Here is a 56,448-nt window from a genome sequence, read left to right as displayed (position 1 = left end):
CTGACGACCTGTACCAGTCCGATGGCGCCGAATCCATCGCCTTCGGCGCGATGAGCCAGGACTCCGGCGAGTTGCCGACCGGCCGCCGCCCGTTCGGTTCCGCCCCGAGTGGTCGCGCCGCGCCCCCGTTCGCCCCCGACGGAGGCGACCGAGCGGGCGGCTACCAGCCCGCTCCCGGTCCGGGTATTTCGCCCAGCAACGCCGTGCCGCTTCCGCCCCAGGAAACCCGGGTCCCGGGTGCCACCCTGGCGGTGTCACCCCCGCACGCGGCCGGGCCGAACTGGGGCCCGCCGCAGCACCGCGGCGACACCGACCGCGGCAGCGACCCGGGTGGCGACGGCTGGCGACGTGAGCAGCCATCCGGATACGACGACTCCGCCGGATACCGCGATCAGCACGAACACGCGGGATACGGCGAGCAGGGCGGGCTGGCCGGCTACGAGGAGCACGGCCAGCAGGGCGGGCCGGCCGGCTACGAGGAGCACGGCCAGCAGGGCGGGCCGGCCGGCTACGAGGAGCACGGCCAGCGCGGTGCCTACGGCGGGCACGATGAGCCAGCCGGATACGGCGGGTCCGGTCAGCACATGGCGTCCGCCGCTGTACCGCAGCCCCGGGCCTCGGACGAGTCGATGGTGGAGGCCGATGAGCCGGCTGCCGGCGACCCGGCCGGCGCCGCCGTCTCGGCGAGTGCGTCCGTGCCACTGGCCAGTCGGGTCATGCCCCCCACCGACTACGCACGGCCGACCGGTCCGGCGCCGCAACCCCGCTTGTACGGTCGGCCGGCTGAGGGCGGGACGACGACCGACGAGGCCGCGGACCGCGATCGGCCAGGCGGGTACGACCAGGCGGAGCAACGGGACGGCCACGAACCCGAGATCCCCGCCCAACGCGCCTCCGGTGTCTATGGACGACCGGCGACCTTCGGTGGACCGGGACGGACCGATGCGGGCGGAGCGGAGGCCCCCGACGCGTACCAGCGGCCGGATGAGCGGGCGGCGAGTCCGGCGTTCGGCGCGGCGGCGCCCTTCGGTGACCTGGTCGACGATGACCGGGATCGCGGCCATCAGGACGACTCCGATCCGTACCGATCCGGACCCGACGGGTACCAGCAACAGAACGATCCGAACCCCTTCGCGCGGGACGCGCCCGAGGCTTACCAGCAGGGCCGTCCCGACACCTACCAGCAGGGACCGAACCAGTTCGAGCCGCCTGACCGCATTCCCTACGACCGCGGCGGCCCGGAGGAATACCAGCCGGGCAGGCCCGATCAACCGGACGGACCGCGCGGGTTCCAGCCGGGCCCACCGCGCGGCTTCGAGCCAGGCCCCGACGGACCCCGCGGCTTCGAGCCAGGCCCCGACGGACGCCCGCCCGCGCCGATGCCTTTCGGTCCGCGACCGGATCAGGGGCCGGCCGGCCGGCCGGACCAGACGATGGTGGCGTCGCCCTTCGGCCCGGGGCCGGGACCGATGAACGCGGGCCCGATGAACGCGGGCCCGATGAACGCGGGCCCGATGAGTGCGGGCCCGGTGTCCGGCGCGGGAGCCGGACGGGCCGTGGTGCCCGGCCCGGGTCCGGACTTCGGCGCGGGCGGCCCGGCCACCGACCCCGACCAGGAACGGTTCAACTCGTTCCAGGGCCAGCCGCCGCAGCCGGCCAATGAGGAGACACCACCGACTCCACACGTACGCAATGGGCGGGTACTCGCCGCGGTGTTGGCCGCTGCCGTGCTGTTGTTGCTTATCCCGCTCGGCGCGGTGTGGTTGTTCACGCGCGGCGGCGACGACGCGGCCTTCCAGCCGGCCGTCGGTGACTGTGTGAAGCAGGACGGGAACACGGCCGCCCAGGCCACCTGCGGTGATGCCGGTTCGTTCAAGGTGACCGCCAAGGTGCCGAGCGCCGATCAGTGTCCCGACCAGCAGCAGCCGTCGATCGCGGTGGAAGAGGGCGGCAACAGGCAGGTGCTCTGTCTCGAGCCGGCGTCCGGCTGACTCGGCGGGCGACGCGCGACCGGCGTACCGGACCTGGCGCCGGTCGCGCGTGCCCCAGCCGCTGAGCATGGCAAGCTTGCGGTGTGAGTGTGACCCCCCGCGTCCGCGCGCCCGAGCTTCGAGGCCGCGCCTGGCTGAACACCGGTGGTCGGAACCTGACCCTGGCCGACCTACGCGGCCGCGTCCTGGTGATCGACTTTTGGACCTTCTGCTGCATCAACTGCCTGCACGTCCTCGACGAACTTCGCCCGCTGGAGGAGAAGTACGGTGACGCGCTGGTGGTCATCGGGGTGCATTCGCCGAAGTTCGAACACGAGAAGGACCCGGACGCCCTCGCCGCCGCCGTCGAGCGGTACGGGGTGGCGCACCCGGTGCTCGACGATCCGGAGCTGGGGACCTGGCAGCAGTACGCGGCCAAGGCATGGCCGACGCTGTCGGTGGTCGACCCGGAGGGCTACGTGGTGGCCACCATGGCCGGTGAGGGTCACGCCGAAGGGCTGACCCGACTGATCGACGAGCTGATCGCGACGCACGAGGCCAAGGGCACGCTGCGCCGCGGAGACGGTCCGTACGTGCCGCCCGCCGAGTCGTCGACCGCGTTGCGCTTCCCCGGCAAGGCCGTCCAGCTCGACTCCGGCAACCTGCTCGTCTCGGACTCCGCCCGGCATTCGCTCGTCGAGTTGGCCGCCGACGGTGAGACGGTGCTGCGCCGGATCGGGTCTGGCGAGCGCGGTCGCGCCGACGGCGGGCCGGACACCGCCAGCTTCGCCGAACCGCAGGGGCTCTGTGTCCTGCCCGCGCACGTGGCGGAGATCTCCGGATACGACCTGCTGGTCGCCGACACCGTCAATCACCTGCTGCGCGGCGTACGCCTGGGCACGGGTGAGGTGACCACCGTGGCCGGCACGGGTCGGCAGTGGCGGTCCACGGTGGACGACCATGCCCATGACGCGCTCTCCAGCGATCTTTCCTCGCCGTGGGATCTGGCCTGGTTCGACGGCAAGGTCGTGGTGGCGATGGCGGGGATCCACCAGTTGTGGTGGTTCGATCCGGTGAAGCGGACGACCGGCGTGTACGCGGGCACGACCGTGGAGGCCTTGCGGGACGGCCCGCTGCCGGATGTCTGGATGGCACAGCCTTCCGGCCTGGCCACCTCGGCCGACGGCCGGAGACTGTGGATCGCCGACAGCGAGACCAGCGCACTGCGATACGTCGAGGACGGCGTGTTGACCACTGTCGTCGGGCAGGGCCTGTTCGACTTCGGCCACGTTGACGGGCCGGCGGACCAGGCGTTGTTCCAGCACCCGCTCGGAGTCGCGGCCATGCCGGACGGTTCGGTGCTGGTCGCGGACACGTACAACGGCGCGGTCCGCCGATTCGACCCGGCCGGCGGCACTGTCGCCACGGTGGCCACCGATCTCGCGGAGCCGAGCGACCTGATCGTCACCGGAGACGGCGGGGTGCTGGTGGTGGAGTCGGCCGCGCACCGGTTGAGCCGGCTGGCTCCGGGCGCCCTGGCCGCCGCGGGCGCGATGGTGGACGGGATCCGGCACCGCAGCGAGCGACCGCCGACCGAGGTGGCCGGTGGCGAGGTGGAACTGGTGGTGGTGTTCAGCCCTGCCGCTGGGCAGAAGCTCGACGAGAGCTTCGGGCCGGCCACCCGGCTCGTCGTCTCGGCAACACCCGCTGACCTGCTGCTGGACGGCGCCGGCACGACCACCGAGCTGTCCCGCCGGCTGACGATCAACCCCGAGGTACCGAACGGCGTGCTTCAGGTGGTGGCGCAGGCGGCGACGTGTGACGCGGAGGCCGAGCACGCGGCCTGCCATCTCACCCGGCAGGACTGGGGTGTGCCGGTCCGGGTCGGACCCGCCGGCGCCACCCGGCTTCCCCTGGTCCTGCGCGGACTGGACGCCGAGTAGGCACCGACGCCCGGTCGATGATCGCTTCGGACGGCAGATCTGGTCCGTCCCTTCTACCGGCGCGACGCGATCGGGAGCCGATGCACCGGCCATAGAGGATCCATGCGGATTCGTCCGGTCAGGCGAACGGCGCGAGTGCGAGCCCGGCGTCGGCGAGCGCCACCCGGATCCGGCCGGCCAGTTCGACGGCCCCCGGAGTGTCGCCGTGAACGCAGATCGACTCCACCGGTGCCGGCAGCACCGCACCGTCGATCGCGACCAGGGTGTGGTCCCGCGCCATCCGTACCGCTCGCGCCACCACCTCGTCGACGTCGGTGATCAGCGCCCCGGGCGCGCCTCGCGGCACCAGCGTGCCGTCCGGCCGGTAGCCCCGATCGGCGAAGCCCTCCGCCACCACCCGCAGGCCCGCGCCGGTGGCGAGCTGGGCGAGGACCGAGCCGGGCGCGCACAGCACGGGCAGCTTCGAGTCGTACGCGGAGATCGCCGCCACGACGGCCGCCGCCTGCGACTCCTCGACGGCGGCCGTGGTGTAGAGCGCACCGTGTGGCTTCACATAGCCGATCCGGGTGCCGGCCAACCGGCAGAACGCGGCGAGCGCGCCGACCTGGTAGACGATCTCGTCACGTAGCTCCGCGAAGGCGTACTCGATCCGCCGCCGGCCGAACCCGGCGAGGTCGCGGTAACCCACCTGGGCGCCGACGGTGACGCCGCGTTCGGCGGCTCCGGCGCACACGTGCCGCATCGTCCCCGCGTCGCCGGCGTGGAAGCCGCAGGCGACGTTCGCCGAGGTGACGACCTCCAGCAGGGCGTCGTCGTCGCCCAGCCGCCAGGTGCCGAAGCCTTCACCGAGGTCCGCGTTGAGGTCCATGCTGTCGAACGGTAGTCCTCCCCACTGGTCGACCCGGGCCTGAAACCGTCCGCGGTGGCTCCGCGCTATGACGAACCACACTACTGCCAGGTAACCTACGGTGCCGTAACCTGGCGACGTGACCTCAGCGCATCCGACCTCCACGCGCCTCAAGCCGATCGACATCGGCAAGCCGCGCCTGCGCGGCTGGCTGCACACGTACGCCTTCTTCGTGGCCATCGCCTGCGGCCTGGTCCTGTGCGCGCTGGCCGCCAGCCGACCCGGCTGGACGCCTCTGGTCAGTTGCGTGGTCTACAGCCTCACCGTGTGTGGATTGTTCGGCACCAGTGCGCTCTACCACCGGCGGGTCTGGTCGGAACGCGGCTACCAGGTCATGCGCCGGCTCGACCATTCGATGATTTTCGTCTTCATCGCCGGCACTTACACTCCGTTCTGTCTGCTCCTGCTGCCGGGACGCGGCGGGTTGATCCTGCTCGGGGCGGTGTGGGCGGGTGCCCTGGCGGGGGTGGCGGTCAAGCTGATCTGGCCGCACGCGCCACGCTGGGCCTCGGCGCCGCTCTACATCGCTCTCGGCTGGGTCGCGGTGGCCGTGCTGCCCGACATCCTGCGCAACGGCGGAGTGGCTGCCCTCGTCCTGCTGATCGTCGGCGGCCTGGCCTACAGCGTGGGCGCCGTGTTCTACGCGCTCCGCAGGCCGAACCCGTGGCCGAGTGTCTTCGGCCACCACGAGTTTTTCCACGCCTGCACGCTGGTGGCGGCGATCTGCCACCACATCGCCATCTACTTCGCGTTGTTCTCCTGACCCCGCACCACCCAGGCCCTATCTCGCCGTGCTGGCTCGCCGCGTTGATCCAGCCGCGTTGATCCAGCCGCGTTGATCCAGCCGCGTTGATCAAGAGGTTCGCGTCAGATCCCGGCGAAGAACTGACGCGGACCTCTTGATCAACCTGATGTTCCGGGCGGATCAGACGCTCGGCGGGGCTGGCCGCCGTACCTCGCGGTACTCCTCGACCACCTCGGCACGCTGCTGCGGAACCACCCGCGTCTCACGGACCGGCGCGGCGACCACCGTGCGCCGCCGGCTCCGCCAGAGCCAACTGGTCAGGATGAGGCCGGCCAACCCGGCCAGCATCAGTACCCAGCCGACCACGTCAAGGTCGAGCCAACCCACCTCGGCGTCGACCGCGAACGCCAGGATCGCGCCCACCACGATGAGAAAAATGCTTCCACCGATGCCCACTTCTCGCCCTCCTTGGCATTCAGCCGGCCACCGTTCTCAGCCGCCGCCAGGTGAGGTTGCGGCACGGAAGGACTTACCCGGGCGGGCAGATCACCAATCGGGCAAGCTGAGTCCATGACGGAACGCAGGATCGTGTTGCTCCGCCATGCCAAGGCCGAGCAGCCGGAAGGGGTGGCGGATGCGGAACGTCCGCTGGCCACCCGCGGGCACGCCGACGCCGCGGCCGCCGGAGCCTGGCTGGAGCACAGCGGGTACCGACCGACCGAGGTGATCTGCTCGCCCGCCAAGCGGACCCGGCAGACCTGGCACGAGGTCGCGCTGGGGATGACCGCTCCGCTGGCCGGCCACCGCCCCGAGTTGACTCCCCACGGTGACGACCGCTCCGCTCGAACCCCCGACGCCAGCGACCGCTCCGCGCCCGGGAGGTCCAGCGCCATCGAGCCGCCGCACGTACCGGGCCTCGGACCCACCGTGCGCTACGAGGAGGGGGTGTACCGCGACCGCGCCGAAAACCTGCTGGAGCTTCTCCGGGGCGCGGATCCGGATTCCACCACGGTGCTGCTGATCGGGCACAACCCCAGCATCTCGAAGCTGTCCATCCTGCTCGATCCGGTGCACGCGGATCCCGAAGGGCTGCGCACCGCCGGGCTCGCCGTACACGGCTTCACCGGCCGGTGGACGGACCTGGCTCCGGGCGGCGCGGCGTTGGAGCGCTGGTTCACCGCCCGCGGCTGATCGACCGGGGCGCCGGGCTCACCGGCCGGACGACACCGGCGCCCCGGTCGCCCGCGGACTGGTCAACGGCGGCCGGCGATCGACGGCTCCTGCCGGCGATCGACGGCTGCTGCCGGCGATCGACGGCTGCTGCCGGCGATCGACGGCTGCTGCCGGCAGCGGCGACCAGAGCCGCTAGATCGACTCGATATCGGCGAAGTTGGGGGGTCACGCCAGCGCGAACCCCGCTACTTCGCCGACATCGAGTCGATCTCGGGAGCGTCAGCGGGGTGGCGCGTTGGGCGGCGGCGGGTCCGGTGGCGGCGGCATCATCGCCGTCGGATGGGACAGCCGGTTCTCCTCGACGATGAGCGTGCGGGCGCGTTGCCGTCGCGCCTGCCAGTAGGACAGCGTGATCGCCAGTACGGCCACGCCGGCCAGCATGAAGACCCAGCCGACGGCACGCAGGTCGATCCACCAGACATTCGCCCGTACGGCGAAGGTGAAGATCGCGCCGAGCGCGATCAGAAGGATTCCGCTACCGATGCCCATGGACTGCACTCCCTGTGCGCGCGGTGGCTGCTCGCTGGGTTGCCTGTCAGCGCTGCGGGGATCACGGCCGTAACCCGCCCGGGGCTCTGAATAGCCGGCTGGCCGGCGGGCATTCACCCGCCGGCCAGCGAAAAACCGGAAAATCCGGAGGAAGGATCCCTTCCTACCTGTCAGAACGCGTCTTCGGACAGATCCATCAGATCCACCGAGGTTCCCTCGACGATGCGCCGGTCGGCACCGATTCGGGGCAGCACCTCGCGGGCGAAGAACCGCGCCGCGGCGACCTTGCCCTCGTAGAACGCCGTGTCCCGATCGGCCACCTCACCCGTCAGCGCGCCGAGCGCGACCGCCGCCTGCCGCTGCAGCAGCCAGCCCACGACCAGGTCCCCGACGGCCAGCAGCAGTCGCCGGCTGGCCAGCCCGACCTTGTAGAGCGCCCGCGGATCGCCGCCCTGTGCCTCGCCGAGCCAGCCGGTCATCGTGGCCACCATGGTCTGCGTCTCGGCGAGGGCCTTGCCGAGCGCCAGCCGCTCCTCCTTGAGCCGACCGTTGCCGTCCTCCGCCTCGATGAACGCCTGGATTTCGCCGGCCACCGCCAGCAGGGCCTTCCCGCCGTCCTTCACGATCTTGCGGAAGAACAGGTCGAGACTCTGGATCGCGGTGGTTCCCTCGTACAAGGTGTCGATCTTCGAGTCCCGGACGTACTGCTCGATCGGGTAGTCCTGCAGGAAGCCCGAGCCGCCGAAGGTCTGCAACGACTCGTGACCCAGCAGTTCGTACGCGCGCTCCGAGCCGACCCCCTTGACCAGCGGCAGCAGCAGGTCATTGACCCGCTTGGCGGTCTTCGCGGCCTTCTCGTCGCCGGACGCCTCGGCGATGTTGATCTGGTCCTGCCAGCTCGCGGTGTAGCAGACCAGGGCGCGCAGGCCCTCGGCGTACGACTTCTGGAGCATGAGCGACCGGCGGACGTCCGGGTGGTGAGCGATGGTCACCCGCGGCGCCGTCTTGTCGGCCATCTGGATCAGGTCGGCGCCCTGGACCCGGTTCTTCGCGTACTCCAGCGCGTTCAGGTATCCGGTGGAGAGGGTGGCGATCGCCTTGGTGCCGACCATCATCCGGGCGTACTCGATGATCATGAACATCTGCCGGATGCCGTCGTGCCGCTCGCCGAGCAGCCAGCCCTTGGCCGGCGTGCCGTGCTCGCCGAACGTCAGCTCGCAGGTGTTGGATACCTTGATGCCCATCTTGTGCTCGACGTTTGTGGCGTAGACGCCGTTGCGCTCGCCCAGCTCGCCGGTCTCCGCGTCGAAGTGGAACTTCGGCACGACGAACAGCGACAGGCCCTTGGTGCCGGGGCCGCCGACGCCCTCGACGCCCACCGGGCGGGCCAGTACGTAGTGCACGATGTTGTCGCTCAGGTCGTGCTCACCCGAGGTGATGAACCGCTTCACGCCCTCGATGTGCCAGGAGCCGTCCGGCTGCGGGATCGCCCGGGCGCGGCCGGCACCGACGTCCGAGCCGGCGTCCGGCTCGGTGAGCACCATGGTGGAGCCCCACTGCTTGTCGATGAACAGCTTGGCCCACTTCTTCTGCTCCTCGGTGCCCTCGACGTGCAGCACGTGGGCGAAGGACGGGCCGGAGGCGTACATCCAGACCGGCGCGTTCGCGCCGAGGACCAGTTCGGCGAGCGACCACCAGAGGGCGCGCGGGGCGCCGGTGCCGTCCAGTTCGGCGGGCAGGTCCAGCCGCCAGAACTCGGCGTCCATGAACGCCTGGTACGACTTCTTGAACGACTCGGGCAGCGGTGCGGTGTGGGTCGCTGGGTCGAAGACCGGCGGGTTCCGGTCGCTGTCGGTGTAACTGGCGGCCAGGTCCTCGCGGGCCAGCCGATCCACCTCGGCGAGGATGCTGCGGGCGGTATCGGTGTCCAGATCCGCGTACGGCTCCCGGCCGAACGCCCGATCCGCCCCGAAGACCTCGAACAGGTTGAATTCGAGGTCCCGCAGATTGCTCTTGTAGTGGGTCATGCTCGCTGGCCCCCCGATTCGGGACAGGTGTTACCGGTCAGTAACGAGAACTGTATTACTGGGCGGTAGGTACCGACAACCCGATCTTCGGAGTGAGGCGGGTCACAGCCCGGCTCAGGCCCAGTCAGGGCGCTACACCTCGGCCGCGCCGACCTCCCAGCTCGGCACCGGCGCGGCGGCGGCCGGACGGGGCCCGGCGTACTCCATGAGAACCAGGGCGATGTCGTCGTCCAGCCGGCCGCGCACCCACTCGACCAAGGCCGTCTCGAGCGAGGCCAGGCCGTCCGCCACCGTGCCGTGACCGAGCAGCCGCCAGGCGCGGTCGGCGGTCGGGAAGAACTCGCCGTCCCGCCGGGCCTCCCCCAGACCGTCGGTGAACAGCAGCAGCCGGTCGCCCGGCTCCAGCCGCTCCACCCTCGGGCGGACGACCGGCATGAACCCGAGCGGCGGGGCCGGGGCTGGTGGTTCCAGCGGAATCACCGCCCCGCGGCGCAACAGCAGCGGAGCCGGGTGACCACAGTTGACGATGGTGAGGGTGCCCCCGCGCTCCTCGACCAGTGCGGCGGTGACGAAGTCCTCGTCGCCAACGCTGCGGGCCACCGCGCGGTCCAGGTCGGTGACCACGGACCGCAGGTCCGCCCGCTCGTAAGCCACGTGCCGATAGGAACCGAGCACGATGCTGGCCAGCCGGACCGCCTCCAGTCCCTTGCCGCGCACGTCCCCGATGATCATGCGTACGCCGTACGGGGTGTCCAGCACCTCGTACAGGTCCCCGCCGATGTCTGCGGCGGCCGTGGAGGAGATGTAGTGACCCGCCACCGCCAGCGAGCCGACCTGGGGGCCGAGCGGGCGCAGCACCGCCTGCTGGGCCACCGACGCCAGCTTGGACAGCTCGGCGATCTGGTGCGCCTGCCGTTGTCGGGCGACCGCCATGGCGGTGGCAATCCCGGTGCCCACCGCGGTGCCCAGGACGGCCACCACCGCGTGGGCCGTGAGGGACCCCGACACCGTGAAGGCGAGCGCGGTGATGGTCGCCAGCACCCCGACTCCGGCAACCACCGGCCAACCGGCGAAAGCCGCGGCGAGGAACGGCACCAACACCATCAGGCTCAACGCCTGGGTGCTCGTCCGGTCGACGAACTCGGCGGCGGAAACCGCCGCGAGCAGCCCGAGGGCCGCGCCGAGACCGGCGCGGGATCCTGGACTCAGCGACCGGCGGACCGGTCGTGACACTTGCGCGTTTACGCCGAACAGCATGCCTGAAGATGCGCCGCTACTGAACGAGGTTGGCTCCTCGGTTGAGCCGGTTCTGGCCACCCGGCGTGTCGGCACCGGCGTTCCCCACCCCGAAGCGGGCCGGTCAGCGTGTCGACCTCAGGTCTCGCGGGGATGGGAACGGCCGCTACTTGAGGACCTCGTACTTGACGGTCAGGTGGCCCAGATCCAACGAGGCGATGTCAGCGAACGCCGCCCTCGACAGATCCAGGCAGCGGCCGTCGATAAACGGACCACGGTCGTTGATGCGTACCGTCACGGACGTGCCGGTCGCCGGGTTGGTGACCCGGACCCGGGTGTTGAACGGCAGCGTCTTGTGTGCGGCGGTGAGCGCATCCGGATTGAAGACCTCGCCGTTGGCGGTCATCTGGCCCTCGTGATAGAACGACGCGCCGCAGCTGCCGCTGCTCACCACCGTGCTGGCGGGGCTCTTCCGGGTGGCGCTCGGCTTCGGCGCGGTGGTCCGGGTCTTGGACCGCGACGCCTTGCCCGGTGACCGGCTCGGGGTCGGCTTCACCGTCGGTGTCGGGCTGCTGCTCGCCGACGGTGACGCGCTTGACGGCACCGGTTCCGGTGCCGAGGTGGAGGGGGTGGCGACCGGGGCCGCGACGCCGGTCGGGTCGGCGGTGAGCTGGACGGCACCCACGGCACCACCGACAGCGACCGCGACGCCGAGCGCGGCGACGCTGACGATGCCGACCGGTGACCTGAACAATGAGCGGAGTGAGTGCTTACCAGGCACGCGACGCGTCCTTCCCTGACGATGTCATCGACCGGCGGACCGTAGCGGGAGAAGACCATGAGAGGTCAACGTGATCATTCCTTTTCGTAGGCATTTGCCCGGGAACGTGTACCCGATCATCCGATCCCTCGTGGGTCGGAAACCCCAGGTCTGACCGTCATCACATGCCCGTTGACCTGAGGAAACGCCTTCTCGATGGATTCCGGTGGATCGACCCCGGCCCGTCCACGCCGCATCTGGTGAGCGACGTCTCCGGCTGGTGGCGTGACGCCGAGGTGCTGGCGGCCATCGGTCCGGCGCTCGCCGCACCGCACCGGTCCGCCCGCCCCACCGCCGTGCTCGCTCCCGAGGTGGCCGGCCTACCGCCCGGCGCGCTCACCGCGGTCGCCCTCGGGGTTGGCCTCGTGGCCGCCCACAAGCGCGACCCGAACCGACCCATCGCCGGACCGACGAGTTGGGTCGACACCACCACCGACCACCGTGGCCGACGCGTCGGCCTCGGAGTACGGGACCGCCAACTCGGGCCCGGTGACCGGGTCCTGGTGGTGGACGACTGGGTGGACAGCGGAGCCCAACTCCGGGCGCTCTATGCGCTCGTCGCCCGGCGCGGCGCCGAGTCGGTCGGGGCGGCCACCGTGGTCGCCGGCTGTGCGCCGGCCGTCGCGCACGAGTTGCGCCTCACCTGCCTGCTGACCGCCGACGAGCTGCCCGAGCGCTAGGAAAGGCCCGTTGGATCACCGGGCGGCGAAGTACGAGCGGACCGTGGCCACGTTTCGACCATCACCACCGCCGCCAAGGGCGACCATGAGTGCCGCGCGCGCCTGCGCCGGCGCCAACCCGTTCGCCGGGATGGCCCCCACCCGGAACGCCATACCCTGCTCGGGCGACAACGCGTCGACGTCGACCGGCCCGGTGCGGCAGTCCGACGCGACCACCACGGGGATATCCCAGGACACCAGGTCACCGATCGTGGTCAGCAGGCTGACGGGCACGTTGCCGACGCCGGTCCCCGCCAGCACGATGCCCCGCACGCCCGCGTCGGCGAGCGCGCCGAGCACCACCGCCGCCATGCCCGGGTACGTCTTGACCAGCGCAACGTCCCATTCGGGATCGCCGAGCGGGCCGGGCGGTCGCGGCGGCGGATCGGTCAGCTCCTCGACCCGGCCGGCGACCACCCGGGCGACCGGCGGCCGTGGCCAGGAGGAGAGTGCCGGGTGCTCGCCCGTGACGTCCCGCACGGACACCCACCGGGCCGCGTGCAGTTCGTCTCCCGTACCGACCAGAACCCCGGCCCCCCGCAGCCGCGGATCGGCGGCGGCGCTGATCGCGACGGCCAGGCTGCCCGGGCCGTCGGGCTCGGCGGCGTCGAACGGGCGCAGGGCGCAGGTGAAGACAACTGCTCCCCGGGCCGCCGCGGCGCCGAGCATCAGATCGGCGAGGAACGCGGCCTCCGCGACGGTGTCCAGCCCGTGGGTGACCACGACGCCGTCGTACAGTTCCTCACCCAGGGCCGCCCGAACCCGACGCGCCAACGCCAACAGGGTGGGCCCGTCGGTATCCCAGCTCGGCTCCTGGCGCCGGTCCTCGATCGTGATGTCCAACCCGGGTCGGCCGCCGGGGAGCGCCGCGGCCAGCAGTTCCGCGCCGGTCGCGATCCCCGCGTGGGACGGATCCAGCTTGTACGCCATCGTGTCGCCGGTCGCCACCAGCAGCAGTCGAGTCGAGTCCCGAGCCATGAAGCCAATATAACCCGCCTATAACCCTAATGGTGCTATGCCCATGCCGTACCCATGGGACACCAAGATCGGCTCTGCATGGTGCGTCGTCCAACCCTGGAGTGGTGTACGGTCGGTGGCATGACGCGCATCACGGTGGACGTCAATGACGAATGGCTGGAAGCCGCGCGCGAGGCCCTGGGCACGGAAACCAAGGTCGCCACGATCAACGCCGCACTCCACGCCTTCGCCGTGCGTCGGCAGGCGGTGGACATCGTCGCCGCCTTCGACGAGGTCGAGATGGACTTCGAGCACACCGAGGGTGGCTTCGGGTACGGCGGCGGTCGCGACCTCTCCCGCCTCGCCGAGGACGCCCGCGCGGCCGACGCCGCCTGATGGCCGGCCCGATCTATCTCGCCGACACGTCGGTGTACGTGATGCAGCGCCGTCATCCACAGGTCCGGCGGCGATTCGAGACGCTCCTGGCCGAGGGGCGCCTGGCCGCCTGCCAGATGACCACCCTCGAATACCTGAACAACGCCCCGGATCCCCGCGGCTACGAACGGCTATGGGCGGCCATGCACGGGCAACGGTGGCTCGACGTCACGTCCGGCGCGTTCGACCGGGCCCTGGCCGTGCACCGGGAACTCGCCGCCAGGAGCCAGCACCGACATTTCCGGCTACCCGACCTCGTCATCGCGGCGACGGCGGAAGCGCACGGCGCGACGGTGCTGCACTACGACGCCGACTATGACCGGATCGCGGCCGTCACCGGTCAGCCCACCGAATGGGTAGCCGCCCGTGGCTCGCTCTGAGCGGTCCCGGGTGTCCGGGTGCCTCGACGACCGTCACCCCGACAGCCCGCTGACCACCGACGCCCATACGATCATCCGATGTCCACGCCCTATCTGAGAGAAGACGACCGGGTCGGGATCCGCCGGCTGGACGCCGCGGACCGGGCCGCGTTCCTGACCGCGGCGCGGGCCAGCACCAGCCTGCACCATCCGTGGTTGCTGGCGCCCACCACCGAGGCGGAGTTCGATGCCACGCTGGCCGCCTGCGACCGACGCACCAAGGAAGGGCTGCTGGTCTGCGACCGGCAGACCGGTGACCTCGCTGGCTGGGTGAACATCAACAACATCATCCGCGGTCGGTTCCAGTGCGGATCGCTGGGCTATGGAGCCTTCCTGCCGTACGCCGGGAAGGGCTACCTGCGCGCGGGCCTCGCGCTTGTCATCCAGTTCGCCTTCGCGGACCTCGACCTGCACCGGCTGGAGGCGAACATCCAGCCCGGCAACACCGCCTCCATCAATCTGGTGCGCCGGCTCGGCTTCCGCCACGAGGGCTTCTCCCCCGACATGTTGTTCATCGACGGCGCATGGCGGGACCACGAACGGTTCGCCATCCTCAGCTCCGCACCGCAACCGCCCGACCTTTCACCTCCCAGCGGCACGGACCCCGACCGCTGATCCCAGCGTCGCCAACGCGGCTGACCGGGCCCGCCGCGGACGGGCCCGGTCAGGTTCGGGTACGCACGGTCAGGTGGTCACACCGCGCAGGTGCCGGTGATGCCGGTCTTGTAGACGTACCGGCGGACGGAGGCGCTGGTGAGGCTCACGTACCAGAGATTGCAGTCCGGACCGACGGCCAGGTCGACCGGCAGGCCCACGGTGCTGCCCAACGGCTCGATGTAGCCGAAGTTCGGCGCGCCGCTGGCCCCCGGCCGGACGCCCCACACGCATTGCCGGGTCACGTCGGCGAAGAGGAACGCGCCCTTGAACTTGGCCGGATAGTTCGTCCCGGTGGTCGGGAAGAAGGTCATCCCGCTGATCGCGCCCCGCCCGTTCGGCGGACAACCGTCCCCGGCCTTGATCACCTGGTCGTGCCGGTAGGCGTAGTACGGCGACGCCACCGCGGCGGGACCTCCGGCGTACAGCGTCTCGCACAGGTTCAGGTTGGCGGCGTCGAACGGCGCGTACCGACCCGGACCCTCGTAACAGGGCCACCCGTGGTTCCGCACCGGCGAGGCCGTCGGCAGGACGACCCGGTTGACCTCCTCCCACAGGCCGGCACCGACATCGCCGATCCACAGGTCGCTGGTGCCGGGCCGCAGGGTGAACCGGTACGGGTTGCGAAGTCCGTACGCGACGATCCGCCGCGCGTTCGGGTCGGTGCTGGCGGCCAGCGGGTTGTCCGGCAGCCCGGCACCGGTGGCCGGGTTGACCCGGATGACGGTGCCGTTGAGCCGGGCCCGTCCGGTGGACCGCAGGCTCTGTGCCCGCAGTGATCCACCCTGGGCGGTCGGCGCGGTCATCGACCCGCCGACCGGCGCCGGCGGGTCACCGCACGGGTTGCTCGGCGTGCCGAGTTGGCCGTAGTCGACCTGGCTGTAACCGGCGCCCTCACCGCCGCTGGCATAGAGCGCGCCGTCCGGACCGAACCGAAGGTCGCCCACCGAGTGCGTGGTGCTCTGCTGGCACCAGTCGTTGATCAGCACCTGTTCGCCCACGGCCACGTTGCCGGACGCGCGCAGCCGGGAGAGCCGACCGCTGACGACGCAGTTGTCCCGGACCGCGCAGGTGTCCCGGTAGACCGGTGCCGTCCCGCCGATCGGTGCGTCGTAGGTGTAGCTGACATAGACGTACGGGTTGGTGATCGGGAACCCCGGTGGTAACGCCAGCCCGAGCAGCCCGAGATCGGCGTAGTCGTACACATTGGTGCGCAGGTCGGCGAACGTGGTCGGCGTCGTGTCGGCGAGGTTGTCGTAGACCCGGATGGTCCCCCGCTTCTCTGCCACGAAGACCCGCCCGTCCGGAGCGAAGGCCACGTTCGTCGGTTGGACCAGTCCGGTGAAGACCGCCTGGTCCACGAAACCTGCCGGCAGCACGGCGACCGCCGTGCCGGGCGCGAGCAGAACCGTGAGCGAGAGCACCAGCGCCCCGACGACCCCACGGACCCGGTTGGAAATCATTATCGCATTCCCCCTTCCACCCACCGCCGACCGATCGGTGGCCGGCGGCCCGGCCGGGAAGAGATGATCGGTGGTGGGTCCCGCAAGATTGGCCCTGAGCTGGGAAAACATCAGTCGGAGGCACGACGGGAGCGGGGGTGGGTCAATGATCCGACTGCCGCTGCGGCACCAATCAGCCGGCGGCCTGGCGGTCAATCCGCCGGACCGGCGGCTCGGTCGCCGCAGCCGGCATGTCGGGCCACCGGGCCGGCGGGTCGACTCGGCACGGCCGGCGCTCCGGTCCGCCGTGCCGACGGGTGGACCCGGATGGCCGGCCCGGTCTCCTCGACCGGTCGGCCGGCTCCCGTCAGCCGGCGTCTCGGAGGCCGGGCAGCACCTCGGTGGCCACTCGCTCGAGCACAGCTTCGTCGCCGGCGTACCAGCTGGACTCGCGTGGCCAGTGCGTCACCACGTCGGTGAAGCCGAGGTCGGCGGCCCGACCCACCGCCTCGACAAAGAAGTCCACGCTGGACAGCGAGAACGTCGGAGCCGCGTCCAACGACAGGTACCGGTCCAGGGTTGCCGGATCCCGGCCGGCGGCGGCCAGCTCCTTGTCCAGCCGGGCGGTCGCCTCGGCCACCCCGCGCCACCACGCGTCGAGGTCGTCGCCGCCGGTCCCGGTCGTCACCCAGCCCTGCCCGTACCGCGCGGCGAGTCGCATCGACCGCGGACCGTTCGCCGCCAGCACGAACGGCACGCGGGGCCGCTGCACGCAGCCCGGGTTGCCGCGCGCGTCGACCGCGGCGAACCAGTCGCCGCGCCACGTCACCCCGTCCCCGCGCAGGATCCGATCAAGCAGCTCGGTGAACTCGGCGAACCGGTCCACCCGCTGCCGGGGAGGCAATGTCTCCCCACCGAGCACCGCCGAGTCGAAGCCGATGCCGCCGGCTCCCAGGCCGAGCAGGATCCGGCCGTCGGAGATGTCGTCCAGCGCGGTGACCTGCCGAGCGAAATGCGCCGGATGCCGGAAGTTGGGCGACGCGACCAGGGTGCCCAACCGAATCCGGGAGGTGACGGTCGCCGCCGCGGTCAGCGTGGGCACGGCGTCGAACCACGGACCGTCGACCAGGTCGCGCCAACCCAGGTGGTCGTACGTCCAGGCGTGGTCGAAGCCCCACTCGTCGGCCCGCTGCCATCGCAGCCGCGATTCGGCCCACCGCTGGTCAGGAAGGATCACGATGCCCACACGCATGATCGCAGCCTACCGGCGGGTGCGGCATGACTCTGGAGCGGACGCGCGGCCAGGAGCGGACGGCACCGCGGCTTGGCGTCGGCGCTACCGCGTGGCCGCCTGGTTGGCCCGGAACCTGGCCGGATCGTCGTCGTAGTCGGGGGCAAGCGGCCCACCCGGCGGCTGTGCCGTCACGTCAGCCGGCCCGGACGGCGCCGCCGAAGAAGACCTGGATCTCGACGATCCGACCATCCCGGACCGTGTGGTACTCGGTGTTCCGGTGCCGTCCACCGGTGCGCAACTCGTATTCGTACAGGATGAACACCCCCTCCGCGCCGGTCTCCGCCACCGCCAGCAGTTCCTGGAAGGCGAAGCGGTCCGCGGTGGGAAAGCACCGTTCGAGGTACGCCGCCTTGTCGATATGGTCGTCCTGCGGGCTGGTGAACACCAGGTCCTCGGCGAGCAGTCGGTCCGCCGCCGCGCGGTCCTGCTCCCGGTACGCGTCGAAAGCGGCGCGGACGATCTCGGCGTTGGACAGGGACATCCCGGCCTCCTCGGTGGTCATGTCCTATGAATCTTTCCGGCGGCGCGATCATTGGCGGTTGCCAGAAACCCTCGCTGGCCAGCCGAAGACGAGCCTCGCACACCCCTCCGACAGGAGCGGCTGTTTCGGGCTCGTCAAACAACGGGTGGGCACCGTCATCGGCGGGCCCGGCCCGCGTGCCGGGAATGGCGGCACGAACCTGCTCACTCGGCCAACAGGTGGCGGGTGATGGCGGCACGAAGGCCGTCGTGTCGGCTGCCCAGTGCGTGCGATGGATCGTTTCGCATCTCTGGCGGATAGAGCCAGACGGGCCGGCCAACGTGCTCCGGCGGCTCCCACTCGTACCGTGCCCAGATGTGGGCGTGCAGGTATGGAGCAGTCGGGCCAGAACGGTGGGATTCTCTCCCCTGAGCGCCGAGCCGACGCGGTCGTCCCGCCAGTGCGTCATCGCGCCATCCTGCCTGCCGGCCCACTGTGGATCAACCGGCGAGATCAAAGCTCCGCGCACCCCACCTGCACATCGAGAACTCTTGTGCCCCCATGACTTATGCGTATTGACCGGCACTTGGGTCCTCATCATCATCGACAGACTTTGGTTGATGCCCGGATCACGGGCTATCCGGCGGAGCGGGGCGATCGGATGACCAGACGAGGTCGACCGTGTCCTTTACGGAACTGGTCGGACGACCAGCCCGGGAACATGCCACCTGGACGGACGGCCCCTCGGGCTGGATGCTCAGACCCCGCTGCGCAGCTTCGCGGCGATCGCCGAGAGGCACAGCATCGCCGAGATGATGCCCACGGCAAGTACCAGCGACGACGCCCCGACTCCCGCCATCGACGCGATGTCGACGACCACCACACCGGCCGCGGCCGCGAAGGACGCAGCAGCCCAGCCGCGCTCCCCCCGCCGGACGAACTGACGGCCCAGAACGATCAACACGGCCGTGAGTGCGATGAAGGCGACAGTTCCGGCAAGCAGGTGCAGACCGGCATGCCAACTGAACGTCGCCGGAGTGTCGGTGGGCGTGCCGACGGGAAAGCCGCCGCCAGGGTCCATCGTGAAGACGCCCGCGAAGATGTAGCCGACACCGTACGTCGTGGCCAGCCGCGGCACCCAACGGCCAGGGACGATCCGGGCCAAACCCCGGGCTCCCGCGATGGCCAGCAGGCCCGCGACCAAGAAATTGGTGATCTGGATCCAACCGAGTGACCCGGTGGCCAACATGCTGAGCGGAAAACGCGTGAGGTCGAAACCGTCGCGGGTCGCGGCCTGAACAAGGGACACAGCGGCCCACAACGGACCGGACAGAACAAGCGCGCCCAGCAGGGTACGAGTGCCGTTCGAGGTCTTGTCGACGGTCCCAATCCGATTTGCTGCGGTGGCGGTCATGTCAGCCCTCCAGGGGGTTAGTGCGGTCGTTGACGATCACTGCTTGCGCACGACACTATGAGCCGGCCACCGCCGCGTACCAGGAACTAATGTCACTGCGTGTAGCGGGATCCGCTAGGCGTGAGCTGTGTGTCCACACCTGGCCAATAGCTCGACGGCCCTCTGGTTCAGCGTGCCGGAGGCGGAGCCACGGCTGCGTACGGTGCTGGCCATCGGCAGCATGGCGGCCCTGCTGACCGCGGTTGTCGTCGGGTCCGCCTCGTCACCCCGCCGATAGCCCAACGAAGGATCGACCGCCTTGGCCTTCGGCGGGTCGACGGTCAGTCCGGTAGGTCGGCGATCCGGGTCGACAGGGTGCGCAGCACCGTGAGTTCCTCGGGGCTGAGGTGATCTATCAACCGCGTGCGGACGGAGACGACGTGGTGCGGCGCGGCCCGTTCCAGAAGCTGGAAGCCGTCGTCGGTCAGGCGCAGGATGCAGCCGCGCGCGTCCTGCGGATCGGGCTCCTTGTCGATGAGCCCCCGGCCCTGCATCCGGGCCGCGTGGTGGGACAGCCGGCTGCGCGACCACTCCATCTTGGCGGCGAGGTCCTTGAGCGCCCATCGCCGGTTCGGCTTCTCCGACAGCGTGCTGAGCACCTCGTAGTCCGCCGGCGACAGCCCCGAATCGCGGGCCAGGTCGCGGCCGAGCCGGGCCGGCAGCGCCACCAGCATGCGGCGGAAGGCCCGCCAGGCCCGTTCTTCGTCCTCGCTGAGCCAGGGGGTGTTCACCTCGTCACCGTACACCTCGTTGACACGTCACAGAAACCGCGCGTACCTTCATTGACATGTCATCGAATACGTCGTCCGCGTCCCTGCACATCCTGGTCATCGTGGCTAGCACCCGCCCGGGGCGGCTGGCCCCCGCCATCACGGACTGGTTCGTCCGGGCCACCCTCCCGGAGACCGCCGATCGGGGAATCACTGTCGACATCGCCGACCTCGCGGACATCGGACTACCCCTGCTCGACGAGCCCGAGCATCCCGCCTCCGGCCACTACCTGCACCAGCACACCCGCGCCTGGAGCCGACGGGTGGCCGCGGCCGACGCCTTCGTGATCGTCACCCCGGAATACAACTACGGCATGCCGGCGGTGTTGAAGAACGCCGTCGACTTCCTCTACCAGGAATGGGCCTGGAAGCCGGTGGCGTTCGTCAGCTACGGCAACACCTCGGCGGGCACCCGATCGGTGCAGATGACCAAGCAGGTCGTCACAACCCTGAAGATGATGCCCATCGGCGCCACCGTGGCCCTGCGCATCGCGGACAGCATCCGCGACGGGCAGGTCGTCGAGTCGACCCGACTCGACGAAGCCGCCCGTGCGATGCTTCGTGAGCTGACCAGGGTCGCCTCCGTGATGCGGTCCCTGCGCACCGACACCGACACCGACGCCGGTGACGGTGTCGCCGGGCCGGTCGATGGGCTGAGCCTCGCCCGCGCCCACGCCGACGACCTGGCCGAACTGCTCGTGTTGCAGCGGTGCTGCTGGGTCCAGGAGGCACTCGCCAACGACACCCTCGACCTGCAGCCACTCCGCGAGACACTCGACGACCTACGCGCGTCCTTGTCGACCTGGCAGGTGTGGTGCGTACGCCGGAACGGCCGCCTCGTCGCCGCGGTCCGCGCCCGGGACCACGCCGGAACCTGGCTGATCGGTCGACTCATGGTGGCTCCCGACCAGACCGGGAACGGCATCGGCTCCTGGCTGCTGTCATACGTCGAGCAGCAGGCGCCCGCCGGAGTTGCCCGGTACGACCTGTTCACCGGCCACCGCAGCACGCGCAACATCGAACTCTACGAACGCGCCGGCTATGCCCTCACCACGACCGGTGGCACCCCGGACGGCAGCGTCCACCTCACCAAGCCGCGGCAGCGGGCCGCCTGAACCGCGTCACCCGGCTGGGCCTTCGATACGCCACGAGGACCCGGGCTCCGCCACCTAGCCGTCGCGGGGCAGGAGGGTGTTGACGGATCGAGCGCTACCGGCCGCGGGCCCCTCGGGCACCCTGATGCTCGGTTTGTCTTCTCCGAGGGTGCGTTGGGTGAGGATCCGTAGTGCGTCGGCCGAGGACGCGTCGTTCGGGGTGTAGATCTCGAGGCGGTGATCGGGGCTGTCGGGCTGCAGCCAGACTTGGTAGGCGATGCGCACCGCGCCGACCGTGGGGTGTTGGAGATGCATGTCACCCGTCGTGCAGTCGGCGACCTCACCGGTTGCCCACATGGAGGCGAACTGGTCGCTGCGCATGCTGAGTTCACCGATGAGGTTCGCCAGGCGTGCGTCGGTCGGGAACCGTCCAGCGGTCAGACGCAGGTAGGCGACGTGGACCCGGGCGAGTTCGTCCCAGTTGCGGTGTAGCTCCCTGGTGAGAGCGTCGAGGAAGAACATCCGCGGCATCGAGGGACGACGACCCGGGTCACGGGCCGCCTCGAAGTCCACGTGCTCGGCGAGCAGCGCATGTCCGGTGCGGTTCCAGGCGAGGACGTCGCCGCGTCGGCCCAGCACGATCGCTGGCGTCGCCTCGGCCAGTGATTCGAGCAGCGCGAGGACCCGGGGGTGGGGCTGCTCGGCTGGCGGTTCGACGAGGCCGGACCGGGAGGGCTGGCGGGCGAGATTGTGCAGGTGTCCGACCTCCACGTCGTCAAGTTCCAGGACCCGGGCGAGGGCGTCGAGAACCTGTTCGGAGGCCGTCTCGGCCTGGCCCTGCTCCAGCCGTGTGTAGTAGCCGGCGCTGACCCCCGCCAGGTGGGCGACTTCCTCGCGGCGCAGCCCCGGAACTCGACGGGCGCTCCCGTAGGTTCGTAGCCCGATCGCGTCTGGGGTGACCCGGTCGCGACGGCTCTTCAAGAATGCTCCGAGGCTTTCCATGACATCGAGACTAGGCGCCCGTCGTGGGTGGCCGGGTGTACCTGCCGGGTGTACCCAACCCAGGTGGCTGGCTGCTCCCGGCTTCGCGCTGCAACGTTGCCGACATGACGCAACGCACCTCACGCACGACAAACGGCCGAGCATGGCTCGGTTTGCTTGTCGTCCTCGGCCCGGTGCTCCTGGTCTCGATGGACGGGTCCATCTTGTTCCTCGCAATGCCACGAGTCAGTCAGGCTCTCAGCCCCAGCGCTGACCAGGCACTGTGGATTCTGGACATCTACGGCTTCGCGGTCGGCTCCCTGCTTGTCGCATTCGGGAACATCGGCGACCGCTACGGGCGACTCAAGCTGCTCATGCTCGGCGCGCTCTTCTTCGGCATCGGTTCGGCCGCCGCCGCGCTCGCCCCGACACCGGTGCTACTCATCGCCGCCCGTGCCGTGATGGGAATCGCCGGCGCGACCTTGCTTCCATCCGCCTTGGCGGTGCTCAGTGAGCTGTTCACCGACCCGAAGCGTCGGGCCCGGGCCATTGGCATCTTCGCCGCGGGATTCGCCGCGGGATTCGCCATCGGACCGGTCATCGGTGGTGTGCTGCTGGAACACTTCTGGTGGGGTTCGGTGTTCCTGATCAACCTGCCGCTCATCGCGCTGTTCCTGTGTTTCGCACCCATGCTGCTCAGCGAGGTACGAACGACCCGTCCCGGGCGAGTCGACCCGATGAGCGTCGTGACCTCCGCGGTCGGTCTGCTGCTGGCGATCTACGGGCTCAAACACGCTGCCGCCGAGGGCCTCTCCGTATCGGCGGCGCTCGCCGGGCTCATGGGGATCGCCGTGCTGGCATGGTTCGGCGTCCGGCAACGACACCTGGACCATCCACTCATCGACTTCTCGCTCTTCCGGGATCGAGTCTTCACCATTGCGGTGATCACCGGGCTGCTGCCGCTGGCCGCGTGGTCAGCAGCCGCCTACCTGGCCGGCATCTACCTGCAGTCCGTCCTCGACCTTCCGGTCCTGCAGGCCGCCTTGCTGGCGCTGCCGGGAGCCGGCGTGCTCATCACGACCTGCGTCGTCGCCCCCGCGGTGGTCGACCGCGTGGGAAAGCGCTTCGCGTTGCTTGTCTGCCACTTCTCCATCGCCGGCGGGCTGCTCCTGCTCCTGCCCACCACCATCAATGGCGGGATCGGCTGGTACGTCGCTTCCACCGCGGTCGCTGGCATCGGCTATGGCATCTCCTTCGCGGTCGTCGCTGACACCGCCGTCGGCGCCGTCCCGGCCGAGCGAGCAGGCTCAGCAGGCGCGATCGCCGAGACCAGCAACGAGATCGGAAACGCCCTGGGCGTTGCGCTGCTCGGCTCCCTGGCAGCACTGCTGTTCCGGCTCCAAGGACCCGACCTCGCACCGACCCTGGACGAAACGCTTCAGCTCACCGGCCTGGCCGGCGCGTTGATCACCGACGCGAGTTCGGCCTTCCTCACCGGCATGCACGTGGTCGCGGCGGTAGCCAGTTTGGCGCATCTCGTACTCGGCCTCATCGCACTCCGCTGGCTACCCCGTCCGGCCAGGGACGACATCCCGGCTGACGGCGCGGCGGTCGTGGCGCGATGACCCATGCCACCGCACGGCTCGCCATGGAGGTCGACGCATCCATCGGTCTGCATGAATGAAGCCCAGCTCGGGAACCTGTCCTGAGCTGGGCTTCACGCTGGAGCGGGTGACGGGAATCGAACCCGCACTGTCAGCTTGGGAAGCTGATGTTCTGCCATTGAACTACACCCGCGGGCGGACCCACTGTACCTGGTCGGTCGGCGGGCCGCACCCACGTACCCCCGCGGGCCGGGCGGCGTGCCGCCGGCCAGGCAAGCCCGACCCGATTACGTTGCGCGACAGCAAGAATGCGACAGCTACCTATGTTCAAGTTGCTCGATAGCTTGTAACGTCTCCTGCACATTTCGGGCCGGTGCGATACAACCCCCTGATCGCACCGTCAGGAGAAGAGGTGCCCATGGGGCTGCGTCAGTACCTGCCGACCTGGCGATCCGCCGGTGTCGCGTCCACCTCCCTCGTCCTCGCGCTCGGCACCGCCGGGGTTGGCGTCGTCGCCAGCCCGGCCGCCGCGCTGGCGGCCGACCCGCACGGCTGCGAGACCGCCACCGGCCACGACGACCACACGGCACGGGTACGGCCCGGGACGCCGGTCGCCCACGACCCGGCCGAACTGACCCCCACCCAGGTCGCCCAGCGCGAGTCGGAACTCGCCACCATCCTGCGCGAGCGGTCCCGCGCCAGGGCGGAGGGCCCAGCCGCTCCGCTCGCGTCGATCACCATTCCGGTGGTCGTCCACGTCATCCAGGAGAACAGCACCCGGGCCGGGGGCAACATCCCGGACTCGATGATCAACTCACAGATCACCGTGCTGAACCAGTCCTTCGCCGGCTCGACCGGCGGCGCGGCCACCGCCTTCGGGTTCCAACTACAGAGCATCAACCGGGTGGTCAACCCGTCGTGGTACCCGATCGTGCAGGGCTCCTCCGCCGAGCGGTCGATGAAGAGCAGCCTCCGCCAGGGCGGCAAGGGCACCCTCAACCTCTACCTGGGTGAGCTGAGCGACGGACTGCTCGGCTGGGCCACCTTCCCGACGCGACGGTTGAGCAGCCAGGACGGCGTGGTCGCGCTCAACGAGTCACTGCCCGGCGGCACCGCCACCAACTACAACCAGGGCGACACCGGCACCCACGAGGTGGGGCACTGGCTGAACCTCTACCACACCTTCCAGGGCGGCTGCTCCGGCTCCGGTGACCAGGTGTCGGACACCCCCGCCGAGGCGTCGCCGGCCTACCAGTGCCCGACCGGCCGGGACACCTGCTCCGCCCCGGGCCTCGACCCGATCCGCAACTTCATGGACTACACCTACGACTCGTGCATGTACCAGTTCACGTCGGGCCAGGCCAGCCGGATGCTTACCGCGTGGAACGCGTACCGCGCGTCCTGACCGAACCCTCGACGGTGCCGGCTCCGACTCACGGGGCCGGCACCGCCGTTTCCAGCGGAACCTGCTTTCCCACCGGCACCTGGTTGACGCGGCGCGGGCGGGCCCGCCGTGAACCGCCGGACCCCCGAGCCGGGGAAGGCGCCGCCGACGGGTCGAGCCAGACCTGCACCGCGGGACGCTCGGCGGGCCGGCCGGTCAGCGGACCAGGGCCGTCACCACGGCGGGCCAGCATCGCCACGTCCACCGTGAACTCGAAGAGCCGCCAGTCCACCTGCGGTGCCGCCCGCAGCGTGTCGGCCAGCTCGGCCACCCGCGCCTCGTCGGTCACCGGACGGGCCCGACCGGCGACGTACGCCTCGTCGTCGCTGTCCTCGGGAGGAAACGAGTGCAGAGCGTAGCGGCCGTCGCGTTCGAGATCCCGCCGTTTGGGCGAGTCGACCACGAAACAGTAGAGCCCGTCGGGGGTGATCACGGGGGAGACGGGATGCACCCGCGGCCCACCATCCGCGCGCACCGTCGCGAGGTAGCCGAGGCCCGGTCCGTACTGCTGGAGAAGGCCGCGGATGCTCTCGGCGAGGCGGGGCTCGTCGGAGGCGAATTCGGTCCAGGAAGCCATGTGATCAGTCTATCGAACACCTGTACGAGGAGCCACCGCGACACGGCGGGTCCCCCGGTCGGATGACCGAGCCGGCCCGGCCGATATGGTGGCGCAATGCTGCTCTCGGACCGGGACCTGGTGCTCGAGATCAAGGCGGGCAACCTGGGCCTCGACCCGTTCGAGCCCGCCCTGGTGCAGCCGTCGAGCATCGACGTCCGACTGGACCGGCTGTTCCGGGTCTTCAACAACCACCTCTACACCCACATCGACCCGGCGGAGCGGCAGGACGACCTCACCTCGGAGGTGGAGGTCCCCGGCGGCGACCCGTTCGTGCTACACCCGGGCGAGTTCGTGCTCGCGTCCACGCTTGAGGTCATCTCGCTGGGCGACCAGCTCGCCGGCCGACTGGAGGGGAAGAGTTCACTCGGCAGGCTCGGCCTGCTCACGCACTCGACCGCCGGATTCATCGACCCCGGCTTCTCGGGGCACGTCACGCTGGAGCTGTCGAACGTCGCCAACCTGCCGATCACCCTGTGGCCGGGGATGAAGATCGGCCAGTTGTGCATCTTCCGGCTGTCGTCACCGGCCGAGCACCCGTACGGCTCCGAGGTCTACGGCTCGCGGTACCAGCACCAGCGCGGGCCGACGCCGAGCCGGTCCTGGCGGAACTGGCGGACCTGGCCACCCAACCACTGAGCCACGCGGCCCGCTGCACACCTGAGCGTCGAACGGCCCCTTCCCAGGCGCGAAACGCGATAGGAAGGGGCCGTTCGATAACCTATGGGCGGCCGTAACCCACGATGCTGCCGTCGTCGACCCGCTTCATCCGGACGTGGTCACCGCTCTGCGGTGCGTGGACAATCCACCCGCCACCCACGTACATCCCGACGTGCGAGAGGCCGCTGTAGAACACCATGTCACCGGGCTGAAGTTGGCTCCGGCTGACCCGTTTGGTGCGGTTGTACTGCTGGGCCGCGTTGTGCGGCAGGCTGACACCGACCTGGGCCCAGGCCCGCAGCATCAGGCCGGAGCAGTCGTACGAACTGGGTCCGTCCGAGCCCCAGTAGTACGGCTTACCGATCTGGGCACAGGCGAACTTCACCACCTTGCCGGAGTCGCCACCGGGATAGACCGCGGGACACGGTGCCGGCCGGAACACCCCACCGCCACCATTGCCGTACGCCTGGATGCGCAGCTTCTGCAACCGGTCGACCTCGGCGTTGATCTCCTTGGCCTTGGCCCCCAACTCGGCCTCGGACTTGGCGAGCTGGGCGATGAGCAGGTCCAGCGGCGCCTTCTGCTCCTCGTACTTGTGCTTGAGTTCGACCGCGGCCCGCACCTCGCGCTGCCGGTTGCGGCTGTACTGGTCGAGGATCTCCAGCCCGTCCATCAGGCCGGTCGGGCTGCCTGTGGTGAGCAGCGCGTTCACCACCGATGCCTGGTCACCCTTGTAGGCGTTGGCGGCCAGTCCACCGATCTTTCCGGTGACCCGGTCGACCTCGGCCTGCAGCGGCGCGATCTTCTTGGCCAGCGCGTCGGCCTGCTTGCGCTTCGCGCCCAGCTCCTGGCGGGCTGCGTTGTGCTGCTCGATGACCGGTTCGAGCTTGTTCCAGGCGACGTCGATCTGCTTCTCGATCTCTGTCACCGACGGTTCGGCCTGGGCCGGCGCGGCGCCGACAAGCGTGATCGCGAGTCCGGCGATCGCACTGAGGGCGGTGGACAGGACGGACCAACGCGGACGCGACCGGGCGGCGCGTCGACCGGCAATCGCCGGACGAGCGGGCCGCGGTCGCCAGGCATGGCTAGCCACCGAGGCTGATACTCCTTCTCCCCTGCTCCGCCTACCGGGTTAGCTGACGGGTTCGGACGGAAGAGAAACGCCCTACCGCAGGTTCTGCGGATTCACCCCGGTGGTGCGTGGGTCCCCGGTTCGCACGTCGACGATTCGGCGTATCGAGTTGTCGTCGTCCCGGTTGGACTGACCGTCACCGCTCGACGGTGACCAAGAGTAGGCAGGGCGCCTGATGGACGCAAGCCCGGAGACCCGGTGCGTCGTTTAACACTCCGGGCTGTGACACAACGTCACGTCATGAAGGTTTCTTGCATTCGCCTACTTCGAATCGACATCTGTTGACGTGAACCACGATCGCGGGCCAGGGTGACCAGGAAGCATCCCCGGAACCAGGAGGTCCGATGCACCGTCCCGAACCCCCACCGGGCGGCCGTGTCCTGATCGCCACGGCACTGGTCGCGGTGGCGACACTCGTCCCGGCCGGCGGACCGGCCACCGCCGACCCCGGTACCGACGGCCGGCAGCGGGCGTACGCCCGGGCCGCGACCGAGTACGGCGTACCGGAAAGCGTGCTCCTCGGCGTCTCCTACCTGGAGTCCCGGTGGAACACAAACGCGGGCACCCCCAGCACGGCGGCCGGCTACGGACCCATGCACCTCACCGACGCGCGACACGTGCGCAACCAGCCCCGGTCCGGCCACTACGGCCCGGCGGAGGATCCGCGCGGCGACTCGGCCCGGCCCGCGCTCGACGCTCACCGGCCAGTCGCCGACCCCGCACCGGACGCCCCCGCCCTGCAGACCATGGACGCCGCGGCGCGCCTCACCGGAGCCGACCCGGCGGCCCTGCGTACCGACCCGACCAGCAACATCCGCGGCGGCGCCGCACTGCTCACCGCGTACCAGAAGGCGCTGGGCGGGCCGGTCGGTGCCGGCAGCGACCCGGCAGCCTGGTTCGGCGCGGTCGCCCGGTACTCCGGCGCGGAGACCACGGACGCGGCGGCGGCGTTCGCCAACGAGGTGTACGCGACAATCAAGGCCGGCGCGGAACGGACCACCGACGACGGGCATCGGCTGCGGCTGCCCGCCCGGGCGGTCGAACCGGCGCGGTCGTGGCTCGGCCGGGTCGGACTACGCGCACCGAAACCGCGCCCGGACGGGCTGGAATGCCCGACCACCATCTCCTGCGAGTGGATCCCCGCGCCGTACGAGCAGTACGGCCCGACGGTCGGCGACTACGGCAACCACGACCTGTCCGACCGGCCGGGCCGGCAGAAGATCGAGTACATCGTCATCCACGACACCGAGGGCAGCTACGCCACCACGCTCGACCTGGTGCAGGACCCGACCTACGTGAGCTGGCACTACACGCTGCGCTCGGTGGACGGCCACATCGCCCAGCACGTGAAGACGAAGGACGTGGCCTGGCACGCCGGCAACTGGTACGTCAACGCCAAGTCGATCGGCCTGGAGCACGAGGGATTCGCCGCCCAGGGCACCTGGTACACCGAGGCGATGTACCGCAACTCGGCCAAGCTGGTCCGCTACCTCGCCACCAGCCTCGGCATCCCGCTGGACCGGCAGCACATCATCGGCCACGACAACGTGCCCGGCATCACGCCCGCCGCGGTCGCCGGCATGCACTGGGATCCGGGCCCGTACTGGGACTGGTCGCACTACTTCGACCTGCTGCGGGCGCCGTTCTGGGGCACCGGCTGGACCAAGGGTGGCGCGGTCACCATCGACCCCGACTTCGCCACCCACCGGCCGGCCTTCGTCGGCTGCGACGCGCCCGGTGACCCCTGCCCGTCCCGCGGATCATCATCGGTGGTGTTGCGCACCGAGCCGCGCACCGACGCCCCGCTGCTGAACGACCTCGGCCTGCGTCCCGACGGGACGCCGAACACCATGCACGTCTCCGACCACGGCTCGCGGGTCTCCGCCGGCCAGACGTACGCGGTGGCGGAACGCCGTGGTGACTGGACGGCCATCTGGTATCTCGGCCAGCAGGGCTGGTTCCACAATCCGGCCACCAAGCCCACCGCGAAGTGGTCGATCGGCCTGGTCGCCGCGCCGAAGGCCGGGCGGACCAGCATCCCGGTGTACGGCCGGGCGTACCCGGAGGAGGCGGCGTATCCCGAAGGTGTGCCGTACCAGACGATCACGCCGTTGCAGTACACACTTCCGGCCGGCCAGCGGTACGTGGTCGGTGGGCTGCCGGGCAGCGAGTACTACCGGGCGACGACCGTCGACGGCTCCTCACCCGGCGACTGGACCGTCATCCGGGGCGAGACGCGGTACGTGCAGATCCAGTTCGGTCACCGGATCATGTTCGTCAACATGGCGGACGTGACCCTGCTGCCGTCACCCCTCGGCGCGCCGTAACCCACCATGATCGACTCGGTGTGCGGCATGTCGGGGAGTTACCGCCCGACCAATACCCCGATATGCCGCACACGGAGTCGATCAACCTGCGCGGGTCACGGCGCCAACGCGACCTGGGGCGGACACCATGTGGTGTCCGCCCCAGGTCACGTTGGCAGAGCGGTGTCTGCCCCAGGTCACGTCAGTAGACGCGGCGGTAGCCGGCGACCGGCTGGTAGCTGACCGAACTCACCTGGACCGGCTTGCCGGTCCGCGGTGCGTGAACCATCTGCCCGTTGCCGAGGTAGAGCCCGACATGGTGCAGGTCGCTGTAGAAGAAGACGAGGTCACCGGGGCGCGCCTCGGAGCTGCTGATGGCCCGGCCCTCGCGCCACTGGGAGCCGGTGTGGTGGGTCAACGAGATGCCGGCGGCCTTGTACGCGTACTGGGTGAGACCGGAGCAGTCGAACGAGTTCGGACCGGTCGCCCCCCACACGTACGGGTCACCGACCTGGGCGCACGCCGTCCTGATGGCGGTGGAGGCGGCGCTGCTCACCACGCCCTTGATCGTGGGGCAGCCGGTCACCTTGACCACCGTCTTGGGCAGCGACGCGGTGAGGGTCTTGATCTCCCCGTCGATCTGCTTCTTCTTGGCGGCCAGCTCGGCGTCCTGCTTCGCGAGCTGCTGCACCAGCGCGTCCAGCTTGGACTTCTCCCCGGCCAGCTTGTCGCGCGCGGCCACCACCCCGGCGATCTGCCGCTTCTCGTCGGCGGCCAACTGGTCGAGCAGCGTGAGCTGCTGGGCCAGCAGGTTGGGGTCGCCGCTTTCGAGCAGCGCGTTGACGTCCGATGTCGGACCGGTCTTGTAGTAGCGGATGGCCAGGGTGCCGACCTTCTGCATGGCGAGTTCGCTCTGCGCGGTCAGCGGATCGATCTTGGCCTGCAGTTCCTTGACCTTCTTGCGGTTCACGCCGAGTTGGCTGTGCACCTTGTTGTAGGCCTCGATGGTGGGCTCAAGCTGCTCCCACTTCTTGTCGATCTGCGCCTCGATCTCATCGACCGAGGGCTCGGCCTGCGCGGGTACGCCCTGGGCGAGCAGCCCGACGCAGGCCAGCAAAATGACCGCGAGAACGCGGTGTGCGGCGCGTCGAGTCCCGCGCCGCGACGGAATCTGTTCCACCGGGCAGCGACTCCTATTCGGAAATCCGATCGCCGGGCGCCTCCGCCGAGGGCAGGGGAGGCAACGGTCCACAGCGACCGGTGCATCACGTTAGGGACTCATCGAGGCTGAATCAAGGCGAGTCAGGCATTCTCTCCCGTGCGCTGTCACGCCGACACGCTGTGTGGCGCCGGGCCGATTCTTCCACCGCCGACAGGACTCTCGGTGACGCCATCGGCACCCTTCGTGCCGCCACCGGAGGACGCGCCACCACCCGCACCGCCACCGGAGGCCGCGCCACCACCCGCACCGCCACCGGAGACCGCGCCACCACCCGCACCGCCACTCGCGGTCCCGTCACCGGGCGCGGCACCCGAGCCGACCACAGCGGTGAGCACGTCGTCCAATGTGACCACACCGAGCGGCGCCCGCCCGTCGCTGACCAGCACCATGTGCCGGCGCTCCCGGCGCATTGCCAACAGCAGATCGGCGAGCGTACGGTCCGGCGGCACCACCGCCAACGGACGCACGAGATCGGTCGGGACCGGCGCCCGGCGGTCCGCCCCCCGCGCCCCCAGCACGTCCTTGACGTGTACGAACCCCACCACCCGGCGGGTGGCCCGCTGCACCACCGGGAACCGCGACCGACCGGTACGGGTGGCCAGCACCTCCAGCGACGCCGGTGACACGTCGTCAGCCACCGTGGTCACGGTCGACCACGGCCGCAGCGCGTCCCCGGCCGTCCGGCGATGCAACGCCAGCGCGCCGGTGATCCGGGCGTGTTCCTCGGAGCCGAGCAGTCCCTCGGTCCGCGCCTGGGCGACCAGTCCAGCCAGTTCCTCGGCGGTGAAGACCGTCTTGACGGCCTCGGCAGCCTCGATCCGCCACAGTCGCAACACCTGGCGCGACGCCCATTTCATCGCCACCAGCACCGGCTTGGTGGCCAGACAGAACGCGAGCATCGCCGGCGCCAACCACAACGCGGAAGGCTCCGGACCGGCCAGGGTCAGGTTCTTCGGCACCATCTCGCCGACCACCGTGTGCAGGAACACCACCGCGCCGAGGGCAAGCACGAAGGCGATCGGGTGGACCGCCTGGGACGGCAACCCGGCCGCCTCGAACGGCGCCTCCAGCAGGTGCGCCACCGCCGGCTCGGCGATCGCGCCGAGCCCCAGCGAACAGATCGTGATGCCGAGCTGGGCACCCGCGATCATCAACGGGATCTGGTTCATCGCGGACAGCGCCCACCGGGCCCGCCTGCTGGTCGCCGCCAGCGGTTCTATGACCGTACGGCGGGACGCGATCAACGCGAACTCGGAACCCACGAAGAACGCGTTGCCGAGCAGCAGAACCCCCGTGACCAGCAGCTCAGTCATGCTCGTCGGGCTCCTCGGGGGCGACCACCCGGACCTGCTCGACGCGGTGCCGCTCCACCTCGACCACGGTGAACTCGTAGCCCCCGTCCAGCACCGTCTCGCCGGGTAACGGGATGTGTCCCAGGCGGGCCATGAGGAACCCGGCGAGCGTCTCGTACGGTCCGTCCGGCAGCCGGAAGCCGGTCTGCTCCGTCAGCTCGTCGGCCCGGAGCAACCCGTCGACCAGCACCGTGCGCACCCCGCCCGGGATGGTCAGCTCCAGCCGTCCGCTGTCCTCCGTCGCCGCCGGGTCGAACTCGTCCGCGATCTCACCGACCAGCTCCTCGACCAGGTCCTCGACCGTGACGACGCCGTCCGTACCGCCGTACTCGTCCACCACGATCGCCAGGTCGGCGCCGGCCGACCGCAACGCGGCCAGCACGCCGTCCAGATCGAGGCTCTCCGGAACATAGACAGGCTCGCGGGCCACCGCGGCCACCGTCGTGGTCGCCCGCCGCGCCAGCGGTACGCCCAGCGCGTCCGGCACCCCGGCCACCCCGGTCACCAGGTCCAGCGTCTCCTCGTACACCGGGAAGCGGGTGCGGCCCGTCTCCCGCGACAGCGCGACCAGCTCGGCCACCGTGGCGTCGGAGCGCAGTGCCACCACGTCGACGCGCGGTGTCATCGCCTCGGCGGCCCGCTTGTCCGCGAACCGGATGGTGCGCTGCAGCAGCCGGGCCGTCTCCGGCGGCAACGCGCCGGCCCGCGCGGAGATGGCGGCCAGCAGCCCCAGTTCCTCCGCCGACCGGGCACTTGCCAGTTCCTCCTGCGGTTCCACGCCGAGCCGGCGGACCAGCCAGTTCGCCGAGTTGTTCAGGGCCCGGATCAACCCGCGGCAGCTCCGGGAGAAGCGACGCATCGGCGCGGCGGTCACCAGCGCCGCGGGCATCGGCCGGGCCAGCGCGGCGTTCTTCGGCACCAACTCACCGAAGAGCATCGAGATCAGGGTGGCCAGCGCCAAGGCGAGCACCGGGGTGATCTGTCCGGTGGCTCCGCCGGCGATCGGTCGCACCGCGGGGGCGAACAGCTTGGCCAGCGCGGGCGCGGCCAGATAGCCGGTGAGCAGGGCCGTGATGGTGATGCCCAACTGCGCGCCGGAAAGCTGGAAGGACAGCTCGCGTAGGGCCGAACGGACGGTCCGGGCTCGCCGGTCACCGGCCGCCGCCCGCTTGTCGATCTCGGACCGGTCGACGGTAACCAGGGCGAACTCGGCCGCCACGAAGAACGCATTGCCCGCGGTCAGCAGGACGAAGCCCAGTAGCGGGAGCAATGTGGTCAGGATCAGGACATCGATGATCGGGTCACCTCGGCGTCGATTCTTCCACGCCCCGGCCAGCCCGAGCGGGCTGCCCGGCGTGCGTTTGGCACCGGCTGGGTACGGTCGGGACCATGACGACACTGACCTTGGCCGAGGAACTCGCCCTGCTGTCGTACACGGTGGAAGGCACCGCGGAGGTCGGCCAGCCGGGGCTGGACTACGGCCTGGCTGGCGCCCTGCTGCTGGAACTGACGCTGGCCGAGCGGATCGACGTGGTGGACGGCCGGGTGGTGCTGACGGACCCGACGCGGACCGGGCATCCGCTGCTCGACCGGGCGCTGGACCAGATCGGCGGCGAGGCTAAGCGGCGCAAACCCAAGGACTGGATCAACCGGCTCGGCAAGGGCCTGCGTGACCAGGTCCTCGACCACCTCGTCGCCATGGGCATCCTGCACGTGGAGAAGGACCGGGTACTGGGGTTGTTTCCGCGCACCCGGTTCCCGTCCCCGCACGGCATGGACCCGGCGGCGGAGACCGAGGCCCGGCAGCGGCTGGCGGCCGCCATCCGGCCCGGCGCCACCGTCCCGCCGCGCACCGGCGCGCTGTGCAGTCTGGTCCGGGCCGTGGGCCTGGATCGGAAGGTCTTCCGGGACCAACCGCGACGCGAGGTGCGGGCGCGGCTCAAGGAGATCAGCGAGGGCGACTGGGCGTCCGCCGCCGTCAAGCGGGCGATCGACGACACTCAGGCCGCGATGATCGCCGTCATCACCGCCGCGACCGTCTCGACGTCGGCGGCAAGCAACTGATCCGACGACCGCCGGGCGGGTCGCCGCCGCTGGCCGGGTGCCCGGCGCCGCCGGTCGCCGACCTCGGCACGGCTCCGACGCTGGTAAGCCGTGCCGCTGGCTCCCATCGGGCGGATCGCCTGGATCGGGGTGTGGTTTTCCGCGACGTCCCGCGGCGCCGCTCAGCCGGCGGCCGGCGTGACGGCGTCGCGCTCCGCTGGCGCCCCGGGGTCGGGTTTGACCGAGCGGAGCAGCACGGTCGCCACGTCCACCACCTCGACCTGCTCGGCGGCACCCTTGCCGGTCACCCCGTCGCCGATCATCGTGTAGCAGAACGGGCAGCCCACGGCGATCGTTTCCGCGCCTGTGGAAAGCGCCTCCTCGACCCGTTCCACGTTGATCCGCTTACCGATCTTCTCTTCCATCCACATCCGGGCACCACCGGCCCCGCAGCAGAAGGACCGCTCGCTGTTGCGCGGCATCTCGGTGAGGCCGTCCTGCGCCGCGGCCCCCAGCACCTCGCGCGGCGCGGCGAACACCCGGTTGTGTCGTCCCAGGTAGCACGGATCGTGGTAGGTCAGCCCGCCGTCCACCGGCTGCACCGGGGTGAGCTTGCCCGTCTCGACGAGATGGGCCAGGAGCTGGGTGTGGTGCACCACCTCGAAGTCGCCGCCGAGCTGCCCGTACTCGTTGCCGAGGGTGTTGAAGCAGTGCGGGCAGGTTGCGACGATCTTGCGCTTGGTCTTCTCGCGGTCGCCGAACGCCTCGTTCAGGGTCTCCACGTTCTGCTGGGCCAGCATCTGGAAGACGAACTCGTTGCCGATCCGGCGGGCCGGGTCGCCGCTGCACGTCTCGCCCTCACCGAGGATCGCGAATTTCACCCCGGCCTCGTGCAGCAGGGTCGCCACGGCACGGGTGGTCTTCTTCGCCCGGTCCTCGAACGCCCCGGCGCAGCCCACCCAGAACAGGTACTCGAAGTCGTCCGCCTCGCCGACCCGGGGCACCTCGAAGTCGAGTCCCTTGGTCCAGTCCTCGCGGGTGTTCTGCGGGGCGCCCCACGGGTTGCCCTTGTTCTCCAGGTTGCGGAGCATCACGCCGGCCTCGGCCGGGAAGCTGGATTCGATAAGCACCTGGTAGCGGCGCATGTCGACGATGTGATCCACATGTTCGATGTCGACCGGACACTGCTCCACGCAGGCGCCGCAGGTGGTGCAGGACCACAGCACGTCCGGATCGATGACGCCGTTCTCCTCGGCGGTGCCGATCAACGGCTTCTCCGCCTCGGCCAGCGCCAGGACGTCCACGTGGGCGAGCTGGGCGGCGGTGGCCTTCTCCTCGCCGGTGAGGTCCTTGCCGCCGCCGGCCAACAGGTAGGGCGCCTTCGCGTACGCGTGGTCGCGCAGGCTCAGCACCAGCAGCTTCGGCGACAGTGGCTTGCCGGTGTTCCAGGCCGGGCACTGCGACTGGCAGCGACCACACTCGGTGCAGGTGCTGAAGTCGAGCAGGCCCTTCCAGGTGAACTGCTCCACCTGGGAGACGCCGAACTGGTCCTTTTCCGGGTCGGCCTCCTCGAAGTCGAGGGGCTTGCCGTCGGACATCATCGGCCGCAGCGCCCCCAGCCCGGAAGCGGTGGCCGGTACGGCGGTCGGGTTGCGCTTGAAGAAGATGTTGGGGAAGGCCAGGAAGCGGTGCCAGGCCACACCCATCGTGACGTTCAGGGAGATCACGATGACCCAGGTCATTGAGATCACGATCTTGATGAGCGCGGCGACGCTCGGACCAGCCTCCCAGGCCGGCAGTACCGCGCCGACAGCGTGGCTGACCGGAGTGGCCCAGGCCGGGAACTCGAAGTGGTCGTTCGCCACCTTGAAGCCCCGGATCAGGAAGCCGAAGACCAGGACGAGCAGGACCACCCACTCGACGAAATAGCCCTGCCACATCGTCGATCCAGTGAAGCGGGACCGGCCGCCGGGTCGGGTCGGCCGGTTGCGCAGCCGGATGACCATGAGCACCAGGATGCCGACCAGGCCGAGCACCCCGATGATCTCGGTGACCAGCCCGTACACCACCCAATGCCCGACCAGCGGCAGGCCACCGGTGGGGGTGACGACCTCGAAGTACGCCTCGAGCACCAGCAGCGACAGGACGATGAATCCGACCATCACCGCCCAGTGCGCCGCACCCACCACGCTCCAGCGCAGCATCCGGGTGTGCCCGAGCGTCTCGACAAGCATGGCGCGGGTCCGGGCGCCCTTGTCGGTGAACCGCTCGGGGTCGGGCTGCCCCAGCCGGACGACGGCCACCATGCGCTTCACCGCGCGTACCGCCAGCCACACCGCGACGGCGGTGATGGCGGCGGCGAGGATCGTCGTGACGATCTGGACGCTGCCCATGCGTTCCTCCCGGTCCTGCGCGGCGGCGAACGGCTGGTGACCGCGGGTGTGGTCACCGTTGCAGCCTACGCGTCTGGTTACCGATCGGTAACGTGAGGAACCTCGCAGGCCGGGCCGTCGTGCTCAGCACACACCTTAGGGGTGCCGGCCCGGGCGGGTCGCGGCGCCGTCAGCGCCTCGTCAACGCCAGCGGGACAGCAGGATCAGGGAGGCGACCATCGCCCCGAAACCGACCGCCAGGTTCCAGTACTGCCAGCTCGCCACCGGGTAGGCCGTCTCGGACAGGTAGTAGACGACAAGCCAGCCGATACCGAAGACGATCAGCGATACGGCGGTGATCGGCAACCAGATCGGGCTGGGCTTGCGGGTCGCCGCGGTCGCGGTCGGGCGGACGTCCGACGGCGGCGTGTACACCTTCTTCTTGCGGACCTGCGACTTTGGCACGACGCTCTCCTGAGGGGGTGTTGACCTCGTCCGGCCTACAACCGGGCGCGGGGGCGACGGTCCATGGCCAATAATGTTCGACAGCTAGCGTAGTCGCGGCAGGCGGCTCAGGCCACGAACGGGGTCATTCGGTTGCGGCGGGTGAGGGCGGGCAGCCGCCCACGCTTGCGGCGAGAGTAGCCACCGGCAGGTGAGAGACTTGTCATCGGGCCCACCGGCAGGGGCTACTGAGCAGGAACTACCTGGCGGAGAGGGAAGGGAAGCCTCGGTGGAATACACCTCCGGCGCCGCATCCTGGCGCAAGGCGTTCCTGCGCGCTGGCGTGGGGCTGTTGCCCCGCCGCCGGGGAACCCGCCGTACCGCCTGGTCGGTCGGGGTCCCGCTGATCGCGCTCTCCGCTGGCCTGCTCTTCACCACCACCGCCACCACGGCGGGTGGCACCTCGCTGCGGGAGGACCGGCGGCCCCAATTGGCGCAACTGCTGGAGGAGCGGAAGCAGCAGGTCGCGGCCACCGAGGACGAAGCCGCCGCGTTACGCGCCGAGGTGGAACGGCAGACCGAGGCGCTGGCTGGGTCGGACGCGCCGATCGCGACCCAACGGGACCGGGCGGCCGCGGTCCGGCAGGCCGCGGGTTTCACCGCCCTTGCCGGCCCGGGCGTCATCGTGTCCCTCGACGACGCCCCGACCAGCGCCGACGGTGCCCTGCCGGCCGGCGTCAGCAACGACGATCTGGTGGTGCACCAGCAAGACGTCCAGGCCGTGGTCAACGCGCTCTGGGCCGGTGGTGCCGAGGCAATGTCGATCATGGATGTCCGAGTGTTGACGACGAGCGCGGTACGGTGCGTAGGAAACACGCTCCTGCTGCACGGAAACGTCTATTCGCCGCCATTCGTCATCAAGGCCATTGGGGATCCGGTGAAGCTCCGTAACGCGCTCGCCGCGTCCGAGGGGGTGGGCAACTTCAAGAATGCCGTCGCCCACTACAAGCTCGGATATCGTGAAACCGTCGCCGACATCACCGTGCCGGCGTTCGAAGGGTCGAGCACCCTCCGCTCCGCCGAGGTGCCCCGATGAGCCCCAGCCGCGAGCCGACCGAGCCCAGTGGACCGCCGGACGCGGGTAGCGGTCGCCATCGCGCCCTCAATCTCGATGATCCGACCGCGTTCCTCACCCGGACCGACGACCCGGCGGGACTACCGGTTGCCGGACGTGGACCAGACCTACCCACCGCCGGACGAGCCCCGGACCTACCCACCGCCGGACGAGCCCCGGACCTACCCACCGCCGGACGAGCCCCGGAGAGTGCGGGGGCCGGGCCGGCCGCGGGCAGAGCCCGGCCCACCCCGCCGCACGGTCGCCAGCCTGGTCACCACCCTGACAGCGAGGGGCAGGTCCGCCCTTCGGCCCCCGACCAGCAGGACCGGCGGCCGGCAGCGACGCGGAAGGAAACGCGGGCGCCCCAGCGGACCGACCCGGCGCCATCCACGACCGCCCGCGCACCGCGCCCCGACAGCGGCAACCAGGCGCCTGCCCGAGAGCAGATCTCCTGGTGGGAGCCGGCCAAGCCGTCGACGGCCCGCACTCCGACGTCCGCCACGCCGCCGGGCACACCGGCGGCCAGGCCCTCGACGCCCACGGACCCGCCGTCGAGCAACGACGCGGGTGGGACGTCGACCGCGCGGGTCCCGGCGGCGGACCGGCACCGTCCACCCCTGGCCTGGCCTGGCCGGGTGACCGACCTGCCCGCCAGTGAACGGTCCCGCGGCTCGGTCGACCCCGGCCCCTGGGCACCGGCGCGGACCGCGGGCCCCGTGGCCACCGGGACCGTACGACCGGACAGTTCTTCGGCCGGCGGAACGGCGACCGGTGGACGTGCGGCGAGACCCGGTGCGAATGGAACGCCCGCGGCGCCGACGTCCGGCGGCCAGTCCACGCCACCGACGTCACCCCGGCAGCCGGCGGCACCACCGAACGGCCGACCGCGGGCCGGCGGCGCCGGTGCCGCTCCGCACCCGCCCGGCCGGCGTGACGGCGCGGAACCCGACGGTGGACGGGACGCCCCGACCTCGGTGATTCCCGTGGTTCGCGACGACCCGTCGGCGACCGTGATGATCCCCGCCGTGTCGGGTTCCCGGCCCACCGAGCCGGACGCCACGGCGATCATCCCGGCCGTCCGGCACCGTCGGACCCCGCACGTCGACCACCCGACGACGATGATGGGCGCGGTGCCGGAGGCTCCGCCGGCCGGGAAGGACGAGGTGACGGATGCGCCCGAACCTCCACGCCGCGGCGAACGGGTGGTCCAGCTCCGGCCCGAACACATGGACAAGGGCTACAAGAGCGTCTACTCGGAGTTGACCCGCCCCACCGTCGGCTCCCGGATCCGCGCCGGACTTCGGGTCGGCGGCGAACTCCTGATCACGTTCGGTCTGGTGGTGCTGCTCTTCGCCGGCTACGAGGTGTGGGGCAAGTCGGTAATCGTGGATGCCCACCAGGGCGATCTGAGCGATCAACTGGCCCAGCAGTGGGAATCCGACCCGACGGTCGGTCCGACGCCGACGGCGACCGAGGGGCCGCTGAAGCCGGTGCAGGGGAAGCCGGTCGCCGGTCTCTACATCCCCAAGCTGGACAAGAACTGGGTGGTGGTCGAGGGCGTCGATCCCGGCGACATCCGGTACGCCCCGGGGCACTACCCGAAGTCAGCCCTTCCCGGGGAGGTCGGCAACTTCTCCGTCGCCGGACACCGCAACCGGGCCACCTTCTGGAGCTTGGACGAGTTGGACGAGGGTGATGCGATCATCGCCGAGTCGCGCGACACGTGGTTCATCTACAAGGTCACCGACTCGCTGATCGTGAAACCGACCCAGGTGGACGTCGTGGCACCGGTGCCCGGCAAGGCTCGTGCCAAACCCACCCGCAAACTGCTCACCCTGACGACGTGCAACCCGAAGTTCGACAACTACCAGCGACTCATCGTGCACGCCGAACTGGCAAGCAGCATGCCGAAGTCCGAGGGTCGGCCGGCGGAACTGGGAGGCTGACGATGTACCGGTGGATCTGGCGCCATCTGCCGTTCGGGCTGCCGGGCCAGTTGGCGGGATCCGTCCTGTTGATCGCCGGGGCGGTGTCCCTGCTCTGGTTCGTGATCTTTCCGTGGGCGGAGCCGCTGCTCCCGTTCGACGACGTACAGGTGAGCCAGGATTCGGGGGTCGACGGAGAGGTGCCGGACGGGCCGCCGGGCGGCGGGGTGATACCGGGCGAGACGGGCCAGCCGGGCAATGAGCATGACATCCCGTACGCCACACACACCAACAATCCGGACCCGTCGGCCAGCCCGACACGCTCCCGGAGCAGGTGAGCCGTGCGCATCCTGGTGATCGACAATTACGACTCGTTCGTGTTCAACCTCGTGCAGTACCTAGGCCAGTTGGGCGTCGACTGCGATGTGCGGCGCAACGACGAGATCGACGTCGCGGAGGTGGGTCGGCTCGATCCCGCCGGAGTGCTGCTCTCGCCGGGTCCGGGTACGCCGGATCGCGCCGGCATCTGCCTCGACGTCATCGGGGCGTACGCCGGTCGTCTTCCGCTGTTCGGCGTCTGCCTGGGCCATCAGGCGATCGGCGCGGCGTTCGGGGCCACCGTCACCCGGGCACCCGAACTGCTGCACGGCAAGACGTCTCAGGTGCGGCACACCGGTGCCGGCGTGCTTGCCGGTCTGCCTGACCCGTTCACCGCCACCCGCTACCACTCGCTCACGGTGCTGCCGGAGACGTTGCCGGACGAGATCGAGGTGACCGGCCGGACCGGGTCGGGCATCGTCATGGCGATGCGCCACCGCACCCTTCCCATCGAGGGGGTCCAGTTCCACCCGGAGTCGGTGCTGACCGAGGGCGGGCACCTGATGTTGGCGAACTGGCTGGCCGAATGTGGTTTCGCGGAAGCGCTGGACCGGGCGCCGGCGCTCTCGGCCGACGTTGACGAGCGCCGCCGGTCAGCCTTCGCCGCCACACCCTGAACCCGCGTCGAGGACCAACCGGCGAAACCCGGCCTGCCACGTACGGCATGGTCGCCCGTCCGCAGCCACGAGACGCTGACCTCCCGCTCTCCTGACGTCCACGCTCAGTGGCCGCAATCACGTCACCCGAACCGTCACACGGCTCAAGCTGTCGCCATCTCCACGTCGTCAGACGCCGCACCGCATCCGGGCGGCAGGTAGTCCTGAGATCAGGAGACGGTAGTGAACGAGCCCACCCCACAACGGAAGATCGCGCTGGTAACCGGGGCGAACAAGGGGATAGGCCGCGCGACGGCTGAGCAACTTGCCGCGCTGGGCATGACGGTCCTGATTGGTTCCAGAAACCCGCGGCACGGCGAGGAGGCGGCCGCGGCGGTGCGCACGGCGGGCCGTGACGCGCACGCGGTCACCGTGGATGTCGTTGACCCGATCACCGTCCGTGACGCCGCGAGGTGGATCGAGGCGCGCTTCGGTCGCCTCGACGTACTGGTGAACAACGCCGGCATCACCGGCTCCGGGCGGGTTTCGCCCGCCGACGCTCATGACCAGGTGCCCAGCTCGGTCGACCTCGACATGGTGCGTGCGGTGTTCGCGACAAACGTCTTCGGGGTGATCCAGGTGACAAATGCGGTGCTGCCGCTGCTGCGACGCTCGCCCGCGCCGCGGGTGGTGAACGTCAGCAGCCATGCCGCGTCGCTGACCCTCACCAGCGACCCGGAGGGCCCCTTCGCGTCGCTGGTGCCGTCGGCGGCGTACTCGCCGTCCAAGACCGCGCTGAGTGCGCTGACCGTGCAGTACGCCAATGAACTGCGCAAGGACGGCATCCTCGTCAATGCCGCCGCGCCCGGCTTCTGCGCCACGGACAGCAACAACCACACCGGGTTCCTGACGCCGGCACAGGGCGCCGCGGTCGTGGTGCGCCTGGCGACGCTCGGTGCGGACGGACCGACCGGCGGGTTCTTCGGCGAGGAGGGCCCGGTGCCCTGGTAGCGGTCGTCTGGACAGGCAACACCGACGCGACCCAGTCCAGGATGTCGGCGGTGACGCTAATCCGGCGGTGGCGGGGAGGTGGGTCTGCCACCTCCGCCGCCCCCACCGGGCGGCGGGGTCGACGGGGTGACGCTCGGCGAGGCCGAGTCGGACGGTTCCGGCTCCGGCTCCTGCGCCACGGTGATGGTGATCGTAGTGCCGGTGGAGCGCTTCTGGCCAGCGTTCGGGCTCTGGTCAATCACCTTGCCGGCATTGTCCGCGTCGGCCTGGCCTCGCTTCACACTGATCTTCGTGAAGCCAGCGGCCCGCAGCTCGGCCTCGGCGGTCGCCTGGTCCTTGCCGACCACGTTGGGGATCTCCCGCTGGCTGTTGTTGGACACCTCCACCGTCACCTTGGTGCCGGGCGGGACCGTGCTGCCTTCCTTCGGGTTCAGCCCGAGCACCTCGTCCTCCGGCTCAGCGCTGTTGACGTCCTTCCTGACCACTACCAGGCCGAGGCCCTTGAGTTGCCCCTCCACGAAGTCGTACTGTCCGCCGATCAGCCCGGTCGGGATCGGGACGTCGGCCGGGCCGGCGCAGAGCTGGAGGGTGACCTCCGATTCCCGGGCCGTGGTGGTGTTGCCCTTCGGGTTCTGGTCGGCCACCGTGCCCTGCTTGCAGGTGGGGTTCTTGATCTGCGGGCCATACCCGAACGTCAGATTGTTCCGGGCCAGCTCGTTCTCCGCCTGCTCCTGGGTCAGGTTCAGCACACTCGGCACGGTCACCCGCTTGCGGTCCTCGTTGGTGACCTGCAGGGCGACCACGAGCACCACCACCGCCAGCACGCCGAGGGCGCTGAGCGCGGCCATCAACCAGGCCGAGGCCCGGCGCCGCCGCGCCTCGCCGGCCCGGACCGGCGCGGTGCGCGGCTGGCTGGCGGTGCCCTGCTGGTGGACCGCGGTCTGCGCCGCGGCCATCGCCATCGTCTCCGACTCGCGCATCACCGGAGTCGCCATCACCGGCCGGCCGGCGGCGGCCCGCAGCAGGTCGGCCCGCATCTCGCCGGCGCTCTGGTAGCGGTTCAGCGGGTTCTTGGACAGCGCCTTGAGCACGATCGCGTCGATCGGCGGGGTCACGTCCGGGTTGATCTGGCTCGGCGACGGCGGATCCTCCCGCACGTGCTGGTACGCGACGCTGACCGGGCTGTCGCCGACGAACGGCGGGTGCCCGCAGAGCAGCTCGAACAGCACACACCCGGCGGCGTACACGTCGGATCGGGCGTCCACCGACTCGCCCCTGGCCTGCTCGGGCGAGAGGTACTGGGCGGTGCCGATCACGGCGCTGGTCTGGGTCATCGTCGTGGCGCCGCTGGCCAGGGCCCGGGCGATGCCGAAGTCCATCACCTTGACCTGGCCGTTGAGCGTGAGCATCACGTTACCCGGCTTGATGTCCCGGTGGATGATCCCGTGCCGGTGGCTGAACTCCAGCGCGGCGCACATGTCGGCGGTGATCTCCATCGCCCGACGCGGCATAAGCCGACCCTCGGCGGCGAGCACCTCCTTGAGGGTCCGCCCGTTCACGAACTCCATCACGATGAACGGCAGCGTCTCGCCGGTGGGCGCGATCTCCTCGCCGGTGTCGTAGACCGCGACGATCGCTGGGTGGTTGAGCGAGGCGGCGTTCTGCGCTTCCCGGCGGAACCGCATCTGGAAGGTGGCGTCGCGGGCCAGGTCGGTACGTAGCATCTTGATCGCCACGTCACGGCCGAGCCGCAGGTCGCGGCCGCGGTGTACCTCGGCCATGCCGCCGTACCCCAGCAGATCGCCGACCTGGTACCTGCCACCCAGTAGGCGGGCCTGGGCAGTCATCTCGTCAGTCGTCCTTCACTCATCTGGTCACCGCCGGCCGGCAGCGTCCGCTCCACCTGACGGTACGGCGTGCGGTGGAGGTCGTCGTATCCACCGTCGGACCCCACCGCTACCGGCACCGGAGTCGGCCGTGGCCCGGCGGAGGTTCCGTCGCGGAGGCTCGAAAGACCCCAGCAGAGCAATACCAACAGGCTCACCACGATAGCGAGTACCACCCAGAACGAGCGGTTGCCGGTTGTCGCGGCGGGCTGCGGAGGCACCGGCCTGGCCATTCCGGCTGGCCGGGGAGCCTGGTGAGCGGCGTTCGGCGTGGCGCGCGGCACGGCCGCCGCCCCCCGACTGGGGTGCTTGTTGACGCCGCCGGCGGGCGGCGACGCAACCGGCCCCCGGTTGGCCGAGCCAGGCGGCGGACCGGCCGGAGTGCCGGTACGCGGCGGACCCGCCGGAGTGCCGGTACGCGGCGGACCCGCCGGAGTACCGGTTCGCGGCGGGGTGCCGGTGCGGGGCGCGGCACCGCCCGATCGGGGTGTCGCGGTGCCGGTGATCCGGGGCGGAGCCGGAGCGGATGTGCCGACCGGTGAGCCCGGCGCGGTGGCAGGCCGGTTCGGGGCCGCCCCCGGCGATCCAGCAGGGTAGGCCCGACCGGTCGCCACCGGGGAGCCCGGGGCGGCGCCGGGGTACGCCCGACCCGACGACGCGACCGGGGAGCCCGGGGCGACCGGGGAGCCGGGAGCGGCGGCCGGATATGCCCGCCCGGCGACCGCGGCGGAACCGGCCGTCGACCGGGGCGGCTGCTTCCCGGACAGCTCGCCGGCCGCCTGACGGGCCACCGCGGCCAAGGCGGCGGCGGTCGGCCACCGGGCGGCCGGGTCCTTGGCCATCGCCCGTTCCACGATGCCCCGCACCGACCCGGGGCAGTCCGCCGGAAGCGGGCGCGGAGCGTCCCGGACGTGCTTCATGGCGATTTCGAGCGGGTTGTCGCCCTCGAACGGGCGACGCCCGGAGAGGCACTGGTAAGCGACCACGCCGAGGGCGTACACGTCGGACGTGGGCGCCGCCACGCCGCCGGTGGCCTGCTCGGGTGAGATGTACGAGGCGGTGCCGAGCACCGCGCCAGCGGCGGTGAGTTGGCCCACCAGGTCGGAGCGGGCGATGCCGAAATCGATGAGCACCAGCGTGCCGTTGGGCCGGACCAGCAGGTTGCCGGGCTTCAGGTCCCGGTGCACGATCCCCTTGTCGTGCGCCGCCTGGAGGGCGTCGGCGGCCTGCGCCACAAGCGCCATGGTACGCGCCGGGGTGAGCCGACCGACCCGGCTCAGGGTCCGCGACAGGGCGTCCCCCTCGACGTACTCCATCACCAGGAACGCGATCTGCGAATCGTTGCCGTAGTCGTACACGTCGACGACCCCGGGGTGGTTGATCGTCGCCATCGTGCGCGCCTCGCCGCGGAACCGCTCGGCGAAGCCGGGCTCGTCAAGCAACGCCGGCAACAGCACCTTCACCGCCACCGTGCGGCCCAGCACCTCGTCGGTGCCGCGCCACACGTCGCCCATGCCGCCCCCGGCGATCCGCTCCTCCACGCGGTAGCGGTTGCCGAGTTGCATGCCGGGGCTCAGGGTCACTTGATCCCCTTGTCCTGGATGACGGCGCGCATGATCTGGCCGGTGATCCGGGCAGCCTCGCCACTGCCGCCGCTGCCGGCCGACTCCAGCACCACGCAGACGGCCGAGATCGGCTGGCCGTCCTTCATCAGGAATCCGATGAACCAGCCGTGTTCCGGCCGACCCTCGCCCTGCTCGGCGGTGCCGGTCTTGCCGCCGACCGTGAAGCCGGAGATGCGAGCGTTCCGTCCGGAACCGTTCTCCACCACGCTGATCATCATGTCCCGCAGGTCGGTGGCGACCTGCCCGCTGATCGGCTGGCGCAGCTGCTTGGGATCGGCCGTGTAGTGGGTGGTCGTGCGGTCCGGCCCGATCAGCTTCTCCACCACGTACGGCCGCATCTGGGTGCCGCCGTTCGCCACCGTCGCCGCGATCAACGCACCCTGCAGTGGGGTCATCCGCACGTTGTTCTGCCCGATCGACGACTGGGCCAGCGCCGCCGGGTCCGTGCTGCCGTCCGGGTTCTGCATGGTCCCGGTCCGGCTGGCCGCGACCGGGATGCCGCCGTTGTCCAGCCGGCCGACCGTCAGATCCTCCTGCTCGAACCCGAACGCCTGCGCCTTCTGCTTGATCTTGTCGGCGCCGAGCTCCACGCCAAGTTGGGCGAACCCGGTATTGCACGAATCGGTGACCGCCTCGATGAGGGTGACCTCCGACTCCGGGCAGATGGACGGCGTGGCGTTCTTGATCGGCCTGCCCGAGGTCGGCGGCGTCCACGACGACCCGGCCGGGATCCGGGTCTGCTTGGTGTAGCCGTTTTCCAGGGCGACCGCCGTGTCGATCACCTTGAAGGTCGATCCGGGCGGCAGGACCTCGGACAACGCCCGGTTGGCCAGCGGCCGGTTCGGGTCGGCCTCCAGCTCGTCGAACGCCGCCTCGGCCTGCTTGGAGTTGTGACTGACCAGCGGGTTCGGGTCGAAGCTGGGCATGGAGACCAGCGCCTGCACGGCACCGGTGCGCGGGTCGATCGCGATCGCCGCGCCCTTCGTCGCGTCGACCCGGTTGTTCGCGAGCTGCTTGGCGGCGGCGTCCTGGGCGCGCTTGGAGATGGACAGCAGCACGTTGCCGCCACCGGTGCTGTCGCCGGTGAAGACGTCCCGGACCCGGTCGGCGAACAGCTGGTCGCTGGTGCCGGCGAGGAACTTGTTCTCGCTCTGCTCAATGCCGACGGCCTCGCCGTTGACCGGCTTGTAGCCGAGCACGTGGGCGTAGAGCGGCCCCGCCGGGTAGGTGCGCAGGTATTTCAGGTCGCCGTCGGTCGCCTTGCTGGTGGCGTACGCGGTGCCGCCGGCCTCGATGTTGCCGCGCTGGCGGTTGTACTCGTCCACCTGGACGCGGCCGTTGTACGGGCTGGTGCTGTATTCCTCGGCCTTGTATGCCTGCACCCAGTTGAGGTTGGCGAAGAGCAGGCCGAACAGGACGAGCACCACCACGCCGACTCGCCGCAGGGGGGCGTTCACGGGCGGATCACCTCCGTCTCGGCACCGTGCAACTTGGCGGGCACCGGGCTGCCCCCGCTGGTCCGGGCCACCGGCGTGGCGGTCACCGGCCGGTTGGCCGCGTCGGAGATCCGCAGCAGCATCGCCACCAGCATCCAGTTCGCCATCAACGAGGAACCGCCGGCGGACAGGAACGGCGTGGTCTGCCCGGTGAGTGGGATGAGCTTGCTGATCCCGCCGACGATCACGAATACCTGGAGGCCGAGGGTGAACGCCAGGCCACCGGCGAGCAGTTTGCCGAACGAGTCCCGCACCGCCAGCGCGGCCCGCAGCCCGCGCTCGACGATCAACAGGTAGATCAGCAGGAGCGCGACCAGTCCGAACAGGCCGATCTCCTCGCCGAGCCCGGCGAAGATAAAGTCGTTCTGCACCTCGGGGATCTTGTCCGGCTGGCCGCCGCCGGGGCCGGTGCCGAACAGGCCCCCGGTGCCCAGCGCCAGCAGCCCCTGGACAAGTTGGAAGCCGTCCTCGTACGGGTCGTTGAACGGGTCCAGCCAGATCTCGGCGCGGAGGTAGAAGTTCGCGAACGGTCCGCCGACCGTGCTGCCGAGGAGGTACGCGAGGTAGGCCCCGCCGAAGAACAGCAGCAGACCGATGATCAGCCAACTGGACCGCTCGGTGGCGATGTAGAGGGTCACCACGAACATGCCGAAGTAGAGCAGCGAGGTGCCCAGGTCCTTCTCGAAGACCAGCACCAGCACGCTGAACAACCAGACCGCGACCACCGGGCCGAGGTCCCGGCCGCGGGGGAAGTCGATGCCGAGGACGCGCCGGCTGGCCAGGGACAGCACCTCGCGCTTGCGGACCAGGTAATAGGCGAAGAAGACGAGCAGGGCGAGCTTGGCGAACTCACCCGGCTGGATGGAGAACGAGCCCACCTTGATCCACAGCTTCGCGCCGTACACCTCGGAGTACTTCGCCGGCAGTACCGCCGGGATCATGACCAGGATGATGCCGGCGAGGCCGAGGGTGTAGGCGTACCGGGAGACCACCCGGTGGTCCCGGATGAAGATCAACAGGGCGGCGGCCAGCACCAGGGCGATAAGCGTCCAGGCGAGCTGACGGCCGCCGAAGCCCGAGAAGATCGGCAACTCGGCCCGCTCGGCGGCCTCTGCCCGGTCCATGTCGATCCGCCGCAGGAAGCTGACACCCAGGCCGTTGAGCAGGGCCACCGCCGGAAGCAGGACCGGATCGGCGTACGGCGCGAGGAACCGGACCACCATGTGCAGCGCGAAGAAGAACCCACCAACCACGGCGATCTGCACCCAGAAGTCCGGCCGCAGAGTGCCGAGGACGGTCAGCTCGACGGTGCCGGAAAAGATCACCACCAGCGCCATCGCGAACGCGAGGAGCCCGAGTTCGGCGTTGCGCCGCACCTTGGTCTCGCGTACGCGGGGCAGCTCACCCGTTGACGCGGGCGCCGCCGCCGGTCCGCTCGGGCCGCTCATCGGATGTCCCTGGGATCGCTGGCGGCCACGCTCACTCCGGGGACCGGCAACCGGCCGGATCCACTACCGGCGGCAACACGTCGGACGGGGACGCGTCGGAACTCGCGGGCGTGCCGGGCAGGCTCGGGGTGGCGGAGACGGCGCCACTCGGAACGGCGGCGTTCGTCGGCGGTGCCGCCGACCCGGCCGGCGAACCGGTGGCCGGTGCCGACGGAGCCGGACTGGGCGGGCAGGTCGGTTTGAGGTTCGGGTTGCTGGGATCGTCGCTTGTCAGCTCGGCCATCCGCCGCTCGGCGTCCGGCTCGCTGTTGGCCTGGATGCCCAGCCGGACCCGTTCCTGCGCGGCCGTGGTGAGGTCATCGAGGCGGGTGCCGCTGGTGGCGTGCACGCTGGACAGGTCCAGCCCGGCGACCTGGCCCGGGATGCCCTGGAACACGGCGAGCTGGCCGTCCTCGGTGGCACCGACGTAGTACTGCCGTTGGGTGTAGGTCCAGCCGGCCCACATCCCACCACCCAGCAGACCGAGGAGCACGACAAGCAGCAGGGCCGTGCGCACCGGACGGCGACGCCGCCGCTCCGGCTCGTCATCCCGGACGGATCCGGCCGCGGACGCCGGCTCGGGAGTGGCCGGCCGGGGCGCCGACAGCGCGGACGCCCGCGCGGCCGGGGTCGACGTGTCGGCCGAGGTGGCCATGCCCCGGTCACGGGCCGCCGCCCCACCAACGATCGGCGCGGCCTCCACGATGTCCTGGTCGGTGGCGTCCGCCACCACCACGCTGATGTTGTCGGGGCCACCGCCGCGCAGCGCCAGTTGCACGAGCCGCTCGACGCACTGCTGGGGGTCGGCGAACTCGCGCAACGTGTCGGCGATCGTCTCGGCGCTGACCACACCGGACAGACCGTCGCTGCAGATCAGGTAGCGGTCCCCGGGGAGCACCTGACGTACGGAGTATTCCGGGTCGATGTCCCGGCCGTCCAGGGCCCGGGTGAGCAGCGACCGCTGCGGGTGGCTGCTCGCCTCCTCCATGCTGATTCGACCTTCGTCGACAAGCATCTGCACGTAGGTGTCGTCCTTGGTGATCTGGCCGAACTCGCCGTCGCGCAGGAGATAGGCCCGGGAGTCCCCGATGTGCACCATGCCGATCTTGCTGCCCGAGAAGAGGGTGGCGGTGAGCGTGGTGCCCATTCCCTCCAGCTGCGGATTGGCGTCGACGGTGTCCCGGAGTTGTTGGTTGGCGGTGTCCACAGCGGACCGTAAGGCGTCCACCAGGGCGTCCCCGGGAACATCCTCGTCCAACGGGGCCATCGCCCCGATCACGATGTTGCTGGCGACGTCACCGGCGGCCATGCCGCCCATACCGTCCGCAACGGCGAGTAGTCGCGGACCGGCGTAGACGGAGTCTTGGTTCCCGTCTCGGATCAGTCCACGGTCGCTGTGGGCCGCGTAGCGCAGGGTCAGAGTCATGGCCGTAATTCGAGAGAGGTGCGGCCGATCCGGATCGGCACACCGAGGGGGACGGGGGTCGGTCCGGTGACCTTAGCGCGATCGAGATAGGTGCCGTTAGTGGAACCCAGATCCTCCACGAACCACTGGCCGTTTCGCGGCACCAGGCGGGCGTGGCGGGCCGACGCGTAGTCATCGGTGATCACCAGGGTGGAGTCCTCGGCCCGACCGATGGTGATCTGGGCCTCGCCCAACGTGATCCGGGTGCCGGCGAGTTGCCCGGCGGTCACCACGAGTTGGTGCGCGGCGCGGCCCTTCTTGACCTTCGCCGGCCGGGCCGTCGCCCCCGCGGTGGAGGCGCCGACCCCTCGTGGCGCGGCGACGAGCCGGCTGGACCGGGCACCGGCGAACAGGTCTCGACGGATCACGCCGACGACCGTGAAGACGAAGATCCAGAGCAGGACGATGAACCCGATCCGGGCGACAGTGATGACGAAGGCAGGCAAGATCCTAGCCGTCCACGCGGAACGTCAGCGTCGTCGTCCCGAGCTGGATCATGTCGCCGGGGTTGAGCGCCACGGCGGAGACGCGTTGCCCGTTGACCATGGTGCCGTTGGTCGAGCCGAGATCGGTCAGAACCACCTGCGCCCCGTCGAAGTCCAGCCGGGCGTGCCGCCGGGAGATCCCGACATCCGGCAGCCGCAGCGTCGCCTGGTCACCACGGCCGATGACCGTCGAGCCCATCTGCAGCGGGTAGGTCCGGCCGTCACCGGAGACCAGCCGGATGTTGCGCCCGCCCTGCGCCGGCGGTGGACCGTAACCACCGCCCTGGTCGTACGCCGGGTATTGCGGCGGGGCGTCGTAGCCCTGCTGGACCGGCGCGACGTCACCCCCGGTGTAGACCTCAGCGGTCACCCGGAACATGCCGGTGTCCAGGCCGTCGCCGCGCTCGATCTCGACGATCACGTCACCGTAGACCGTCCACGCCTGCTCGCCGATGAACTCGGCCTGCGACTGGGCCAGTTCCTGGGCCAGCGCGGCGGCGTACGGCGCCAACCGACTGTGGTCGTACGGCGAGAGATCGATCACGTAACGGTTCGGCACCAGGGTCCGACCACCGGCGAGTATCGCCTTGTGCGCCTCGGCCTCCCGCTGCATGGCGTTGAGGATCTCGACGGGGTGCACGACCCCCTTGAACACCTTGGCGAAGGCTCCTTCGACCAGGCCTTCCAAACGCTTCTCAAAGCGTTGCAGCACGCTCACCGGCTCCTCCTCGGGTCCCGAGGACATGATGGTATCCGGCCGCCGCGCGCGCAGCTCACACGCCGCTCGGCCGAGGGCTGACCGGCCTGTCCTGACGGCCGGAGTTGTCGTGCTACTCTTCCATGCGCCGCTGGCGGAAACGCCACCGGCACCCCTGGAGCAGCGTAATATGTCCCGGCCCGGGTGACCGGCCCGTCCTGGACACACTTACACTAGATCCAGGTCATTGCCACGGGGAAGTGGCGGAATGGCAGACGCGCACGGTTCAGGTCCGTGTGCCCGAAAGGGCGTGGGGGTTCAACTCCCCCCTTCCCCACCAGGACGAGGGCTCCGCATCGATGCGGGGCCCTCGCTGCGTTCGGGGCGTGCCGTACGTCACGCTATGCTCCGATGGTTGTTCTGCCCCCGACCCAGGAGTGACGTGTGACTGTCGCGTTGGTGACCGGATCCGGCGGTTTGATCGGTGCGGAGGCCGTCCGGCACTTCGCCCGGCTCGGCATGGACGTTGTCGGTATCGACAACGACATGCGCCGCTACTTCTTCGGTGAGGACGGCTCTACCGCCGGCAACCAGCGCCGGCTGACCGACGAGCTGGGCAGCGCGTACACCCACTTCGCCACCGACATCCGGGACCGGGACGGGCTGGCGGAGGTGTTCAAGAAGTACGGCTCCGACATCGCCGTCGTCATCCACACCGCCGCCCAGCCCAGCCACGACTGGGCGGCCAAGGAGCCGTTGACCGACTTCGACGTCAACGCCGTCGGCACGCTGAACCTGCTGGAGAACACCCGCCAGCACGCGATCGAGGCGCCGTTCATCTTCTGCTCCACCAACAAGGTGTACGGCGACCGGCCGAACAGCCTGCCGCTTGTCGAGCTGGAGACCCGGTACGAACTGCCCGAGGACCACCCGTACCACCAGGGCATCACCGAGGAGATGTCGATCGACGGGTGTCTGCACTCCATCTTCGGCGTCTCCAAGGTCGCGGCCGACGTGGCGGTGCAGGAGTACGGCCGCTACTTCGGGATGCGCACGGCCTGTTTCCGGGGCGGCACGCTTACCGGCCCCGGCCACTCGGCCGCCGAGCTGCACGGTTACCTGGCCTACCTGATGCGCGCGGTGATGGAGGGCCGGACGTACAATCTCTTCGGCTACAAGGGCAAGATGGTCCGGGACGCCATCCACTCGCATGACGTGTTGACCGCGTTCGAGGCGTTCTTCCGCAACCCACGCTCGGGCGAGGTCTACAACCTGGGCGGCGGTCGGCACTCCAACGCCTCCCACATCGAAGCTTTCCGGATCGCCGAGGAGATCAGCGGCCGAGAGGCGAAGATCAACTATGTCGAGCGGAACCGCGTCGGCGATCACCAGTGGTGGATCAGCAGCATGGCCCGGTTCGAGGAGCACTACCCGGACTGGAAGCTCACATACGACGTGCCGATGATCCTCCGGGAGATGTACGAGGCGAACGCCGACACCTGGGCGCCGAAAGCGTGATCGCCCAGGGTAAGCGGAACGTCCTCGGCGTCCTGGTGGACGCCGTGGACTACGAGGCCGCCGCCGAGCAGGTGGTCGGCGCCGCGCGGGACCGCCGCCCGTTCGCGCTTACCGCGCTGGCGGTGCACGGGGTGATGACCGGCGTCCTCGATCCGCCGCACAACGCCCGGCTCAACTCGTTCGACCTCGTCACCCCCGACGGCCAGCCGGTCCGCTGGGCGCTCAACCTGCTGCACGGCGCCGGGCTCGCGGACCGCGTGTACGGGCCGACCCTCACCCTGCGGGTCCTTCAGCGGTGCGCCGACGAGGGACTTCCCGTCTACCTGTACGGCTCTACCGAGCCGACGCTGGCCCGGCTGGTGCCCGCCCTGGAGCGGATGTTCCCGGCGCTCAAGCTCGCCGGCGTGGAGCCGTCGAAGTTCCGCACCGCGCGGCCGGCCGAGGACGTGGAGATCGCCGACCGGATCCGGGCCTCGGGCGCCCGGCTGGTGCTGGTCGGGCTGGGCTGCCCCCGCCAGGAGGTCTTCGCATACGCCATGCGGCCGCTGCTGGACATGCCGCTGCTGGCCGTCGGCGCGGCCTTCGACTACCACGCCGGCCTGCTGCGTACGCCGCCGCCGTGGATGCAACGGGCGGGTCTTGAGTGGTTCTGGCGGCTCGGCCTGGAGCCGCGCCGGCTCTGGCGGCGGTACGTCATCCTCAATCCGGCCTACCTGGCCAGGCTCCTCGCGCAGCGCACCCGGTTGTGGCGGGCGACGCCGCCGCCCCCGGCCGAGGAACGCCCGGCGACCTTCCCCGTGTGAGCAATCGCGGCTGAGCCGGGACACCCGCGGGGCGGATCGGCGGGACGCGGGGCGGATCGGGCGGGACGCGTGGCGCCGACTCGTGCGTCACCGGGCTGCGCCTCGCCGGGCAGGCCGGGACCGCGCCTCACCGGCTCCGGGCCGGCCGGCCCCGCATCGCCAACTCCCGGCCCGGCCAGCTCCGGTTCGCCAACTCCCGGCCCAGCCAGCTCCGGTTCGCCGACCCGACCCGACCGGAGGCCGGGCCGGCGAACCGTCGAACTACCTCCGTGGCGCGACACCCGACGTGGTCGAGGTGCCGGGACGCGGCCGGATCGGGGTGCCGGGCTGCGGCGAGAAGCCGTCCCGTGGCGGTAGCGGCGCGACGTACAGCAGGTTGTTGGGGGTGCCCGAGCCCGGGTTCATCACCAGCCCGGTGGTGGAGTCGGCCAGCAACTGGTCGCGGATCTGCTGGGGAGTCCAATCGGGGTGACCGGCGAGCAGGATCGCGGCGGCCCCGACGACGTGCGGCGTGGCCATCGAGGTTCCGTCGAGCCGCGCGGTCGCCTGGTCGCCGGTGACCCAGGCGGAGGTCACGTCGACGCCCGGTGCGAGGAGGTCCACGCACGAGCCGTAGTTGGAGAAGGTGGCCGCGTAGTCGTACACGTCGGTGGCGCCCACCGTCACCGCTTCGGTGACCCGGGCCGGGCTCGAACCGCAGGCGTTCAGCCGGTTCCCGAACTCGTCACCGTTGCCGGCGGCCAGGCCGAAGGTGATTCCGGACCGGATCGAGTTGCGCACCGCGTCGTCCACTATCTGGCTGGGACCGCCGCCGAGACTCATGTTGGCCACCGCCGGCCGGACCGCGTGCGCGGTAACCCAGTCGATGCCCGCGACCACACCGGCCCAGGTGCCGCTGCCCTCGCAGTTGAGGACCCGGACGCCCACCAGGGTCACGCCCTTCGCCACCCCGTAGGTAGTCCCGCCGATGGTGCCCGCCACGTGCGTGCCGTGCCCGTCGCAGTCGCTCGCGTCGGCATCGTTGTCGACGAAGTCGTACCCGCTGACGGCCCGACCACCGAACTCGGCGTGGCTGAACCGGATACCCGTGTCGAGCACGTACGCGTGGACGGTGCCGGCCTGGCGCGGGTACGTGTACCGGACGTCCAGCGGCCGGTTCCGCTGGTTGATCCGGTCCAGTCCCCAGGTCGGGTTGATCTGCTCACCGGCGACCCGTACCCGTTGGTTCTGCTCGACGTACGCCACGGCGGGATCGGCGGCCACCCGCCGCGCCATCCGCTCGCTGCCGCGGAACTCGAAGCCCCGCAGCACGGCCTCGTACGACCGGGCGACCGCGCCCTGGTGCCGGGCGGCCAGCCCGCGGGAAATGTCGCCGACCCGCTGCCGGGCGACCACGCTGTCCTTGTAGACCACCAGATAGCTACCGGTCACGGCAGCCGCACCGCCGGCGGACCTGATGGTCCCCTCCGGAGGCTGCGCGACCGCCGGCGCGGCGGTCGCGGCGAGCAGCGTCGCCCCGGTGGTAACCGCCAGGAGTGACCTGAGAAGAACCGACATCCCCCACCTTTCTCGAAATCGGCGGGCGCCGTCGAGGCACGCCAGCGACCACCGCCAAGGCCGGCAGAGCCGTCGCGAAACGCCAGCGGACGGGTGCCGGAGCCGACGGTCAGGCTAGTCGATCAGGACCCACCCGGTTGTCCCGTAACGAGTGCGGTGGCCATCGCCGGCCGCCTCGGCAAGGCTGGTTCTCGGCCTCACCCGCGCGTTCCCCTACGGGACAGATCTGCGGGCCGCGCGGGGGGTCGTCCCGGATGCCGGTACGCGACGCGGCAGGGCAGGCTCAACCGCATGGATGTCACCCTCGCCCTGGTGCTCGGCCTCACGGCTCTCTGGTCCGGCGCCGGGTTCCTCGCCGATGGGATGCCGCACCGCGCCTCTGCCCGGTCGCTGCGTCGGCGGGGCACGCTGCTGCTGACGCTCTACGGGGTCGGTCTGCTCGGCACGGCCGTCCTGTTCGGACTGGTCACGACGACCGGGGCGGGCACGTTGGTCCTCGCCCTGCCGGTGGTGCCGGCGACCGTGGTGGCCGCGTGGACGGTTCCCCGGCTGCGCCGGTTGCGGGCGGGGGCCGGGGCGCTGGCCCGGGTACCGGATGCTCCGCTGCCCCCGGCGCTGCGCGCCGCTGCCGCCCACCCCTTGGTGATGCTGCCGCCGCAGGTGGCCGGGCTGTCGATGCTGCCGGCCGCGGCGCTCGCCGTAGGGTCCGCCGGGATCGACGCTGGCACGCTGCTCGGACCGGCGGTCACCGGCGCGGTGCTGGTGATGGTGGCGGTCGCGGTCCGGCACGCGCTCCGGCACAACCGCCTGGTCGAGCGGGCGACGGCGGCACTACCCGGGTTCGCCCCGCCGCGTCGGCCCGGGCCGGTGGGGCCGGCGGCCGGCTCACCGGTGGTGCCCGCCGACCCCGTGCCGGCATTGGCGGGCGGGGCCGTGACGTCAGCGGTCCGAAGCGTCCGGACCCCACCCCCCGTGTCGATCTAGGGCAGATGGTCGCTGTTTGATCTCCAATCACGACCATCTGCCCTAGATGTACTGCCCATGGACGTTGGTGACACGGTCGGATCTTGAAATGGTGAGGACCTCCCGAGTAGGTGTGGAGCTACCACAACAGCCGCACCTGACTCAGGGAGGTCCTCATGTCCCACCGTAATGCCCC

At 70.5% G+C, this 56,448-nt stretch carries 50 protein-coding genes, 2 tRNA genes, 2 pseudogenes and 1 riboswitch; of the genes and pseudogenes, 25 read left to right on the top strand and 29 right to left on the bottom strand.

From position 1 onward, the window contains the following. Positions 1-50: 50 nt before the first annotated feature. Both ACFQUZ_RS08065 and ACFQUZ_RS08060 read left to right on the top strand, forming a co-directional pair. Positions 51-1,991: a hypothetical protein gene (locus ACFQUZ_RS08065; protein WP_377439561.1), complete on the top strand. Its 1,941-nt coding sequence runs from the start codon at positions 51-53 to the stop codon at positions 1,989-1,991. 83 nt (positions 1,992-2,074) lie between these two features. Continuing rightward, positions 2,075-3,913: an NHL domain-containing thioredoxin family protein gene (locus tag ACFQUZ_RS08060; protein WP_377439558.1), complete on the top strand. Its 1,839-nt coding sequence runs from the start codon at positions 2,075-2,077 to the stop codon at positions 3,911-3,913. A 118-nt stretch (positions 3,914-4,031) separates the two neighbouring features. On the opposite strand, the gene ACFQUZ_RS08055 is transcribed toward ACFQUZ_RS08060, so the two are convergent. Next, on the bottom strand, positions 4,032-4,781 hold the full coding sequence (locus ACFQUZ_RS08055) for a LamB/YcsF family protein (RefSeq protein ID WP_377439556.1): 750 nt from the start codon (positions 4,779-4,781) through the stop codon (positions 4,032-4,034). 118 nt (positions 4,782-4,899) lie between these two features. Between ACFQUZ_RS08055 and ACFQUZ_RS08050 the strand changes: the two genes are divergently transcribed. Further along, a complete protein-coding gene (locus ACFQUZ_RS08050; RefSeq protein WP_377439554.1) occupies positions 4,900-5,583 on the top strand; it encodes a hemolysin III family protein in 684 nt (227 codons plus the stop codon). A gap of 162 nt (positions 5,584-5,745) precedes the next feature. On the opposite strand, the gene ACFQUZ_RS08045 is transcribed toward ACFQUZ_RS08050, so the two are convergent. Continuing rightward, entirely contained in the window at positions 5,746-6,021 is a 276-nt protein-coding gene (locus ACFQUZ_RS08045; protein WP_377439552.1) for a DUF6458 family protein, read from the bottom strand. Between the two features lie 114 nt (positions 6,022-6,135). Here ACFQUZ_RS08045 and ACFQUZ_RS08040 point away from each other — a divergent pair, with 114 nt between their 5' ends. Next, on the top strand, positions 6,136-6,756 hold the full coding sequence (locus ACFQUZ_RS08040) for a SixA phosphatase family protein (protein ID WP_377439549.1): 621 nt from the start codon (positions 6,136-6,138) through the stop codon (positions 6,754-6,756). 261 nt (positions 6,757-7,017) lie between these two features. On the opposite strand, the gene ACFQUZ_RS08035 is transcribed toward ACFQUZ_RS08040, so the two are convergent. The 4 genes from ACFQUZ_RS08035 to ACFQUZ_RS08020 all read right to left on the bottom strand — a co-directional run bounded on the left by ACFQUZ_RS08035 (position 7,018) and on the right by ACFQUZ_RS08020 (position 11,331). Then, positions 7,018-7,287 carry a DUF6458 family protein gene (locus ACFQUZ_RS08035; protein ID WP_377439546.1) on the bottom strand — a complete coding sequence of 90 codons (270 nt, stop codon included), beginning with the start codon at positions 7,285-7,287 and terminating at the stop codon, positions 7,018-7,020. Positions 7,288-7,457: 170 nt separating this feature from the next. Further along, positions 7,458-9,314, bottom strand: coding sequence for an acyl-CoA dehydrogenase (locus tag ACFQUZ_RS08030; protein ID WP_377439544.1), 1,857 nt, complete (start codon positions 9,312-9,314; stop codon positions 7,458-7,460). A gap of 132 nt (positions 9,315-9,446) precedes the next feature. After that, complete coding sequence (locus tag ACFQUZ_RS08025) at positions 9,447-10,571, bottom strand: PP2C family protein-serine/threonine phosphatase (RefSeq protein ID WP_377439541.1); 1,125 nt, start codon at positions 10,569-10,571, stop codon at positions 9,447-9,449. A gap of 145 nt (positions 10,572-10,716) precedes the next feature. Next, on the bottom strand, positions 10,717-11,331 hold the full coding sequence (locus ACFQUZ_RS08020) for a septal ring lytic transglycosylase RlpA family protein (protein WP_377439539.1): 615 nt from the start codon (positions 11,329-11,331) through the stop codon (positions 10,717-10,719). A gap of 164 nt (positions 11,332-11,495) precedes the next feature. On the opposite strand from ACFQUZ_RS08020, the gene ACFQUZ_RS08015 reads away from it, so the two are divergent. After that, positions 11,496-12,050 (top strand): phosphoribosyltransferase family protein, encoded by a 555-nt coding sequence (locus tag ACFQUZ_RS08015; protein WP_377439537.1) that lies wholly within the window; start codon positions 11,496-11,498, stop codon positions 12,048-12,050. 15 nt (positions 12,051-12,065) lie between these two features. Here the strand turns inward: ACFQUZ_RS08015 and ACFQUZ_RS08010 are convergent, their stop codons facing one another. After that, a complete protein-coding gene (locus ACFQUZ_RS08010; RefSeq protein WP_377439535.1) occupies positions 12,066-13,067 on the bottom strand; it encodes an asparaginase domain-containing protein in 1,002 nt (333 codons plus the stop codon). A gap of 120 nt (positions 13,068-13,187) precedes the next feature. On the opposite strand from ACFQUZ_RS08010, the gene ACFQUZ_RS08005 reads away from it, so the two are divergent. From ACFQUZ_RS08005 to ACFQUZ_RS07995, 3 genes are all read left to right on the top strand, one after another. Next, entirely contained in the window at positions 13,188-13,442 is a 255-nt protein-coding gene (locus ACFQUZ_RS08005) for a type II toxin-antitoxin system VapB family antitoxin (RefSeq protein ID WP_377439533.1), read from the top strand. Continuing rightward, complete coding sequence (locus ACFQUZ_RS08000) at positions 13,442-13,861, top strand: PIN domain nuclease (RefSeq protein WP_377439532.1); 420 nt, start codon at positions 13,442-13,444, stop codon at positions 13,859-13,861. Before ACFQUZ_RS08005 ends, ACFQUZ_RS08000 begins: the two co-directional genes overlap by 1 nt. A gap of 78 nt (positions 13,862-13,939) precedes the next feature. Continuing rightward, positions 13,940-14,515, top strand: coding sequence for a GNAT family N-acetyltransferase (locus tag ACFQUZ_RS07995; protein WP_377439530.1), 576 nt, complete (start codon positions 13,940-13,942; stop codon positions 14,513-14,515). Between the two features lie 77 nt (positions 14,516-14,592). Here the strand turns inward: ACFQUZ_RS07995 and ACFQUZ_RS07990 are convergent, their stop codons facing one another. The 4 genes from ACFQUZ_RS07990 to ACFQUZ_RS07975 all read right to left on the bottom strand — a co-directional run bounded on the left by ACFQUZ_RS07990 (position 14,593) and on the right by ACFQUZ_RS07975 (position 19,164). After that, entirely contained in the window at positions 14,593-16,017 is a 1,425-nt protein-coding gene (locus ACFQUZ_RS07990; RefSeq protein WP_377439528.1) for a PQQ-dependent sugar dehydrogenase, read from the bottom strand. Positions 16,018-16,363: 346 nt separating this feature from the next. Further along, positions 16,364-17,248: an LLM class flavin-dependent oxidoreductase gene (locus ACFQUZ_RS07985; RefSeq protein WP_377439527.1), complete on the bottom strand. Its 885-nt coding sequence runs from the start codon at positions 17,246-17,248 to the stop codon at positions 16,364-16,366. A 175-nt stretch (positions 17,249-17,423) separates the two neighbouring features. Then, complete coding sequence (locus ACFQUZ_RS07980) at positions 17,424-17,792, bottom strand: nuclear transport factor 2 family protein (protein ID WP_377439524.1); 369 nt, start codon at positions 17,790-17,792, stop codon at positions 17,424-17,426. A gap of 715 nt (positions 17,793-18,507) precedes the next feature. Next, positions 18,508-19,164, bottom strand: coding sequence for a DUF998 domain-containing protein (locus tag ACFQUZ_RS07975; RefSeq protein ID WP_377439522.1), 657 nt, complete (start codon positions 19,162-19,164; stop codon positions 18,508-18,510). Between the two features lie 127 nt (positions 19,165-19,291). Between ACFQUZ_RS07975 and ACFQUZ_RS07970 the strand changes: the two genes are divergently transcribed. Further along, positions 19,292-19,441, top strand: coding sequence for a hypothetical protein (locus ACFQUZ_RS07970; protein WP_377439520.1), 150 nt, complete (start codon positions 19,292-19,294; stop codon positions 19,439-19,441). 43 nt (positions 19,442-19,484) lie between these two features. Here ACFQUZ_RS07970 and ACFQUZ_RS07965 read toward each other — a convergent pair whose 3' ends face one another. Beyond that, the gene (locus tag ACFQUZ_RS07965) at positions 19,485-19,877 is read right to left on the bottom strand and encodes a MarR family winged helix-turn-helix transcriptional regulator (protein ID WP_377440064.1); all 393 of its coding nucleotides are present in this window, start codon (positions 19,875-19,877) and stop codon (positions 19,485-19,487) included. A 113-nt stretch (positions 19,878-19,990) separates the two neighbouring features. Here ACFQUZ_RS07965 and ACFQUZ_RS07960 point away from each other — a divergent pair, with 113 nt between their 5' ends. Then, positions 19,991-21,088 carry a GNAT family N-acetyltransferase gene (locus ACFQUZ_RS07960; protein WP_377439516.1) on the top strand — a complete coding sequence of 366 codons (1,098 nt, stop codon included), beginning with the start codon at positions 19,991-19,993 and terminating at the stop codon, positions 21,086-21,088. Between the two features lie 54 nt (positions 21,089-21,142). Here ACFQUZ_RS07960 and ACFQUZ_RS07955 read toward each other — a convergent pair whose 3' ends face one another. Beyond that, positions 21,143-22,069, bottom strand: coding sequence for a helix-turn-helix transcriptional regulator (locus ACFQUZ_RS07955; RefSeq protein WP_377439513.1), 927 nt, complete (start codon positions 22,067-22,069; stop codon positions 21,143-21,145). A 104-nt stretch (positions 22,070-22,173) separates the two neighbouring features. Here ACFQUZ_RS07955 and ACFQUZ_RS07950 point away from each other — a divergent pair, with 104 nt between their 5' ends. Then, positions 22,174-23,673 carry an MFS transporter gene (locus ACFQUZ_RS07950; RefSeq protein WP_377439511.1) on the top strand — a complete coding sequence of 500 codons (1,500 nt, stop codon included), beginning with the start codon at positions 22,174-22,176 and terminating at the stop codon, positions 23,671-23,673. Positions 23,674-23,771: 98 nt separating this feature from the next. Here ACFQUZ_RS07950 and ACFQUZ_RS07945 read toward each other — a convergent pair. After that, a tRNA-Gly gene (locus tag ACFQUZ_RS07945) sits at positions 23,772-23,845 on the bottom strand. 225 nt (positions 23,846-24,070) lie between these two features. Between ACFQUZ_RS07945 and ACFQUZ_RS07940 the strand changes: the two genes are divergently transcribed. Continuing rightward, positions 24,071-25,057 (top strand): zinc metalloprotease, encoded by a 987-nt coding sequence (locus ACFQUZ_RS07940; protein ID WP_377440061.1) that lies wholly within the window; start codon positions 24,071-24,073, stop codon positions 25,055-25,057. Positions 25,058-25,085: 28 nt separating this feature from the next. Here ACFQUZ_RS07940 and ACFQUZ_RS07935 read toward each other — a convergent pair whose 3' ends face one another. Then, positions 25,086-25,673, bottom strand: a complete 588-nt coding sequence (locus ACFQUZ_RS07935; RefSeq protein ID WP_377439509.1) for a pyridoxamine 5'-phosphate oxidase family protein — start codon at positions 25,671-25,673, stop codon at positions 25,086-25,088. A gap of 96 nt (positions 25,674-25,769) precedes the next feature. Between ACFQUZ_RS07935 and dcd the strand changes: the two genes are divergently transcribed. Beyond that, on the top strand, positions 25,770-26,351 hold the full coding sequence (dcd, locus tag ACFQUZ_RS07930; protein ID WP_377439507.1) for a dCTP deaminase: 582 nt from the start codon (positions 25,770-25,772) through the stop codon (positions 26,349-26,351). 82 nt (positions 26,352-26,433) lie between these two features. Here the strand turns inward: dcd and ACFQUZ_RS07925 are convergent, their stop codons facing one another. Further along, positions 26,434-27,465: an NlpC/P60 family protein gene (locus ACFQUZ_RS07925; protein ID WP_377439504.1), complete on the bottom strand. Its 1,032-nt coding sequence runs from the start codon at positions 27,463-27,465 to the stop codon at positions 26,434-26,436. A gap of 13 nt (positions 27,466-27,478) precedes the next feature. Next, positions 27,479-27,616, bottom strand: a riboswitch (cyclic di-AMP (ydaO/yuaA leader). Between the two features lie 232 nt (positions 27,617-27,848). On the opposite strand from ACFQUZ_RS07925, the gene ACFQUZ_RS07920 reads away from it, so the two are divergent. Then, a complete protein-coding gene (locus ACFQUZ_RS07920; RefSeq protein ID WP_377439502.1) occupies positions 27,849-29,831 on the top strand; it encodes an N-acetylmuramoyl-L-alanine amidase in 1,983 nt (660 codons plus the stop codon). 181 nt (positions 29,832-30,012) lie between these two features. On the opposite strand, the gene ACFQUZ_RS07915 is transcribed toward ACFQUZ_RS07920, so the two are convergent. The 3 genes and pseudogenes from ACFQUZ_RS07915 to ACFQUZ_RS07905 form a co-directional block, all read right to left on the bottom strand. Beyond that, positions 30,013-30,990 (bottom strand): NlpC/P60 family protein, encoded by a 978-nt coding sequence (locus ACFQUZ_RS07915; protein ID WP_377439500.1) that lies wholly within the window; start codon positions 30,988-30,990, stop codon positions 30,013-30,015. 356 nt (positions 30,991-31,346) lie between these two features. Further along, positions 31,347-32,345, bottom strand: a pseudogene (locus ACFQUZ_RS07910) (hemolysin family protein); the annotation flags it as partial. Further along, positions 32,338-33,663 (bottom strand): hemolysin family protein, encoded by a 1,326-nt coding sequence (locus tag ACFQUZ_RS07905; RefSeq protein WP_377440058.1) that lies wholly within the window; start codon positions 33,661-33,663, stop codon positions 32,338-32,340. The pseudogene ACFQUZ_RS07910 and the gene ACFQUZ_RS07905, both read right to left, overlap by 8 nt. 110 nt (positions 33,664-33,773) lie before the next feature. Between ACFQUZ_RS07905 and ACFQUZ_RS07900 the strand changes: the two genes are divergently transcribed. Next, positions 33,774-34,448: a GPP34 family phosphoprotein gene (locus ACFQUZ_RS07900; protein ID WP_377439498.1), complete on the top strand. Its 675-nt coding sequence runs from the start codon at positions 33,774-33,776 to the stop codon at positions 34,446-34,448. A 161-nt stretch (positions 34,449-34,609) separates the two neighbouring features. Here ACFQUZ_RS07900 and ACFQUZ_RS07895 read toward each other — a convergent pair whose 3' ends face one another. Both ACFQUZ_RS07895 and ACFQUZ_RS07890 read right to left on the bottom strand, forming a co-directional pair. Then, positions 34,610-36,820, bottom strand: coding sequence for a (Fe-S)-binding protein (locus ACFQUZ_RS07895; RefSeq protein WP_377439497.1), 2,211 nt, complete (start codon positions 36,818-36,820; stop codon positions 34,610-34,612). A 180-nt stretch (positions 36,821-37,000) separates the two neighbouring features. Further along, positions 37,001-37,264, bottom strand: a complete 264-nt coding sequence (locus ACFQUZ_RS07890) for a cell division protein CrgA (RefSeq protein WP_377439495.1) — start codon at positions 37,262-37,264, stop codon at positions 37,001-37,003. A gap of 268 nt (positions 37,265-37,532) precedes the next feature. Between ACFQUZ_RS07890 and ACFQUZ_RS07885 the strand changes: the two genes are divergently transcribed. The 6 genes and pseudogenes from ACFQUZ_RS07885 to ACFQUZ_RS07860 all read left to right on the top strand — a co-directional run bounded on the left by ACFQUZ_RS07885 (position 37,533) and on the right by ACFQUZ_RS07860 (position 42,270). Beyond that, the gene (locus tag ACFQUZ_RS07885) at positions 37,533-38,339 is read left to right on the top strand and encodes a DUF881 domain-containing protein (RefSeq protein ID WP_377439493.1); all 807 of its coding nucleotides are present in this window, start codon (positions 37,533-37,535) and stop codon (positions 38,337-38,339) included. A gap of 475 nt (positions 38,340-38,814) precedes the next feature. Then, complete coding sequence (locus tag ACFQUZ_RS07880) at positions 38,815-39,018, top strand: hypothetical protein (protein WP_377439491.1); 204 nt, start codon at positions 38,815-38,817, stop codon at positions 39,016-39,018. Between the two features lie 364 nt (positions 39,019-39,382). After that, positions 39,383-40,306, top strand: a pseudogene (locus ACFQUZ_RS07875) (class E sortase); the annotation flags it as partial. Between the two features lie 2 nt (positions 40,307-40,308). Further along, the gene (locus tag ACFQUZ_RS07870) at positions 40,309-40,623 is read left to right on the top strand and encodes a hypothetical protein (RefSeq protein ID WP_377439489.1); all 315 of its coding nucleotides are present in this window, start codon (positions 40,309-40,311) and stop codon (positions 40,621-40,623) included. Between the two features lie 3 nt (positions 40,624-40,626). After that, the gene (locus tag ACFQUZ_RS07865) at positions 40,627-41,280 is read left to right on the top strand and encodes an aminodeoxychorismate/anthranilate synthase component II (protein WP_377439488.1); all 654 of its coding nucleotides are present in this window, start codon (positions 40,627-40,629) and stop codon (positions 41,278-41,280) included. A 222-nt stretch (positions 41,281-41,502) separates the two neighbouring features. Then, the gene (locus ACFQUZ_RS07860) at positions 41,503-42,270 is read left to right on the top strand and encodes an SDR family oxidoreductase (protein ID WP_377439485.1); all 768 of its coding nucleotides are present in this window, start codon (positions 41,503-41,505) and stop codon (positions 42,268-42,270) included. 56 nt (positions 42,271-42,326) lie between these two features. On the opposite strand, the gene pknB is transcribed toward ACFQUZ_RS07860, so the two are convergent. From pknB to ACFQUZ_RS07825, 7 genes are all read right to left on the bottom strand, one after another. Beyond that, positions 42,327-44,117, bottom strand: a complete 1,791-nt coding sequence (gene pknB / locus ACFQUZ_RS07855; RefSeq protein ID WP_377439483.1) for a Stk1 family PASTA domain-containing Ser/Thr kinase — start codon at positions 44,115-44,117, stop codon at positions 42,327-42,329. Continuing rightward, positions 44,114-45,721 carry a protein kinase gene (locus tag ACFQUZ_RS07850; RefSeq protein ID WP_377440055.1) on the bottom strand — a complete coding sequence of 536 codons (1,608 nt, stop codon included), beginning with the start codon at positions 45,719-45,721 and terminating at the stop codon, positions 44,114-44,116. The genes pknB and ACFQUZ_RS07850 overlap by 4 nt, the downstream gene beginning before the upstream one ends. Positions 45,722-45,735: 14 nt before the next feature. Further along, positions 45,736-47,238, bottom strand: a complete 1,503-nt coding sequence (locus ACFQUZ_RS07845) for a peptidoglycan D,D-transpeptidase FtsI family protein (protein ID WP_377439481.1) — start codon at positions 47,236-47,238, stop codon at positions 45,736-45,738. After that, positions 47,235-48,614 carry an FtsW/RodA/SpoVE family cell cycle protein gene (locus ACFQUZ_RS07840; RefSeq protein ID WP_377440052.1) on the bottom strand — a complete coding sequence of 460 codons (1,380 nt, stop codon included), beginning with the start codon at positions 48,612-48,614 and terminating at the stop codon, positions 47,235-47,237. Before ACFQUZ_RS07840 ends, ACFQUZ_RS07845 begins: the two co-directional genes overlap by 4 nt. A gap of 142 nt (positions 48,615-48,756) precedes the next feature. After that, positions 48,757-50,190 (bottom strand): PP2C family protein-serine/threonine phosphatase, encoded by a 1,434-nt coding sequence (locus ACFQUZ_RS07835; RefSeq protein WP_377439479.1) that lies wholly within the window; start codon positions 50,188-50,190, stop codon positions 48,757-48,759. Then, positions 50,187-50,675 (bottom strand): FHA domain-containing protein, encoded by a 489-nt coding sequence (locus tag ACFQUZ_RS07830; RefSeq protein ID WP_377439478.1) that lies wholly within the window; start codon positions 50,673-50,675, stop codon positions 50,187-50,189. The genes ACFQUZ_RS07835 and ACFQUZ_RS07830 overlap by 4 nt, the downstream gene beginning before the upstream one ends. 4 nt (positions 50,676-50,679) lie before the next feature. After that, positions 50,680-51,459, bottom strand: a complete 780-nt coding sequence (locus tag ACFQUZ_RS07825) for an FhaA domain-containing protein (protein WP_377439476.1) — start codon at positions 51,457-51,459, stop codon at positions 50,680-50,682. 206 nt (positions 51,460-51,665) lie between these two features. Here ACFQUZ_RS07825 and ACFQUZ_RS07820 point away from each other — a divergent pair. The 3 genes from ACFQUZ_RS07820 to ACFQUZ_RS07810 all read left to right on the top strand — a co-directional run bounded on the left by ACFQUZ_RS07820 (position 51,666) and on the right by ACFQUZ_RS07810 (position 53,732). Continuing rightward, a tRNA-Leu gene (locus tag ACFQUZ_RS07820) sits at positions 51,666-51,751 on the top strand. Between the two features lie 104 nt (positions 51,752-51,855). Then, on the top strand, positions 51,856-52,929 hold the full coding sequence (locus tag ACFQUZ_RS07815) for an NAD-dependent epimerase/dehydratase family protein (RefSeq protein ID WP_377439474.1): 1,074 nt from the start codon (positions 51,856-51,858) through the stop codon (positions 52,927-52,929). Continuing rightward, on the top strand, positions 52,926-53,732 hold the full coding sequence (locus tag ACFQUZ_RS07810; protein ID WP_377439472.1) for a WecB/TagA/CpsF family glycosyltransferase: 807 nt from the start codon (positions 52,926-52,928) through the stop codon (positions 53,730-53,732). The genes ACFQUZ_RS07815 and ACFQUZ_RS07810 overlap by 4 nt, the downstream gene beginning before the upstream one ends. A 261-nt stretch (positions 53,733-53,993) precedes the next feature. On the opposite strand, the gene ACFQUZ_RS07805 is transcribed toward ACFQUZ_RS07810, so the two are convergent. Further along, positions 53,994-55,289 carry a S8 family peptidase gene (locus ACFQUZ_RS07805; RefSeq protein ID WP_377439470.1) on the bottom strand — a complete coding sequence of 432 codons (1,296 nt, stop codon included), beginning with the start codon at positions 55,287-55,289 and terminating at the stop codon, positions 53,994-53,996. A gap of 291 nt (positions 55,290-55,580) precedes the next feature. Between ACFQUZ_RS07805 and ACFQUZ_RS07800 the strand changes: the two genes are divergently transcribed. Continuing rightward, the gene (locus tag ACFQUZ_RS07800) at positions 55,581-56,273 is read left to right on the top strand and encodes a hypothetical protein (protein WP_377439468.1); all 693 of its coding nucleotides are present in this window, start codon (positions 55,581-55,583) and stop codon (positions 56,271-56,273) included. The last annotated feature ends 175 nt before the right edge of the window (positions 56,274-56,448 follow it).

Origin of the sequence: Plantactinospora sp. GCM10030261, assembly GCF_042666615.1 — a bacterium.
Lineage (GTDB): Bacteria > Actinomycetota > Actinomycetes > Mycobacteriales > Micromonosporaceae > KBS50.
This window is presented reverse-complemented; position numbering and strand designations above follow the sequence as displayed.

Coding starts and splice junctions, on each gene's coding strand:
- ACFQUZ_RS08065 (WP_377439561.1), top strand. CDS start 51: ATGAGCCAGGACTCCGGCGAGTTGCCGACCGGCCGCCGCCCGTTCGGT.
- ACFQUZ_RS08055 (WP_377439556.1), bottom strand. CDS start 4,781: ATGGACCTCAACGCGGACCTCGGTGAAGGCTTCGGCACCTGGCGGCTG.
- ACFQUZ_RS08040 (WP_377439549.1), top strand. CDS start 6,136: ATGACGGAACGCAGGATCGTGTTGCTCCGCCATGCCAAGGCCGAGCAG.
- ACFQUZ_RS08035 (WP_377439546.1), bottom strand. CDS start 7,287: ATGGGCATCGGTAGCGGAATCCTTCTGATCGCGCTCGGCGCGATCTTC.
- ACFQUZ_RS08030 (WP_377439544.1), bottom strand. CDS start 9,314: ATGACCCACTACAAGAGCAATCTGCGGGACCTCGAATTCAACCTGTTC.
- ACFQUZ_RS08025 (WP_377439541.1), bottom strand. CDS start 10,571: ATGCTGTTCGGCGTAAACGCGCAAGTGTCACGACCGGTCCGCCGGTCG.
- ACFQUZ_RS08015 (WP_377439537.1), top strand. CDS start 11,496: ATGCCCGTTGACCTGAGGAAACGCCTTCTCGATGGATTCCGGTGGATC.
- ACFQUZ_RS08010 (WP_377439535.1), bottom strand. CDS start 13,067: ATGGCTCGGGACTCGACTCGACTGCTGCTGGTGGCGACCGGCGACACG.
- ACFQUZ_RS08005 (WP_377439533.1), top strand. CDS start 13,188: ATGACGCGCATCACGGTGGACGTCAATGACGAATGGCTGGAAGCCGCG.
- ACFQUZ_RS08000 (WP_377439532.1), top strand. CDS start 13,442: ATGGCCGGCCCGATCTATCTCGCCGACACGTCGGTGTACGTGATGCAG.
- ACFQUZ_RS07995 (WP_377439530.1), top strand. CDS start 13,940: ATGTCCACGCCCTATCTGAGAGAAGACGACCGGGTCGGGATCCGCCGG.
- ACFQUZ_RS07990 (WP_377439528.1), bottom strand. CDS start 16,017: ATGATTTCCAACCGGGTCCGTGGGGTCGTCGGGGCGCTGGTGCTCTCG.
- ACFQUZ_RS07985 (WP_377439527.1), bottom strand. CDS start 17,248: ATGCGTGTGGGCATCGTGATCCTTCCTGACCAGCGGTGGGCCGAATCG.
- ACFQUZ_RS07980 (WP_377439524.1), bottom strand. CDS start 17,792: ATGACCACCGAGGAGGCCGGGATGTCCCTGTCCAACGCCGAGATCGTC.
- ACFQUZ_RS07975 (WP_377439522.1), bottom strand. CDS start 19,164: ATGACCGCCACCGCAGCAAATCGGATTGGGACCGTCGACAAGACCTCG.
- ACFQUZ_RS07965 (WP_377440064.1), bottom strand. CDS start 19,877: ATGCTGGTGGCGCTGCCGGCCCGGCTCGGCCGCGACCTGGCCCGCGAT.
- ACFQUZ_RS07960 (WP_377439516.1), top strand. CDS start 19,991: ATGTCATCGAATACGTCGTCCGCGTCCCTGCACATCCTGGTCATCGTG.
- ACFQUZ_RS07955 (WP_377439513.1), bottom strand. CDS start 22,069: ATGGAAAGCCTCGGAGCATTCTTGAAGAGCCGTCGCGACCGGGTCACC.
- ACFQUZ_RS07950 (WP_377439511.1), top strand. CDS start 22,174: ATGACGCAACGCACCTCACGCACGACAAACGGCCGAGCATGGCTCGGT.
- ACFQUZ_RS07940 (WP_377440061.1), top strand. CDS start 24,071: ATGGGGCTGCGTCAGTACCTGCCGACCTGGCGATCCGCCGGTGTCGCG.
- ACFQUZ_RS07935 (WP_377439509.1), bottom strand. CDS start 25,673: ATGGCTTCCTGGACCGAATTCGCCTCCGACGAGCCCCGCCTCGCCGAG.
- dcd (WP_377439507.1), top strand. CDS start 25,770: ATGCTGCTCTCGGACCGGGACCTGGTGCTCGAGATCAAGGCGGGCAAC.
- ACFQUZ_RS07920 (WP_377439502.1), top strand. CDS start 27,849: ATGCACCGTCCCGAACCCCCACCGGGCGGCCGTGTCCTGATCGCCACG.
- ACFQUZ_RS07900 (WP_377439498.1), top strand. CDS start 33,774: ATGACGACACTGACCTTGGCCGAGGAACTCGCCCTGCTGTCGTACACG.
- ACFQUZ_RS07895 (WP_377439497.1), bottom strand. CDS start 36,820: ATGGGCAGCGTCCAGATCGTCACGACGATCCTCGCCGCCGCCATCACC.
- ACFQUZ_RS07870 (WP_377439489.1), top strand. CDS start 40,309: ATGTACCGGTGGATCTGGCGCCATCTGCCGTTCGGGCTGCCGGGCCAG.
- pknB (WP_377439483.1), bottom strand. CDS start 44,117: ATGACTGCCCAGGCCCGCCTACTGGGTGGCAGGTACCAGGTCGGCGAT.
- ACFQUZ_RS07850 (WP_377440055.1), bottom strand. CDS start 45,721: ATGCAACTCGGCAACCGCTACCGCGTGGAGGAGCGGATCGCCGGGGGC.
- ACFQUZ_RS07840 (WP_377440052.1), bottom strand. CDS start 48,614: ATGGCGCTGGTGGTGATCTTTTCCGGCACCGTCGAGCTGACCGTCCTC.
- ACFQUZ_RS07835 (WP_377439479.1), bottom strand. CDS start 50,190: ATGACTCTGACCCTGCGCTACGCGGCCCACAGCGACCGTGGACTGATC.
- ACFQUZ_RS07825 (WP_377439476.1), bottom strand. CDS start 51,459: ATGTCCTCGGGACCCGAGGAGGAGCCGGTGAGCGTGCTGCAACGCTTT.
- ACFQUZ_RS07805 (WP_377439470.1), bottom strand. CDS start 55,289: ATGTCGGTTCTTCTCAGGTCACTCCTGGCGGTTACCACCGGGGCGACG.
- ACFQUZ_RS07800 (WP_377439468.1), top strand. CDS start 55,581: ATGGATGTCACCCTCGCCCTGGTGCTCGGCCTCACGGCTCTCTGGTCC.